Origin of the sequence: Pseudomonas lundensis (assembly GCF_002269125.1) — a bacterium.
GTDB lineage: Bacteria > Pseudomonadota > Gammaproteobacteria > Pseudomonadales > Pseudomonadaceae > Aquipseudomonas > Aquipseudomonas lundensis_A.
Map to the genome: position 1 here is coordinate 1 of NZ_NQKI01000028.1, position 57,671 is coordinate 57,671.

General features: G+C 60.4%; 46 protein-coding genes and 2 pseudogenes (1 of these 48 running past the window's edge). 20 read left to right on the forward strand and 28 right to left on the reverse strand.

The window, feature by feature from the left end; translation table 11 throughout:
- Positions 1-51 precede the first annotated feature (51 nt).
- From bcsE to bcsC, 9 genes and pseudogenes are all read left to right on the forward strand, one after another.
- Positions 52-1,116, forward strand: a complete 1,065-nt coding sequence (gene bcsE, locus CJF39_RS16510; protein WP_249275381.1) for a cellulose biosynthesis protein BcsE — start codon at positions 52-54, stop codon at positions 1,114-1,116.
- Positions 1,113-1,313 carry a cellulose biosynthesis protein BcsF gene (bcsF, locus tag CJF39_RS16515; protein ID WP_094994385.1) on the forward strand — a complete coding sequence of 67 codons (201 nt, stop codon included), beginning with the start codon at positions 1,113-1,115 and terminating at the stop codon, positions 1,311-1,313. The genes bcsE and bcsF overlap by 4 nt, the downstream gene beginning before the upstream one ends.
- Entirely contained in the window at positions 1,300-2,952 is a 1,653-nt protein-coding gene (bcsG, locus tag CJF39_RS16520) for a cellulose biosynthesis protein BcsG (protein ID WP_094994386.1), read from the forward strand. Before bcsF ends, bcsG begins: the two co-directional genes overlap by 14 nt.
- On the forward strand, positions 2,922-3,173 hold the full coding sequence (bcsR, locus tag CJF39_RS16525; protein ID WP_094994387.1) for a cellulose biosynthesis protein BcsR: 252 nt from the start codon (positions 2,922-2,924) through the stop codon (positions 3,171-3,173). The genes bcsG and bcsR overlap by 31 nt, the downstream gene beginning before the upstream one ends.
- Positions 3,170-3,892, forward strand: a complete 723-nt coding sequence (gene bcsQ / locus CJF39_RS16530) for a cellulose biosynthesis protein BcsQ (protein ID WP_094994388.1) — start codon at positions 3,170-3,172, stop codon at positions 3,890-3,892. Before bcsR ends, bcsQ begins: the two co-directional genes overlap by 4 nt.
- A pseudogene (gene bcsA, locus CJF39_RS16535) lies at positions 3,889-6,264 on the forward strand (UDP-forming cellulose synthase catalytic subunit); the annotation flags it as partial. The gene bcsQ and the pseudogene bcsA, both read left to right, overlap by 4 nt.
- A pseudogene (locus CJF39_RS16540) lies at positions 6,264-7,424 on the forward strand (cellulose biosynthesis cyclic di-GMP-binding regulatory protein BcsB); the annotation flags it as partial. The pseudogenes bcsA and CJF39_RS16540, both read left to right, overlap by 1 nt.
- 3 nt (positions 7,425-7,427) lie before the next feature.
- Positions 7,428-8,537 carry a cellulose synthase complex periplasmic endoglucanase BcsZ gene (bcsZ, locus tag CJF39_RS16545; protein ID WP_094994390.1) on the forward strand — a complete coding sequence of 370 codons (1,110 nt, stop codon included), beginning with the start codon at positions 7,428-7,430 and terminating at the stop codon, positions 8,535-8,537.
- Positions 8,525-12,055, forward strand: coding sequence for a cellulose synthase complex outer membrane protein BcsC (gene bcsC, locus CJF39_RS16550; RefSeq protein WP_094994391.1), 3,531 nt, complete (start codon positions 8,525-8,527; stop codon positions 12,053-12,055). Before bcsZ ends, bcsC begins: the two co-directional genes overlap by 13 nt.
- An 80-nt stretch (positions 12,056-12,135) precedes the next feature.
- Here bcsC and CJF39_RS16555 read toward each other — a convergent pair whose 3' ends face one another.
- The 10 genes from CJF39_RS16555 to CJF39_RS16600 all read right to left on the reverse strand — a co-directional run bounded on the left by CJF39_RS16555 (position 12,136) and on the right by CJF39_RS16600 (position 23,447).
- The gene (locus tag CJF39_RS16555) at positions 12,136-13,518 is read right to left on the reverse strand and encodes a DUF1329 domain-containing protein (protein WP_432760249.1); all 1,383 of its coding nucleotides are present in this window, start codon (positions 13,516-13,518) and stop codon (positions 12,136-12,138) included.
- An 88-nt stretch (positions 13,519-13,606) separates the two neighbouring features.
- A complete protein-coding gene (locus tag CJF39_RS16560) occupies positions 13,607-15,295 on the reverse strand; it encodes a class I adenylate-forming enzyme family protein (protein WP_094994393.1) in 1,689 nt (562 codons plus the stop codon).
- A 36-nt stretch (positions 15,296-15,331) separates the two neighbouring features.
- Positions 15,332-16,486 carry an acyl-CoA dehydrogenase family protein gene (locus CJF39_RS16565; protein ID WP_094994394.1) on the reverse strand — a complete coding sequence of 385 codons (1,155 nt, stop codon included), beginning with the start codon at positions 16,484-16,486 and terminating at the stop codon, positions 15,332-15,334.
- Between the two features lie 10 nt (positions 16,487-16,496).
- On the reverse strand, positions 16,497-17,687 hold the full coding sequence (locus CJF39_RS16570) for an acyl-CoA dehydrogenase family protein (protein ID WP_094994395.1): 1,191 nt from the start codon (positions 17,685-17,687) through the stop codon (positions 16,497-16,499).
- Between the two features lie 30 nt (positions 17,688-17,717).
- Positions 17,718-18,887: an acyl-CoA dehydrogenase family protein gene (locus CJF39_RS16575; RefSeq protein ID WP_094994396.1), complete on the reverse strand. Its 1,170-nt coding sequence runs from the start codon at positions 18,885-18,887 to the stop codon at positions 17,718-17,720.
- Positions 18,888-18,896: 9 nt separating this feature from the next.
- Positions 18,897-20,075: a lipid-transfer protein gene (locus tag CJF39_RS16580; RefSeq protein ID WP_094994397.1), complete on the reverse strand. Its 1,179-nt coding sequence runs from the start codon at positions 20,073-20,075 to the stop codon at positions 18,897-18,899.
- Between the two features lie 18 nt (positions 20,076-20,093).
- The gene (locus tag CJF39_RS16585) at positions 20,094-20,513 is read right to left on the reverse strand and encodes a MaoC family dehydratase (protein ID WP_094994398.1); all 420 of its coding nucleotides are present in this window, start codon (positions 20,511-20,513) and stop codon (positions 20,094-20,096) included.
- Positions 20,485-21,618, reverse strand: coding sequence for an acyl-CoA dehydrogenase family protein (locus CJF39_RS16590; RefSeq protein ID WP_094994399.1), 1,134 nt, complete (start codon positions 21,616-21,618; stop codon positions 20,485-20,487). Before CJF39_RS16590 ends, CJF39_RS16585 begins: the two co-directional genes overlap by 29 nt.
- A gap of 11 nt (positions 21,619-21,629) precedes the next feature.
- The gene (locus CJF39_RS16595) at positions 21,630-22,607 is read right to left on the reverse strand and encodes a bifunctional MaoC family dehydratase N-terminal/OB-fold nucleic acid binding domain-containing protein (RefSeq protein WP_094994400.1); all 978 of its coding nucleotides are present in this window, start codon (positions 22,605-22,607) and stop codon (positions 21,630-21,632) included.
- A 54-nt stretch (positions 22,608-22,661) separates the two neighbouring features.
- Positions 22,662-23,447, reverse strand: a complete 786-nt coding sequence (locus CJF39_RS16600; protein WP_094994401.1) for an SDR family oxidoreductase — start codon at positions 23,445-23,447, stop codon at positions 22,662-22,664.
- A gap of 143 nt (positions 23,448-23,590) precedes the next feature.
- Between CJF39_RS16600 and CJF39_RS16605 the strand changes: the two genes are divergently transcribed.
- A complete protein-coding gene (locus tag CJF39_RS16605) occupies positions 23,591-24,376 on the forward strand; it encodes an enoyl-CoA hydratase (RefSeq protein ID WP_094994402.1) in 786 nt (261 codons plus the stop codon).
- A gap of 53 nt (positions 24,377-24,429) precedes the next feature.
- Here CJF39_RS16605 and CJF39_RS16610 read toward each other — a convergent pair whose 3' ends face one another.
- From CJF39_RS16610 to CJF39_RS16635, 6 genes are all read right to left on the reverse strand, one after another.
- On the reverse strand, positions 24,430-26,037 hold the full coding sequence (locus tag CJF39_RS16610; RefSeq protein WP_094994403.1) for a FadD3 family acyl-CoA ligase: 1,608 nt from the start codon (positions 26,035-26,037) through the stop codon (positions 24,430-24,432).
- Between the two features lie 19 nt (positions 26,038-26,056).
- Positions 26,057-27,088 carry a ferredoxin--NADP reductase gene (locus CJF39_RS16615; protein ID WP_094994404.1) on the reverse strand — a complete coding sequence of 344 codons (1,032 nt, stop codon included), beginning with the start codon at positions 27,086-27,088 and terminating at the stop codon, positions 26,057-26,059.
- 1 nt (position 27,089) lies between these two features.
- Entirely contained in the window at positions 27,090-27,851 is a 762-nt protein-coding gene (locus tag CJF39_RS16620; RefSeq protein ID WP_094994405.1) for an SDR family oxidoreductase, read from the reverse strand.
- Between the two features lie 11 nt (positions 27,852-27,862).
- Positions 27,863-29,560: an FAD-binding protein gene (locus CJF39_RS16625; RefSeq protein ID WP_094994406.1), complete on the reverse strand. Its 1,698-nt coding sequence runs from the start codon at positions 29,558-29,560 to the stop codon at positions 27,863-27,865.
- A complete protein-coding gene (locus tag CJF39_RS16630; RefSeq protein ID WP_094994407.1) occupies positions 29,557-31,302 on the reverse strand; it encodes an FAD-binding protein in 1,746 nt (581 codons plus the stop codon). Before CJF39_RS16630 ends, CJF39_RS16625 begins: the two co-directional genes overlap by 4 nt.
- 113 nt (positions 31,303-31,415) lie before the next feature.
- Positions 31,416-32,603, reverse strand: a complete 1,188-nt coding sequence (locus tag CJF39_RS16635) for an acyl-CoA dehydrogenase family protein (RefSeq protein ID WP_094994408.1) — start codon at positions 32,601-32,603, stop codon at positions 31,416-31,418.
- Between the two features lie 163 nt (positions 32,604-32,766).
- On the opposite strand from CJF39_RS16635, the gene CJF39_RS16640 reads away from it, so the two are divergent.
- Entirely contained in the window at positions 32,767-34,059 is a 1,293-nt protein-coding gene (locus tag CJF39_RS16640; protein WP_094994409.1) for a glycosyltransferase, read from the forward strand.
- Here the strand turns inward: CJF39_RS16640 and CJF39_RS16645 are convergent.
- The 3 genes from CJF39_RS16645 to CJF39_RS16655 form a co-directional block, all read right to left on the reverse strand.
- Positions 34,051-36,048 (reverse strand): acyltransferase family protein, encoded by a 1,998-nt coding sequence (locus CJF39_RS16645; protein ID WP_094994410.1) that lies wholly within the window; start codon positions 36,046-36,048, stop codon positions 34,051-34,053. The genes CJF39_RS16640 and CJF39_RS16645 overlap by 9 nt on opposite strands.
- A gap of 100 nt (positions 36,049-36,148) precedes the next feature.
- Entirely contained in the window at positions 36,149-36,913 is a 765-nt protein-coding gene (cobF, locus tag CJF39_RS16650; protein WP_094994411.1) for a precorrin-6A synthase (deacetylating), read from the reverse strand.
- A 105-nt stretch (positions 36,914-37,018) separates the two neighbouring features.
- Positions 37,019-38,320, reverse strand: a complete 1,302-nt coding sequence (locus CJF39_RS16655) for an OprD family porin (protein ID WP_094994412.1) — start codon at positions 38,318-38,320, stop codon at positions 37,019-37,021.
- A gap of 253 nt (positions 38,321-38,573) precedes the next feature.
- Between CJF39_RS16655 and CJF39_RS16660 the strand changes: the two genes are divergently transcribed.
- Together CJF39_RS16660 and CJF39_RS16665 are read left to right on the forward strand one after the other, a co-directional pair.
- The gene (locus CJF39_RS16660) at positions 38,574-40,742 is read left to right on the forward strand and encodes a PAS domain-containing hybrid sensor histidine kinase/response regulator (protein WP_094994413.1); all 2,169 of its coding nucleotides are present in this window, start codon (positions 38,574-38,576) and stop codon (positions 40,740-40,742) included.
- 44 nt (positions 40,743-40,786) lie between these two features.
- The gene (locus CJF39_RS16665; RefSeq protein WP_047274612.1) at positions 40,787-41,062 is read left to right on the forward strand and encodes a peptidylprolyl isomerase; all 276 of its coding nucleotides are present in this window, start codon (positions 40,787-40,789) and stop codon (positions 41,060-41,062) included.
- Positions 41,063-41,119: 57 nt separating this feature from the next.
- Here CJF39_RS16665 and CJF39_RS16670 read toward each other — a convergent pair whose 3' ends face one another.
- The 7 genes from CJF39_RS16670 to CJF39_RS16695 all read right to left on the reverse strand — a co-directional run bounded on the left by CJF39_RS16670 (position 41,120) and on the right by CJF39_RS16695 (position 49,883).
- Positions 41,120-42,325, reverse strand: coding sequence for an amino acid deaminase (locus CJF39_RS16670; RefSeq protein ID WP_094994414.1), 1,206 nt, complete (start codon positions 42,323-42,325; stop codon positions 41,120-41,122).
- 4 nt (positions 42,326-42,329) lie between these two features.
- Positions 42,330-42,719: a RidA family protein gene (locus tag CJF39_RS16675; RefSeq protein WP_094994415.1), complete on the reverse strand. Its 390-nt coding sequence runs from the start codon at positions 42,717-42,719 to the stop codon at positions 42,330-42,332.
- Positions 42,720-43,019: 300 nt separating this feature from the next.
- Entirely contained in the window at positions 43,020-45,272 is a 2,253-nt protein-coding gene (locus tag CJF39_RS16680; RefSeq protein ID WP_094994432.1) for an ATP-dependent DNA helicase, read from the reverse strand.
- Positions 45,269-46,918: a VRR-NUC domain-containing protein gene (locus tag CJF39_RS16685; protein ID WP_094994416.1), complete on the reverse strand. Its 1,650-nt coding sequence runs from the start codon at positions 46,916-46,918 to the stop codon at positions 45,269-45,271. The genes CJF39_RS16680 and CJF39_RS16685 overlap by 4 nt, the downstream gene beginning before the upstream one ends.
- A 90-nt stretch (positions 46,919-47,008) precedes the next feature.
- Entirely contained in the window at positions 47,009-47,818 is an 810-nt protein-coding gene (locus tag CJF39_RS23370) for a hypothetical protein (RefSeq protein WP_249275382.1), read from the reverse strand.
- A 79-nt stretch (positions 47,819-47,897) separates the two neighbouring features.
- Positions 47,898-48,449, reverse strand: coding sequence for a hypothetical protein (locus CJF39_RS23375; protein ID WP_249275383.1), 552 nt, complete (start codon positions 48,447-48,449; stop codon positions 47,898-47,900).
- Between the two features lie 420 nt (positions 48,450-48,869).
- Positions 48,870-49,883: a zinc-dependent alcohol dehydrogenase family protein gene (locus CJF39_RS16695; RefSeq protein ID WP_094994417.1), complete on the reverse strand. Its 1,014-nt coding sequence runs from the start codon at positions 49,881-49,883 to the stop codon at positions 48,870-48,872.
- 268 nt (positions 49,884-50,151) lie between these two features.
- Between CJF39_RS16695 and CJF39_RS16700 the strand changes: the two genes are divergently transcribed.
- From CJF39_RS16700 to CJF39_RS16730, 7 genes are all read left to right on the forward strand, one after another.
- Positions 50,152-51,066, forward strand: a complete 915-nt coding sequence (locus CJF39_RS16700) for a LysR family transcriptional regulator (RefSeq protein ID WP_094994418.1) — start codon at positions 50,152-50,154, stop codon at positions 51,064-51,066.
- 427 nt (positions 51,067-51,493) lie between these two features.
- Positions 51,494-52,480 carry an ornithine cyclodeaminase gene (locus tag CJF39_RS16705; protein WP_094994419.1) on the forward strand — a complete coding sequence of 329 codons (987 nt, stop codon included), beginning with the start codon at positions 51,494-51,496 and terminating at the stop codon, positions 52,478-52,480.
- A gap of 118 nt (positions 52,481-52,598) precedes the next feature.
- Positions 52,599-53,306 carry a transporter substrate-binding domain-containing protein gene (locus tag CJF39_RS16710; protein ID WP_249275385.1) on the forward strand — a complete coding sequence of 236 codons (708 nt, stop codon included), beginning with the start codon at positions 52,599-52,601 and terminating at the stop codon, positions 53,304-53,306.
- Between the two features lie 122 nt (positions 53,307-53,428).
- A complete protein-coding gene (locus CJF39_RS16715) occupies positions 53,429-54,148 on the forward strand; it encodes an ABC transporter permease (protein ID WP_094994421.1) in 720 nt (239 codons plus the stop codon).
- Positions 54,145-54,855, forward strand: coding sequence for an ABC transporter permease (locus CJF39_RS16720; RefSeq protein WP_094994422.1), 711 nt, complete (start codon positions 54,145-54,147; stop codon positions 54,853-54,855). Before CJF39_RS16715 ends, CJF39_RS16720 begins: the two co-directional genes overlap by 4 nt.
- Before the next feature lie 59 nt (positions 54,856-54,914).
- On the forward strand, positions 54,915-55,691 hold the full coding sequence (locus CJF39_RS16725; RefSeq protein WP_094994433.1) for an amino acid ABC transporter ATP-binding protein: 777 nt from the start codon (positions 54,915-54,917) through the stop codon (positions 55,689-55,691).
- Positions 55,651-56,409, forward strand: a complete 759-nt coding sequence (locus tag CJF39_RS16730) for a helix-turn-helix transcriptional regulator (protein ID WP_249275384.1) — start codon at positions 55,651-55,653, stop codon at positions 56,407-56,409. The genes CJF39_RS16725 and CJF39_RS16730 overlap by 41 nt, the downstream gene beginning before the upstream one ends.
- A 41-nt stretch (positions 56,410-56,450) precedes the next feature.
- On the opposite strand, the gene CJF39_RS16735 is transcribed toward CJF39_RS16730, so the two are convergent.
- Both CJF39_RS16735 and CJF39_RS16740 read right to left on the reverse strand, forming a co-directional pair.
- Positions 56,451-57,425, reverse strand: a complete 975-nt coding sequence (locus tag CJF39_RS16735) for a GlxA family transcriptional regulator (RefSeq protein ID WP_432760250.1) — start codon at positions 57,423-57,425, stop codon at positions 56,451-56,453.
- Between the two features lie 218 nt (positions 57,426-57,643).
- Positions 57,644-57,671: the 3' end of an MgtC/SapB family protein gene (locus CJF39_RS16740; RefSeq protein WP_094994425.1), read on the reverse strand. 647 nt of this gene lie beyond the right edge of the window; only the last 28 of its 675 coding nucleotides appear in the window; its start codon lies beyond the right edge, outside the window; the stop codon is at positions 57,644-57,646.

The following is a 57,671-nucleotide window of genomic DNA, read 5'->3' on the forward strand; positions in this document are numbered from 1 at the left end:
GTTGCTTGGTCATCTGACACCTCGATATGGCGAGCATTCTCGCCTAAATGAGTGTCCGGTTTCATTAGACCACTACACTGTCGCCTGTATCGGCACAATGGCGAAATCCGCTATCAACTGCATTTTTGGCACAACCAGCTGGGGGTCAGCGCCGGCCAAGAATTCAAACTGTCGGTGGCTGACCAATGTTTCACCCTGATTCCACAGACAACCGTCGATACCCAGCCCCGGGTGGCGGACGATCAGCACGTCTACCTCGCAGAACGCGCGGTGCTTGAGGGCTCGCCGTCGTTATCGAAACACTGGTACTTGTTCGAGAACCGCCAGACATTGCTTGAGCAAGCCCTGTCCGCCCGTGCTGCAACCGTGATTGTGGCCATCGATAACAGCCACCAACTGCTGGAGCTGGCGCAGCAACTGCACGACTTGCGGGAAAAGTGCGGCCCGGAACTGAAAATCGTGGTTCGCGAGATGGAACCGGCCGTGCGCTATCGCGACGAGCGCCTGCTCCTGGCCTGCGGCGCCAATTTGATTGTCCCGGAAGGCACTGTGCTGTCGCGCTTTTTGAGCATGATCGAGAGTGTTCAGGGCCAACGCTGGCAATACAGCCAGAACAGTGACTTTGAAACCCTGCTCGAGCGCCAGCGGCCGCCGCAGGTCCGGGGACTGGTCAGCCCCCGGGAATTTTACGAAACCGTGGAGCAGATCTACACCGACAGTTCCGGCGAAGTCACCCATCAACTGCTCAAATTCCAGCCGGTGCCCGGTTTGGCGCCAGAGCTGTTTTTGAATCAAATGTGTCTGCGCCGCTTCGGTGACATGGCTTGCCTGCTCAATGGCGAGCTTTACCTGTTCCTGTTCGCCTGCCGCGCTGATGGTCTGGACCCGGCGCTGGGCAACATTTGCCGACTGCCCTGGCGCGACTTGTTCAATCAGCGGCACGTGCTCTCGGGGATGACCGACTTGCCCGAAGAAGCCTTCTTGAACGCCACCGTTACACCTGAAGGGCTGTCGATCCCCACTGAACATGTCGTGATGGCGCCGCAGGTTGCTCAAATCCACCCTCCGTTAATTGCGCAAAGCGTCGCGTTGCCCCTGAGTGAGCCTGCGTCATGACCTTTCTTGAGTTGCTCGAAGTCATTGTGCTGACCAGTGTCGTCACGGTAGTCCTGACACTGCTGTCACGCCGTTTTCGCCTGCGTCTGAAAATCTATTTTGAGCAGTACCTGCGTCCCCGCTACCTGAAGTCTCGCGGCGTACGACGCCGTGCACCTGCCAGTTCGTCTTCGAGAACGCCCGATGAGTCTGTTTAAGTCATCCCCCGCCCCCGCCAGAATCTCAGGAAAGTGGAAAGGGCTGGGGCTTTGGAACCTGTACTTCCTGGCCAAGTTTTTGTTGGCCTGGACGGGCCACCTGAATCTTCAGGTGATGCCTAACCTGATATTTGCCCTGGTGTTGCTGATTCCACTCGCCCATCCGCTCCTGCGCCGGGTGCGTACGCTCATTGCAATCCCGGTGGCGGTGGCGCTGCTGTATCAGGACACCTGGTTTCCACCCTTCAGCCGCTTGCTGGCGCAACCCGGCGTGCTCGACTTCTCGGTGGATTACATCGTCGAGCTGCTCGGGCGTTTCATCGACTGGCAAGTCTGTGCCCTGCTGTTGCTGTTGATCATCGGCTATGCCTTCCTCAACCAATGGCTGCGCTTGACCACCTTCACCTTGCTCGGTTTGTGCTGGATGAGTGTGGGCAACGTACAAGCCTTGTTGCCCCAAACCCTGCAAACCACAGAAGCACCGGTGGCCAGCGTAACGCCCGGCGTTGTAGCGCCTGCCGTGGTCACCAGCGAGCCAGACGATGCGACGCTTAATGCCTACCTGGAGAAGTTCTACCAGACCGAAGCCCAGCGCAAAGTCGATTTCAAGACGCCCGCCGTCGAGCCACCGCCGTTTGACCTGCTGGTGCTGAACATTTGCTCGCTGGCTTGGGACGACCTGGATGAAGTGGGTATGCGTGACAACCCGCTGCTTAATCAGATGGACGTGATTTTTGACAATTTCAATTCGGCCACCGCTTACAGCGGCCCGGCGGCGATCCGTTTGCTGCGCGCCAGTTGCGGTCAGGTCTCCCATGCCCAGCTGTATAAAGCCACGCCCGATCAGTGCCTGCTCTTCGAAGACCTGCGCAAGCTGGGCTTCAGCAACGAGCTGATGCTTAACCACACCGGGGAATTTGACGGTTTCTTGCAGGAAGTCCGCGATCAGGGTCATTTACCCGCCCCTGCGCTGGGCACCTCGCCCGGTGTGCCGCGTGCTTACGTGAGCTTTGATGGCTCACCGATCTGGCGCGACCGCGATGTACTGAGCAAGTGGTGGAAACACCGTCTGGAGCAGAACACACCCCACGCCGCGCTGTTTTACAACACCACCACCTTGCACGACGGTAACCGTATGGTCACGGCTGATGGCGGCACTCAACGCGCTGATTACAGCAGCCGGGCGCAAGTGCTGCTCGATGATCTGGACGCTTTTATCAATGAGTTGAAAAAAAGCGGACGCCGCGTAGTGGTCATGATCGTGCCCGAGCACGGTGCCGCCCTGCACGGCGACCGCATGCAGATTTCCGGCATGCGCGAAATTCCCAGCGACTCGATCACCCATGTGCCGGTGGGCATCAAGCTGATCAACATGGGCGACGATAAGCAGACGTCTCCCGTGCACGTCACCCAGCCCAGCAGTTACCTGGCAATTGCCGAGATCATTGCGCGCTTGTACGCCGACCCGGCCCTGAGCGAAGGCCAGCGCATCGACTGGTCCAAGGTGCTGGCCGATCTGCCGCAAACAGCAAAAGTGTCTGAAAACTCGGGGACGGTTGTACTGGATTACAACGGCAAGCCCTATGTGCGTATCAAGGAGAACGGCGGATGGCTGCCCTACCCACAGCGTTTCAAATAAGTGCCGATATCCTCACGCGCAACGAGCGTGCCGATGACATCGCCCGGCTCAAGTCGATGATGGACTTGCCTGATCTGCGCTATGTCGACGTCTCTGCACAAATGGAGCTTATGCAGTCGTTGGAGCGCTGGCCCTTGCTGGCCCATCTGGAAGCACAGTACAAGGCGACGCCCGGCGCTGAATCGCTCGGTCTGCAAACACGCTTGGAGAAAAAGCCATGATCGCCGCCAGCTTTCGCGGTATTCGTGGCGGCGTGGGCACCAGTGCCAGCCTGGCAGCCCTGGCGTATGCGCTGTATGCCATGGAGCAGAGAGTGCTGGTGGTGGACATGTGCCCGGAGAACACCTTGGGCCTGCACTTCAATCTGGACCTTGCACCCCACGGCGGTTGGGCGCGGGCCACGCTGGATCAGCAGCCCTGGAATGAATCAGCCTGGCGTGTCAGCGACCGGTTGTACGTGCTGCCTTACGGGCACGTCACAGAAACAGAACACGTTCAGCTGGATGCCTGGCTGTTACAACACCCTCAATTGTGGCGCCAGCGTCAGGCCGCGTTGGGTGACGCATTTGACTGGGTGCTGTTCGACTTGCCGCAACGTTTGCCGGGCCATGCGAGCAATCCACCGTGCGACTTCGCCTTCAGCGTGATTAACGCCGATGCCGCTTGCCATGTGCTGTTGCAAACCCGTCCCAAGGACAGCAACTGGCTGCTGGTCAACCGTTTTGATCCCGGCAGTCAATTGCAACGCGACCTGACCCTGATTTGGCAAAACCGCTACACCGCTTCTTTGATACCCATCAACCTGCACAGCGATGAAGCCATGGGTGAGGCGCTGGCCTGTCGTCAGCCAGTAGGCCGCTATGCGCCCGCCAGCTTGATCACGCAAGACATCATCAGCTTCGCCAGTTGGTGCCTGGTGCGTGGCCGGAGGCTGGAATGATCGGTCAGTGGTTTCCTTACACCCGCCTGCGCCGCGATCAGAACTGCACGCGCGTGACCGCTTTTATCCTTGCGCTGTTGCAAGCACTGGGCTGGATCTTCTTGCGCCTGGAATCGCCCAACTGGCAGGCACTGCAGGCACAACACAAACGCTTGTACCCGCATCTGGCCAACAAGCGCCCGTCCATTGGCGACCCGCTGCGGTATGCGATTCAAACCGTGTGGTTGCTGTTTGTACGCCCGATTGACGAAAACCATCAGCGCCGCCAACGGGCGCGACGTCGCTTCCGAGCGCGCCTTTTCGACCTCCTCAAAGTCGTGCAGCGCCCGTGGAATGCGCTGTCCGATGCATTTGCGCGCCTGCCCTCGACCATCAGCCCGCAGTTGGATGAAGGCTCGCGCAAATGGAGCGCCATGCGCTGGAAAACGCGCAAGGTGCTGTACATCGCGATCGGGATCGTGGCCTCGGTGCTGATTCTGATCTGCGTCACCGAACCGTTCGATTACCTGGCCCAATTGGTGTTCGTGATCCTGTTATGGGCCATCGCCATGCTGGTGCGCAGGATGCCGGGGCGTTTCCCGACACTGCTGCTGATCGTGCTGTCGATCATCGTTTCCTGCCGCTACCTGTGGTGGCGCTACACCTCCACACTGAACTGGAACGACGGGTTGGACTTGACCTGCGGTCTGATCTTGCTGGCCGCCGAAACTTACTCGTGGCTGATTTTGATTCTGGGTTATGTGCAAACCTCCTGGCCACTCAACCGCAAGCCTGCGCCCCTGCCTGCAGACACGCGTGAATGGCCGGTGATCGATCTGATGATCCCGACGTACAACGAAGAACTGGCGATCACCCGGGGCACGGTTTATGCGGCCATGGGTATCGACTGGCCCAAAGACAAACTGCGCATTCACTTGCTCGACGACGGCAATCGTCCAAGCTTCAAAGCCTTTGCTGAAGAAGTGGGCATCAACTACATCGCCCGTGCCGATAATCGCCATGCCAAAGCCGGTAACCTCAACCACGCGCTGACGCTTACCGACGGCGAGCTGGTGGCGATTTTTGACTGCGACCACATGCCCGCGCGCTCCTTTATGCAATTGACGGTCGGCTGGTTTATGGCCGACCCCAAACTGGCACTGGTGCAAACCCCGCACCACTTCCTCTCGCCTGATCCGTTTGAGCGCAACCTCGGCACCTTCCGTAACCGTCCCAACGAAGGGGAGCTCTTTTACGGGCTGGTTCAGGATGGCAACGACATGTGGAACGCGGCGTTTTTCTGCGGCTCTTGCGCCATTCTGAGGCGCTCGGCACTGGAGGAAATCGGCGGTTTTGCCGTCGAAACCGTCACCGAAGACGCCCACACGGCGTTGCGTCTGCACCGCAAGGGCTGGAACTCGGCGTACTTGCGCATCCCGCAAGCCGCCGGGCTGGCCACTGAAAGCCTGTCGGCGCATATCGGCCAGCGTATTCGCTGGGCCCGAGGCATGGTGCAGATCTTCCGCACCGACAACCCTTTGCTGGGCAAGGGCCTTAGCCTGTTCCAGCGAATCTGCTATGCCAACGCCATGATGCACTTTCTGGTGGGCCTTCCTCGGCTGGTGTTCCTCACCGCGCCGCTGGCGTTTCTGTTGCTGCACGCCTACATCATTTATGCCCCGGCCGTGATGATCCTGCTGTACGTGTTGCCGCACATGATTCACGCCAGCCTGACCAACTCCAGAATGCAGGGGGCCTACCGCCAGACCTTTTGGGGCGAGGTCTACGAAACAGTGCTGGCCTGGTACATCGCACGGCCGACCACCGTCGCCCTGTTCAGTCCGTCTCGGGGCAAGTTCAACGTCACGGCCAAGGGCGGCATCATGGAGGAAAACCAGTTCGACTGGCGAACCGCACGGCCTTACCTGGTGCTGTCAGCCCTCAACATGCTGGGCCTGGGGTTTGCGGTATGGCGGATCTTTACCGGGCCCAAAGACGAAATCATCACTATTTTTGTCAGTGTGCTGTGGGTGATTTACAACCTGTTGATTATCGGGGCTGCCGTGGCTGTTGCCGCGGAAGTGCGTCAGGTCCGCCAGACCCACCGGGTGCAAACCCGACTGCCGGGCGCTATCAAACTCAGCGACGGGCACAGCTACCCCTGCGAACTGGTGGACTACTCCGATGGCGGCGCCGGGCTGCAACTCAATGAGCCGCTGCAACTGCCGGTGGGCACGCCAGTGTCGCTGATCGTGCAGCGTGGTAATCGGGAATTTCTGTTCCCCGGCACCCTGACCCGTTCCGGCGGGCTGTTCATGGGGTTGAGCCTGTCGCAACTGACGCCACAGCAGCGGGTCGAGTTCGTTCAATGCACCTTTGGCCGGGCGGATGCCTGCCACCGGACCTGTTCGTATGGCGTAACCAGGGCATCCCGCTGCGCACCCAATACCGTTACACCGCGCCGTCGGCCAACGATGATTCGCGCCTGAACATCAGCCTCAACGACCAGTTCATCACCAGCCTGCCGTTGCAGGCCAAAGGCACCAGCAGCCTGGAAGAATTACGCCTGGCTGTGCTGGCCAACGACTCGGCCAACGCCACGGACAAACTCATCGTTCCGTCGCTGAAAATCGGTGACCGTAACCGCCTGCGCTTTGACTTCAACTTCGCCAGCACCGTCGGCAGCGCCCAACGCGACCGTTGCCAGACCATCTTGCCGGCCAACACCCAGGCAATCATTGACGAAGACTCCACCATTGACCTGTCGGGCTACCACCACTACATCAACATGCCGGACCTCAAAGCGTTTGCCCGCAGTGGTTTCCCGTTCAGCCGCATGGCGGACATGTCCGAATCCATTGTCGTCGTACCCCAGCACACCACCCCGACACTGGTCAGCACGTTGCTGGAGGCGGTGGCGGGCATTTCTGCACGCTCCGGCTACCCGGCCTTTGGCTTGCGCCTGAGCGACGACTGGAACAGCGCGTCCAAAGAAGACGCCGACTTGCTGCTGCTGGGGCAACTGGCGCCAGACCTGCGCGACAACCCGGACTTGAATGTGGTGTTGCAACGCCAGCGCGACATGCTGGTACAGCCTTATAACAACAGCGGTATCAAAGAGAGCAACCGTCGCGGACCGGCGGATATCGACAGCAACCAGCCTGCCAATCGGGTTGAAGTCAGCGCCCAGGCGCCGATTGCCGCGATCATGGGCATGCAGTCGCCGCACCACAACCAACGCAGTGTCGTCGCGCTGCTGGGCAACGACGACGCCGATTACAGCCTGATACGTGAAACCCTGGGCGATTCGGGCAAGCTCAACGCCGTGGCCGGTTCCGTGTCATTGATCCGTAACAGCGGCGTGTACAGCCAGTTGGTGGGTGATACCTACTACGTGGGCAGCCTGCCTTGGTGGCTGCTGCTGTGGTACCAGTTGTCGGAGCACCCGGTGTTGCTGGCAGCCCTGGCCGTCATCAGCATTTTGCTGACAGCGTTCCTGCTGTGGCGTGCCCTGCGTTGGGCTGCTGACCGTCGTCTGCACAAGGATGAATAAGGCATGAAAACACTGGCGGCACTCGTCCTGAGCGTGCCCATCGGATTGCCCGCTTCAGCGGTCGCGGTCACCTGTGACTGGCCCGCCTGGGACAGTTACAAAGCGGCGATGATGAGTCCTGACGGGCGCATCATCGATCGCTCGACCGAACAACTGATCAGCACCTCCGAAGGCCAGAGTTACGGTTTGTTTTTTGCCCTGTTGGCCAATGACAAAGCCAGCTTTGAACGCATCCTTGACTGGACCCGCAACAATTTGGCAGGTGGCAATCTGGAAGCCAACCTGCCTGCCTGGTTGTGGGGGCGTTCCAAGGACGGCAAGTGGCAAGTGCTGGACGCCAATAACGCCACTGACTCGGACTTGTGGATCGCCTACACACTGCTCGAAGCCGGTCGCCTGTGGGATGAGCCGAGGTACAGCACGCTGGGGCAAAACATGCTCTGGCGCAGTGCAGCGCAAAGTGTGCGCAAACTGCCCAAGCTGGGGTTGATGATGTTGCCCGGTGACGTGGGGTTCGATAAGGCTGATGGCTGGCGCCTCAACCCCAGCTACACGCCGCCACAATTGATGGCGCGCTTTGCCCAGTTGTCGCCGGTGTGGGCTGAAGTGGCGAACAATCAGCAGCGTATGTTGCTGGAAGGCTCACCGAAGGGGTTTGCCCCGGACTGGCTGATGTGGAAATCCGGCAGTGGTTGGGCGCCCGATACGCAGAACGGCAGCGCCGGTGACTACGACGCGATCCGGGTCTACCTGTGGGTGGGCATGCTGGCGGAGGATGCCGCCAACCGCCACACCTTGCAGCAGCATTTCGCGCCCATGGTCTCCCTCACCCAAACCCTGGGCTATCCTCCCGAAACAGTGGACGCCGTGACCGGCGCCTACAAAGGGAAAGGGCCAACAGGGTTCTCCGCTGCGTTGCTGCCCCTGCTGGCCAGCGCAGGCTCACCTGCCTACGCGGTACAAAAACAGCGTGTGCAGCAAGAGCCGCTGGCCACCGATGCGTACTACAACCAGTCGCTGGCCTTGTTTGGTCAGGGCTGGGATGAACAGCGTTACCGCTTCGACAAGAATGGACAGTTATTACCGGCCTGGATTGACACATGCGAACAATAAAAACATGGGCCTTTGTGCTCAGTGGCCTGTCCACCGCCGTGATGGCGCAACCCTCCAGTGTTCAGGACCAGCAGCAATGGCTGCTGGAACAAGTGCGCATCGGCGAAGCCATGTACCGCGAAGACCTGGTGCGTGACTCCCTGGCGCGGCTGGAACTGATTGCCCCGGATAACCCGCAGGCATTGGTGGCGTCGATTCGTCAGGCGCTGCTGGAGAAAAAACCGGACCTGGCCCGTGAGCGTCTGGCTCACCTGCAACAGGTCGCACCCGACTCAGCTGCCCTGCGCCAGGCGCAAAGCCTGATGAAGCTGCAAGACCCGCAGAACCAGAAAGCACTGCAAGAAGCGCGTCTGCTGGCCGCCGCCGGACGCCCTGAAGAGTCCAGTGCGGTTTTTGAACGCCTGTTCGGCGATGCGCCACCGGATTTCGCCACAGCGCTCGAATACCTGCGCATCCGCAGCAATATCCCCGGCCAGCGTCCCAAAGTGATTGAGCAACTGCGCACCCTCGACAGCCAATACCCCGGTAACGCGGGGTTGCGACAGACACTGGCCGATTTGCTGTTCAGAGAAAAGCGCCCGGCCGAAGCACTGGCGGTGCTCGATCAACTCTCCAGCGACCCGCAAGCCAGCAACGCGGCAGCCGATCGTGAATACGAATACTTGAAGAGCTTGCCGGTAGAGAACAAGACCGTGCAGGCCTGGCAGGCGTTTGTGAAGCGCTATCCAGCGTCACAGGCTGTGGTTGAAGCCAATCAGATCCTGCTCAATCAGCAACGCCTGCTGGCAGATCCGGCATGGGTCGCCGGTGCGCAAGGCAAGCAGATGATCGAGCAGCAGCGCTCGCCTGCGGTGGCAGAAGGACTGTTGCGCCGGGCGATCAAACGCTACCCCGACGATCCGAGCCTGTATGGCGCGCTGGGCCTGGCGTTGCTGCGCCAGAGCCGCTATGAAGAAGCCAATGCCACCTTCATCCTGGCGCGCAGCAAGGAGCAAGACACCTCTTACATGAGTCAGTGGCAAGACCTGATGGATGCCAGCCACTACCTGATGCTGCTCAGTCAGGGCGACAAGGCACTGGATCGCAAGGACTACGCTGCCGCACGCCGCGCGTTCGAACAGGCGCGCAAGGCCAAACCCCGCGATGCCGACGCGTTGATCGGGTTGGCGGCGGCCGCACGTGGCGAGCTCAATGACATCCAGGCCGAAGCCCTGTTGTTGCAGGCGCGCAAGCTGGAGCCCGGCAATGGCAGCGCCATTCGGGCCCTGGTGAGGTTGTACAGCGCGCAATCTGCGGATAAGGCCAAGGCATTCCTCAACAGCTTGCCCGCCTCCAACCAGCAAGAGTTTGCCGGGCTGCGTCGCGGTTTTGAACTGGACGAACTGAATCAGCAGGCCGATGCCGCTAGCGCCCGCAAAGACTGGCCACAGGTGGTGGCGTTGTTAAGCAAAATTCGCACGCTGACCCCGGACGAGCCCTGGCTCACCTACCGGCTGGCCAATGCGCAACGGGAGATCAACCAGCCCGGCGCCGCAGACGACAGTTTCAAACAATTGATGCGCCGTCAGGGGCAAAATCCCGAAGCGTTGTATGCCTATGCGCTCTACCTGTCGAGTACCGACCGCGATGCCAGCGCGCTGAGTGTGCTGGAACAGCTGCCCGGCACCCGCTGGACGGATGCGATGCGCGAATTGGGCGCCCGTCTGCAACGCAACCTGCTGGTGGCCCGTGCAGAACGCCTGCGTGAAGCCGGTCAGGAACCTGAAGCCATTGCGCTGCTGATGCAAAAGCCCAGCACCGACGACATGCTGACCGTGGCCCGTTGGGCGAGCGAGCGCGGCGACACCCTCCAGGCCGGCGCACTCTACAACCAGGTGCTGCAACAAGAGCCGGGCAACACGAGCGCCCGGTTGGGGCAGATTGAAACGCTGATCAGTGCCGGCCAATTGCCTGCGGCGCGCCAGCAATTGACCCAATTCACACCGGCCGCAGGCACCGAACTGAGTGCCTCTGAACAACGGCGGCTGGCCAATGCCTGGTCAGAAGTCGGGGAACCGGAAAAAGCCAGCGCCCTGTTCACCGAACTGCTCAAAAGCCCGCAGGCAGAGCCCGTGGTATACCGCGACGCGGCGCGCCTGATCGCGGCCAAGGCGCCGCAACAGGCCCTGGACTATTACGCCAAGGGCATGGCAGGTGCCGGGTTGATCACCCCTGAGCAAGCGAACCCGCGCGATAACCGCGCCATGACCTTGGCCAGCCGGGCCAAGGACAATGACGAATGGCTGCCAGGCAGCCTGCGCAGTGACGTCGATGAGCTGTACCAGCGCCAGAACCCGACGGTGCACCTGTATACCGACTACGGCTGGCGCTCGGACAACGCCTCGAAAGGCACATCCGATACCGATACCCAAACCACTATCCTGCAACTCGACCTGCCGGTGGTGGACGGCACAGGCTGGCTGCGAGCCGAGCAACTGGACATGGATGCGGGCAAGTTCAAGACCGACGATGACGGCTTGGTGCGCGAAAACTACGGCACGTGCTCCGTCGGTGTGGTTGCAAAAGGAACGTCAGAACCGGTGTTCTCGGGCTGTGACAATCACTCGCAATCGGCACGCGGCACGACCCTGGCTACCGGGTGGAAGAATGAAACCTGGGAAATCGACGTCGGCCGCACCCCGGACACGTTCAAGGTGCCCAACTGGCTGGGCGGCGTGTCGTACAGCAACAAAATCGGATCGGTGGGCTGGACGCTGACCGGCTCGCGTCGGCCCCTGAGCAACTCGATTCTGTCCTACAGCGGCGCGACGGATCGCAACACTGGCGTGACCTGGGGTGGCGTGACATCCAACGGCGTGACACTTGGGCTTAGCCACGACGAAGGCGGCGTGGACGGGGTTTGGGCCAGCCTCGGGCAACACTGGCTGCGCGGTAAAAACGTGGCCGACAACCATAAAAACACCGCCATGGCCGGTTACTACTACCGTTTGCGTGACAGTGCCGATGAGCGCATGCGCACCGGCCTGACCCTCATGTACTGGAGCTACGATCAGGATTTGAGCGAATACACCTTGGGCCAGGGCGGGTATTACAGCCCGCAGCAGTACTACTCGATCGGTGTGCCGCTCAACTACGCCTTTCGCACCGCCAACTGGTCGGTGTCACTGGAAAGCTCGGTCAGTTGGTCCCACTCCAAGTCTGATGGCAACGACCTCTACCCGCTCAACGGCTTGAACTCAAAACTGTTGGGGGCGCTGGACCAGGCGGGTTATGAACTGGCCGAGCCGTTGGGCAAGACGGCGTCCAGTGCCAGCAATGGAATAGGCTACAAAGTGCAGGGGCTGGTGGAACGCAGGCTGAGCGACAACCTGGTGTTGGGTGCAGGTGTGCTCTACCAGCACAGCGACGATTACGCGCCCAGCCGCGCGTTGATGTACCTGCGCTATACCTTCGATCCGTGGCAAGGCAACCTGCCATTACCGGTGGAGCCGCTGATTCCGTACGCAGACTTCAGATAAAAAAACGCGCCGCCTGCCCCGCAATGCCCTGTTACAAGGGCATCACCGGGGCAGGCGGCGCGTCGTTTTACAGCGGTTAATTAACGTCCCATGGCCCGTGCTGCGTCAGCGGTGTACTGATCGGCAGTGAATTTGCCTTCGTTCAGAATCGCCCCTTTCTTGGACTCGTTCGTCATCCCGTAACCGGTGTACTGGCCCGAGTTCAAGTCCATGAAGAATTGCGAACCTGCCTGCCAGGCGCTCATGTCCGGGTGGTAGAAGTAGTTGATCATGGCGTGCTTCCACAACTGCCCGCGGGAATCGTAGTTATCGGCCATCACCGAATGCCAGGTGTCCTCGTCAATGAACAGCACGCGCTTGCCATAGACGTGACGGTAGCCTTCCTTCAAGTCGGCTTCGAGCACCCACACACGGCGCAACTCATAGCGCATGTAGTCCGGGTTCGGGTGATTGACAGTCAACAGGTCAGCATATTTCGCCGTGCCCGCATTTGCCTTGTAGGCATTGGCCGGGATGTACATTTCACGCTTGCCGATCAACTTCCAGGTAAAACGCTCCGGCGAGCCGTTGTACAACCGGTCTTCGTCCACGGTCATGGTGCCGTTGGTGCCAATCATCGGCTGGTCATAACCATAACCCGGCAACTGGCGCACACGGCGGGTCGAAGGGCTGTAGGTCCAGGCCTGACGCGGGTCGGTCTTGAAGTTGTAGGGTTCGTGGGCAATGTTGATGACCCCGTTATCCCGTGCGGGCTTGAGGGTGGTGTTGTTGGTGTAGGACTGGAGCTTGTCCTCGGTGCGCGGCTCCACGGTCGGTGAGTTGGCAGGCGACAGCCCTTTGCCGTAGGCACGGCCCCACCCAATACTGCCATTGGGCAATACCGACGCCAGGTCGCTGGTTTTATCTTCCGTCCAGGCGCGTGCCGGCAATTGGTGGTTCCACAACAGCTCCATGCCGTTCTTCGGGATCGGGAACGGAATTTGCCCCAGCCCTTCGATGCCCATGCCGTCATCCACCAGCTTGGCATTCAACGCATTGCTCATGGCCCGGCGGCACACGTAGTCCGGGTAACGGTAATCGCGGTGGCCGGGGTAGATGTTCATCTTGTAGGTATCCGGGTAGCGCTTGAGCAGCGCTTTCTGGCCCTCGGACAGTTGATCGGCGTATTGCGCCATGTTCTGCGCGGTAATGACCAAAATCGGCTTTTCGTCAGCGTAAGGGTCGACCGGGTGGTCGCCGGAGAATTTGACGTGTTTCCAGCCCGGCACCTCCCCCAGGTACTTACCGGTGTAAGGCGGAATGGTGCCCGCCGCGTTACCGGCCTTTTCGGCGCCGACACAGGTCAGCTCCTTGCCCAATTTGGCCGCCTCTTCGGGGGACACCTGGGCCATTGCGGCACTGATCGCCAGTCCATTGACGGTCAGGGTGGCTGCGAGCATGACGCCTGTTCTTGTTATTTTCATGTATTGCCTCCTACGCGAATAAAGCTTGCTGGGGGTGTGGTGCCATTCTTCGCCATCTGCAGCCGTATACATCGTCCACAAAGACTAATCAGGCGCTGAGTAGCAGCGTCTTGAGCACGCCCTTGAGGGTTTTGCCCGAGGCGTTGCGTTCGAACGGGGTGTGCTGCACGTGAATCCGTGCCGGAACTTTGTAACTGGCCAGCCGCGCCGCCATGAAGGCCTTGAGTGCGTCACTGTCCGGGGCCCGGCCCGCCTCGCCGCTGACCACCAGCAATACCACTTCGCCCAATGCCTCATCGGGCATGGCCAAAGCCGCCGCTTCGATTACGCCAGGCATTTCACAGGCGCAGGACTCCACTTCCGCGGCGGAGATTTTTTCGCCGCCGCGATTGATCAAGTCTTTGGCGCGATCGGTGATATAGAGGAAACCTTCGTCATCGAGCATTCCGATGTCTCCGGTGTCCAGCCAGCCATTTTGCAAGGTCTGCGCGCTGGCATCGGGCAGGTTCCAGTAGCCGCTCATCAAGGTTGGCGAGCGCAGCCAGATCACACCGCTGACACCCGCAGGCACCGGATGATCGGGGCTGTCGCCGATGCGCACATCCACGATGGGCAGTGGCCAGCCGGCAGCAGCCGGTTTATAAACGAACTGATCGCCGCCAATCGCAGCGCCGATGCCATTGCTTTCCGTCAAGCCATAACCACTGCCGCCGACGGCTTCAGGTTTACGCTGGGTCAAATGTGCCAGCAGGCTGCTGGAGGGAGCGGCACCGCCCAGCCCGAGGCCGAACAAGCTCCGGGTGTCAGCGGTGCCGAAACGCGGTGACGTCAACAGCTGCTGCATCATCACCGGCGCGCCGTTGAACTGGGTGCATTGTTCGTCGCGAATCAGGTCCAGGGCCGTTTCAACGTCCCACTTGTACATCAGCAGCAGGCGTCGACCGCTGCGCAAGGCCAGCAGAAACTGCGCGTGCAAACCGCTGACATGAAACAACGGCACCGCCATCAGCGTCGTCGGCGCATAGCCACTGTTGATCACCACACTGATGCGCTCGGGCGAACTCACCGCGCAAAATGCGCCCTGAAACTCCAGCGCCACCAGCGCCTGACATACCGCACGGTGCGTCGACAGTACGCCCTTGGCCAGACTGGTGGTGCCCGACGTGTACAGAATCAGCGCCGGATCATCGGCACTGACAGTCGCTGCCGGAACACGCACGGGCGGCTCCGCGAGCAGGTCATCAAGGCGCTGGCAATGTTCTTCCAGTGGCGTGCCGTCAGGCGTGCCCACCACCACGGTCGCCAGCCCCTGCTCACGCAGGTCGCGGGCTAACAGCTGCAAGCGTGGTGCATCGCACACCAGCACCTGAGCATTGCTGTCTTGCAAACCATGAAACAACTCATCGCGCAGGCCCCAGCTATTGAGCGGCACACACACGGCACCGCAGCGCTGGACGGCGGCAAACGCCACCAGCCACGCCGGTTGATTGCGCATCGCAATGGCGACACGATCCCCCTGGCGCACGCCAAAGCGCCGCACCAGTTGCCCGGCGAGACGGTCCACCTGATCGAAAAATTGGCTGAACGTCAGCCGCTGCTGTTCCCACACCAAAAATTCGCGGTCCCCGTGCACCCGACCGCTGTCGATGGCTGCCCACACGTTGGCGGCGGTGTGGCGGAAGTACTTCAGGCCGCTGCCCGCTGTGGTCTGAACTTCATAGGGCGAGCCCGGGCCAATCAGTTGCTGCCAGGCGCCCTGCCATTGCTCAAGCTTCATCTTGTTATTCTCCAGACGTTAAGCGCCTATACCGACTCAGGCGGGCGCGAACGCCAGCGAGGCGTAGCGCTCGCAGTGGAAATCGGCATCCCCCAGACACGCTTGGGCAACGCGGATGCGTTTAAGAAACAACCCGACATCCAGCTCGTCGGTCACGCCGATACCGCCGTGCATTTGCACGGCTTCATTGGCCACGCGCACGGCCATTGAACCAGCCTTCCACTTGGCCAGGCTGGCCACCCGCTGACGCTCGCCCTCAGCCAACGCCGGGTCGTCCAGCGCGGCAAGCCCGGCCATCACGGCACTGCGTGCCAGTGACAGTTCGACATATAACTGCGCCGCCCGATGTTGCAGCGACTGAAACGAACCGATCGCGACATCAAACTGGACCCGGGTCTTGAGGTAATCGAGGGTCATTTCAAACAGTTTTTCGGCCATGCCCAACAGTTCAGCCGCCAGGCACACCCGGCCCCGGTCCAGCGCCGTGTTCAGCGCAGGCCACGCTGTGCCCGGATCGCCCAGCAACGCATCGGCGCCAAGTCGCACCTGTTCCAGGCGCACTTGCGCATGGTTGCGCGAGTCAATCAGGGGCAACGCGCTGACCGTCAGGCCCGGTGCATTGGCAGGCACCAGAAACAGGCTGATGCCCTGCTCCGGAATCGATGTGTGTGCGGTACGCGCCGCCACCAGATACGCATCGGCACCGACCCCGTCGACCACAAAGTACTTGTGGCCATCAAGGACGTAACCATCGCCATCCGCTTGCGCGGTCAAATTCACGCACTGCGGGCTGTGACGCGGACGCTCCTCCAGGGCCAGGGCCAGACGGCGCTCGCCGTTGATCACCGAAGACAACCACACGTCTTGCTGCTGCGCATTGCCCAGCACGTGCATCAGCGAGCCGCTGAGTACCACGCTGGACAGCAACGGCGTGGCGCTGAGGTTTTGGCCGATGGATTCAAAAATCGGCCCCAACCCCATGCAGCCAAAGTCCAGCCCGCCGAGGTTTTCCGGGAACGGAATCGCACTCCAGCCCAGCGCCACGGCGTCCTGCCACACCTGCGTGTCAAAACCGGGTGCACGGTGCTCATCGCGCAGTGCACGTTGCCGTGTGACCGGGCTGCGGGCTGCCAGAAACTCGCGGGCGCTGTCGGCCAGTAGCCGTTGTTCTTCGCTATAAAGCAGAGTCATGGTGGATTCCTTACTTCACGTCAGGCAGGCCGAGGACCCGCTTGGCGATGACATTGAGCTGGATTTCCGAAGCGCCGCCCGAGATCGTCAGGGCGAAGCTGTTCAACCAGCCGCGGGTGATGGCCTGTTCCTGCGGGGTGAAAGCGTCCTTGTCCCAACCCAGCGCGTGATACCCCATGACCTCCAGCAGCACTTCAAACTTGTTGCGCTCCTGTTCGGTGTGCACCAGTTTCATGATCGACATCAGCCCGCTGACGTCTTGCCCGGCCCGGGCCTCTTCGCCCATGCGCTGGACAGTCAGGTTGTAAGCCTGCTCATCCATGGCGCACGCGACAGCCCGCGCCACCAGCGCGTGTTCAGACTGTCCCTGCGGGTTCGGCAGGTAGTCCTGCACCAGCGACAGCAAATGAAAATGCGTCGGCAAACTGAACTCGCCGAACTTGGACATGGCCTTGCGTTCGTGCTGTAACAGGTGTTTGGCCAGATTCCAGCCACCATTGAGCGGGCCGATCAGTTGGCTTTTGGGCACCTTCACGCCATCGAAAAACACTTGGCAGAAGGCGGATTTGCCGCTGATCAAATCAATTGGCGCGACGCTGACACCGGGGCTTTTCATGTCCAGCACAATCAGGCTGATGCCCGTGTGTTTGCTCGCTGCGGGATCGGTACGCACCAACGCGTACATCCAGTCAGATTTGTCGCCGTACGAGGTCCAGATTTTGCTGCCATCCACCACAAAATGGTCGCCCGCGTCCTTGGCCGATGTCTTGAGACTGGCCAGGTCGGAGCCCGCATTCGGTTCCGAAAACCCCTGACACCAGCGCACTTCACCGCGGGTCATGGGGGTCAACAACGTTTTTTTCTGTTCTTCGGTGCCAAATTCCAGCAACACCGGGCCGAGCATCCAGATGCCGAGGTTGATCTGTGGCGGACGGCATTTCAGGCGCCGCAGTTCGCTTTCCAGCACCGCGTTGTATTCAGGGCTCAAGCCCCCGCCACCGTATTCGACGGGCCAATCGGGGCAAAACCAGCCTTTATCGCGCATGCGTTCAAACCAGACGCGGGCGTCTTCACTCGCAAACGCCACCTCACGGCCACCCCACACCAGTTCCCCTTCAGGAATCGCCTTGCGTTGCGAGGGCGGGCAATTGGCTTCAAGCCAACTGCGGGTTTGTTCTCTGAACTGATCAATCGCACTCATGTGACTCACCTGTTGATCATGGGAAACGGGTTAACGCTGGGTGCGTGGCATGCCCAGGCCGAATTGGGCGATCAGCTCGCGCTGGATTTCATTGGTGCCACCGCCAAACGTCAGGGTCACCGAGGCCCGCACTTCGTACTCCAGGTCACCGTGCAGCACAGCGGCGTCTGACCCGCTGCGCACCAAACCGCTGGCACCGACGATGTTGCTCAGCAGGCGCAAAATCTCGATCCCGGATTCCGAGCCGTACACCTTGGTGGTGGACGCCAGCGCCACGTCCATGCGATCACGCTCCAGATCGGCGGCAATGCGCAGATTGATCAGGCGCATGGCTTCCAGACGCGCATAGCACTCGGCCAGCCCGGCACGTACCCACGCGGTATCCATGGCGCGCACACCATTTTCGTCAGGCTGACGCGCCCACGCCCAGACACGCCGGAACAGCCCCACCACCTTGTCCGACCACGCACCCAACCCGAGCCGCTCGTGATTGAGCTGCGCGGTGATGAGCTTCCAGCCGCCGTGCAACTCACCGACCAGCATGCCCTGCGGCACCTTGACGTTGTCGTAGTACGTGGCGGCCGTCGGGTTGCTGGTGGTCGGGATGACGGTGGTTGAAAAGCCCTCGGCCCGGGTGTCGAGAATCAGGATAGACACGCCTTTATGCCGAGGGCGCTCCGGGTCGGTTCGCGCGGCCAGCCAGATGTAATCCGCCGATTCCGCGCCAGAGGTCCAGAGTTTGTTGCCATTGACCACAAAGTGATCGCCTTCCAGGCGCGCCGAGGTTTTCAGCATCGCCAGGTCACTGCCTGCCTCCGGTTCCGAATAGCCGATGGCAAAGATGATTTCCCCGGCTGCAATACCCGGCAAAAACTGGGCTTTCTGCGCCTCGGTGCCGTATGCCATCAAGGCGGGACCGACAGTGCTGATGGTCACAAACGGCAGGGGCGCACCCGCAATGTTGGCTTCTTCAAAGAAGATGAACTGCTCGGTCGGCCCGTACCCCTGACCGCCATGTTCCTTGGGCCATCCCACCGCCAGCCAGCCATCGCGCCCCATCTGGCGGATCGTGTCGCGGTACAGCTCGCCGCCTTCCTTGCCGCGCAACTGTGCGCGCAAAGCCGGTGTCATCAAGTGTTGAAAGTAATCGCGCACGGTATGGCGCAGGGCATGTTGTTCGGGCGTAAGGTCAACGAACATAAAAGCTCCTTAGGCTGCGCCGAGAATCAAACCGCTGGTAGGCACGCCGGTGCCGGCGGTAACCAGCACGTTGTGCACATCATCGACCTGGTTGACCGAGGTGCCGCGCACTTGACGCACTGCCTCGGCTACACCGTTCATGCCGTGGATATAGGCTTCGCCCAACTGGCCGCCGTGGGTGTTGATCGGCAGCTTGCCACCTCGGGCATGGTGCCCGGCCCGGATGAATTCCTTGGCTTCGCCCCGCTCGCACAAACCGAACTCTTCCAGTTGCGGCAGTACAAACGGCGTGAAGTGGTCGTAGATAATGGCGGTTTGCAGCGCGTCCGGCCCCAGCCCTGATTGGCGATACAGCTCTTTGGCGACCACGCCCATCTCCGGCAGCCCGGTAATGTCATCGCGGTAAAACGAGGTCATGATCTGCTGCCCCGAGGTGATGCCCTGGGACCCCGCTTTGATCATCACCGGCTTCTGGCGCAGGTCCTTGGCGTACTCGGCCGAGGTAATGACCATGGCCACGGCGCCATCGGATTCCTGGCAGCAATCGAGCAAGTGCAACGGTTCGCAGATCCAGCGCGACGCTTGATGCTCTTGCAGCGTGATCGGCTTGCCGTAAAAGAAGGCGGCCGGGTTGGTGGCGGCAAAGTCGCGCACGGCCACGGCCACGCGGCCGAAATCTTCCGAGGTGGCGCCGTAGGTGTGCATATACCGTTGGGCAAACATGCCCACCCACGATGCCGGCGTATGCAGACCGTGGGGCATGTACCAGCCGTAATTGACGTTTTCAAAGATCGGCGTGGAGGCAAAGCCATAGCTGCCGCTGCCAAACCGGTACCACGAACGCTCGTTCATGGCGCGGTACACCACCACGACTTTGGCCACACCTGTGGCCACCGCCATGGCGGCGTGCATGATGGGCGCGCAGGCCGCGCCACCGCCGTGGGGCACCTGGGAGAAGAACTTGACGTCTTTACAGCCCAGCAGGCGGGCGATTTCATACTCGGGCACCTTGTCCACCGAGTAGGAGCTGAACCCCTCCACGTCAGCAGGGTTGATACCTGCGTCTTTAAGGGCCGCCAGGGTGGCTTCCATCGCCAGACGCAGTTCGGTGCGCCCGGAATTTTTCGAGAATTCGGTGGCGCCCAGACCAACAATGGCGGCGCGCCCGGAGAGTGACGATTGCGACATGTGAACTGTCTCCCGCTGTCAGGGTAAAACCAGCGCGACCGTGCCGGTCACGTGGTTGCCCATGGAATTTTTGCCGCTGAGGGTGATTTCCACCGTGCGCGTGGCTGCGTCTTGATGGCTGACAACGCCGTTGAAGGTCATGCAGTCGCCGGGGTAATTCGGCGCCCCCAACTTGATCTTCAAGGAAGCAAAGCGCGCTAGCGGGCCTGCCCACTCTTCGACATAACGCTGCACCAGCCCGTTGGTGGTCAGGATGTTCATGAAGATGTGCGGCGAGCCCAGTGCCTGCGCCGCCTGCATGTCGTGATGACCTGGGAAGTAATCGCGCGTGGCAATCGCTCCCCCGGTAATCAGGCCAACGGTAATAGGAATGGCCAGTTCCGGCAGGGTCTCGCCGGGGCGCACGTCGTCAAAGCGCTTGGTGTTCTTCGAGGTCATATTTCCATCCCAGCTTGTCGTGGTGGCTCAGCCAATTGCCGAGGTGTTCAAGGCTGGCGGCCGAACCGCCCAGCGCATTGCCAAGTGCCCGGCTCCAGTAGAGAAAACGGTGCATCGGGTAGGTCAGGTCGACGCCAATGCCGCCATGTACGTGCTGCGCGTTGTGCCCGATCACATGCCCGGCTTCGCACGCTTGCCAGGCCGTGGCCAGTGCTTCGGATGGCGCCGGCAGGCCGGCGTCGAGGCGGTAACACAATTGCCAGAGGCAACTGCGCAGGGCTTCGAGTGCGATGTGGGCGTCGGCCATGCTCATTTGCACCGCCTGAAAACTGCCGATGGCGCGGTCGAACTGACGGCGCTCGGAGACGTACGCCACCGTGCGCCGCAACTGCTCGGCACTGACACCCAATTGCAACGCCGCCAGCGCGGCCGTGGCCCGGGGTTCTAGCCATTGCAAGGCCGCGGTGGGCAACAGCTGCCCGGCCCCGATAATCAGTCCGTCAATGCGCAGGTCCGCGATGGCCTCGCCGTGGGTCATGCGCCCGGGCACATGCGTGATGCCCTTGGCCGCCAGCTCGACCCAGGCCAGTCGCGGTTGTCCTTCCGCCATCACCAGCAGTAGCGCGGCCTGGGACTGCTCGGCCAAGGCCAGTGCCGACACGCGGCCTTTCAACTGCCAGCCCTGCGCGTGGGGATGTGCATGCACCTGCACCCCAAGGGCACTGTGCAAACCACCAAGGTCCAGCGTCAGCAGCGCACGCCCTGCCGCCGCCTCCGTGGCCCAGGCTTGTAAGGTGTCATCACCGAAACCGGCGAGGGTGGCCGCCGCCAATTGATGGCGCCACAAGGGCACTTGCCCCAAGGCATTGCCCTGGGCTTGCAGCACCTGCATCAGGTCGGCCATGCCCAACCCGCTGCCACCCTGAGCTTCAGGAATGGCCAAGGCTTGCAAACCAGTCTCTATGCACAGCTCCCACAGCGGTTCCATGAAGGCCTGATCGCCCGTATCAAATTGGCGCAGGCGGTCGTCGGTGCAATAGTCGGCAAACACGCTGCCGGCCATTTCAGCGATCGCGTGTTGATCCTCTGTGAATTCGAAATCCATACGCCCCCCCCTTACTCGGCCACAGGCCGGAACAGCGGCAAGGTCAACTCACCGTCAAAGGTTTGGAACTCCAATTGCACCGGTTGCCCGATACGCAAGGCATCACGCGTGACCCCGGTCAGCCCTGCTACCAGCCGAACGCCCTCCTGCAGCTCAATCAGACCAATGGGGTTGGGGTGATCGAACGGCGCGACTTCGGGGTAATGCATGATCACGAAGGAGTACAGATGCCCACGGCCACTGGCTTCGACGCTGTCCCAGTCAAAGGAATGGCATTCGATGCACACCGGCGCTGGCGGATGCCGCAGGGTCTGGCACTGGGTACAGCGCTGGATCAACAGCTTGCCTGCTTCGCAGCCCTCCCAGAAAAACCGCGTGTCGTCGCTCATTCCCGGTTTCGGGCGTTTGACCACGGGCGCAGCGCTCACATCGGCCGGGGCCTGGGGCGCGGCTGGCGGGTGCGCCGGGCGGAACTTGAAGACGCGGAACAACAGTTCCCCGACAGCTTCGTCGCCGCTTTTATGCACGACGAAATACTGCATCACCAACGTGACGAAAAACCCGGTGCCTAACCCCGTGGTTTTCTCGTCGCCCACTGAATCCAGGCGCGTGGTGTAGTAGAGCTTTTCGCCGGGACGCAGGTTGCGGTTGAAGGTCAACTCCGAGTTCACCGCCACCACTGACGGGTAACCGTAGGACTCGATCAGTTTGAGCACTTCGTAAGGGTTTTCGGTGGTTGAGCCAGGCGGGTAATGGTTGGCGTGAAAGCCTTCCATGCACCACACCTGCAACATCGAAGGCGGCGCCACCAGTCCGTCCTGCTCACTGTTGGCAGCAAAGGCGGGATCGGTGTACAGCGGGTTATCGACACCCATGATTTCGCACCATTGGCGAATCATCGGGGCGTTGACATCGTCCCAGGCGTACACGCGACCATATTCACGCCCCACCAGGGCGCGCACGTCGGTTAGCAATTGAGAATCAGCCAAGTTCGTCTCCTGCAGGATGAGCGCGGCAACTTGCGGGTTGCCGCAGAGGGTCGATCAATGCCCGGCGTTCTGCGCGGCACCCAGAAAAGCCGGGCGTTCGCCGCCGCCGTGCAGCAACAGGTTGCAACCGCTGGCATACCCCGCCATGGGCGATGCGATAAACAGGCAGGCGTTACCAATGTCTTCAGGCAGCGCCATGCGCCCGGCCGGTATCCCGGCGCTGACGGCGGCGACACCCTGTTCATCGCCGTAATGCAAATGCGACTGTTCGGTGCACACCAAACCGGGGCTGACCGCCACCACGCGCACCTTGGGCGCCCATTCCACCGCCAGCGATTGCACCAGCGCCAACACACCGGCCTTGGCTGCGCCATAAGCCGCCGTACCCGGCGAGGCACGCAACGCGCTGATGCTGCCGATAAACACAATGCAGCCGCCGTCTGCCTGTTGCTGCATCAGCGCATTGGCCTGCTGCGCCACATTCAGGGGAGCGATCAGGTTGAGGCGGATAATGCCTTCATGAAAACGGGGCGAAACACTGGCCGCGTCGGCGGCAGGGCTGCCACCGGCGTTGTTGATCAGCACATCCAGACGCCCGAAATCGGCACGGATGCCGTCGAACAGGGCCTTGAGCGAATCCAGGTCACGCACATCGCAGGCCATGAAGATCGCCTGCGCCGAACCGGCCTGTGGCAGTGCTTCGGGCGCCGTACGGCCACACACAATGACGCGCGCTCCGGCCTGCAAAAAACTGCACGCAATGCCTGCGCCGATGCCTTTGGTTCCGCCGGTAATCAGCACCACCTTGTCGGTGTAATCGAGTCCTGAATGTTGGCCCATGAGGCGCTCCTTTTCTTCTGATGGAGCCACTCTAGGGGCTTATTCGCGGGTGCTCGTCGTCTGAATGGACGATGAAGCCGCGCCACGCCAACGCAACACTTCAGCGCACGCGGCACTGCCAGCCATCGCTCATGAGGAACGCCATGTCAGCCCCTTCCACCGACCCGGTTTTGCTCGAATTCCCGAGCCCGGGCGTCGCCCTGTTGCGACTCAATCGGCCCCAGGCCACCAATGCCCTGAGCCTTGAATTACAGGCTTTGTTGTCACGCTATTTCGTGGAACTTGCAGAAAATGCCGAGGTGCGCTGCATCCTGCTCACCGGTGGCGAGAAGGTGTTTGCGGCGGGCGGCGACATCAACAGCATGGCCGGGGTTGGCCCGATCGACATTTATCAGCGCCACACCGAACGGGTCTGGGCGCCGATTCAGCAGTGCCCGAAGCCGGTGATCGCTGCAGTGTGCGGCTACGCCTATGGCGGCGGTTGTGAGCTGGCGATGCTGGCCGACATCATCGTCGCCGGGCGCGGGGCCAAATTTTGCCAGCCGGAAATCCGCATCGGCATCATGCCGGGGATCGGCGGCACGCAGCGGCTAGTACGGGCCGTGGGCAAGGTCAAAGCCATGCGCATGGCCTTGACCGGTCAACCCATCAGCGCAGAAGAAGCCTGGACGGCCGGGCTGGTCAGCGACCTGGTGGACGATGACCAGGTGCAAGCCCAGGCACTGGACATTGCCAGACAGATTGCGGCGATGCCGCCGTTGGCGGCCGAGCAAATCAAAGAAGTGATCCTGGCCGGGATGGACGCACCGCTGGAGGCCGGCTTGGCGCTGGAGCGCAAAGCCAATGCGTTGCTGTTTGCGTCACGGGACCAGAAGGAAGGCATGCAGGCGTTCATCGAGAAACGCACGCCACGGTTTGAAGGTAAGTAAACCCGGGGCCGCGTCAGCATCTCAAGGCTGGCGCGGGCCCGTTATTGTGTGGGTCAGGCGTTCACCTTTGCGCGCAATTCATTCTTCGCCACTTTGTTCGACGCATTGACCGGCAACGCCTCAAAGAACCGCACCTGCCGGGGCACTTTGTAATTGGCCATGTGTTCACGCGCCCATTCAATCAACTGGGCTTGATCCAGTGACTGGCCGTGGCGCAGCACAACACAGGCGCAACCCACCTCCCCCATGCGCTCATCGGCAATACCGATGACCGCCACCTGCGCGACAGCCGGGTGCTCCATCAGCCCGGCCTCGATTTCGGCCGGGTAGCAGTTGAAGCCGCCGACGATGAACATGTCTTTCAGGCGATCGGTGATGCGCAGGTTTCCCGCAGCGTCCAGCACGCCAATGTCGCCGGTGTGCAGCCAGCCTTCGCTGTCAATGGTTTGCGCAGTGGCAACCGGGTCTTCGAAATAGCCTTGCATGACATGAAAGCCGCGCAGGCAGATCTCGCCGGTGTTGCCTGCTGCAAGGGGGCGGTTGTGCGGGTCGCGAATGCTCACTTCTGTGCCGGGAATCGCCCGGCCGCTGGTGCCAGCGATGGTCTCGGCCGCATCGTGCGGGACGCAGATGGTCGCCAGCCCACCGCATTCGGTCAGGCCATATGCGGTGGTCACCACGGCGAACCCCAGCTCACGGCGCATGCGCTCAATCAGGATGGGCGGAATCGTTGCTGCGCCGGTGACAGCAATCCGCAAGCTCGACAAGTCCGTCTCGGCCAGTTTCGGGTGGGCCAGCATCGACAGGTACAAGGTAGGCGGCCCCGGCAGCACGTTAATACGTTCTGCGGCGATGCGTTGAAACACCGCCTCGGCATCAAATACCGCGTGCGGCAAGATGGTCGCCCCGGCCAACAAGCAGGTCAGCCACCCCGCCTTGTAGCCAAAGGCATGGAAAAACGGGTTGATGACCAGATACCGGTCGCCCGCCTGCAAGCCAATCACCTTCACGTACTCGCTGAAGGCGCGCAGGTTTTGCCCGTGGGCGCTCATCACGCCCTTGGGCTTGCCCGTAGTGCCGGAGGTAAAGAGCAGATCGCTCAAATCGTTGGCCTGGACACTGTCCGAACGCGCCTGCGCAGAATGTTCGCTGACCGTGGTGCCCAAGGCCAGGAACTCATCCCAATCCAGGTCGAGGGCGCTGGCGACCTGCCCTTCTTCCAGCAGCACCATGTGTTCAAGGCTGGCGGGGCGACAAGGGGCCAGCAACGCCAAGTAATTGGTGCCAAGGAAATGCGGCTGCACAAACAGCACACGGCTGCCGCTGCGTTGCAGGATGTCAGCTGCTTCACTGCCTTTCATCCGGGTGTTGATGGGTACCATGACTGCCCCGGCGCAATGAATCCCCAGCGCGGCAATGATCCAGTCGCGGCCATTGGGCGCCCAGATTGCCACCCGATCGCCCTTCTCGATCCCCAGCGCCATCAGGCTGCGGGTCACCGCGAGGGCGAGTCGGGGCAAGTCTCGATAGTCAGTGCGCTGCCCATGCGCTTCAATGGCCGTGCGCCCGGCATGCTGTTGCGCCGCTTGCTGCAACAAGTGAGGAATGGAGCTTGGCAGGCTCAAGGTGTCGTCACGCAGGACGTCAAGGGTGGAATTCATCGGTCACTCGTCTGGCGAATTATTCGGGGAAACACACGCGTAACTGTTCACTGCGGGGGATGGACTGGCAGGCCAGTACCCAGCCTTCACTGAGCTCCTGCTGATCGAGGGCATCGTTGCGCAGCATCTCTACCGCACCGCGTTCGACCGTGCACATGCAGGTGGCACACGACCCCACCAGACACGAACTGGGCGGACTCAGCCCGGCGCGTTGCATGGCATTGAGCAGGGTTTCACCCTCGGCGCACGGGACTTCGAATTCTTCGCCGTCGAGGCGTACCGACAGTTGGCTGCTGACGCCATCGGGGTTCACCGCGGGCAGCTCTGGCACACTGCCTTCTTCGGGCAGTGAAACAAAGCGCTCCACGTGAATACGCCCGTGTGGCATGCCCAGCCCTTGCAGGGCGCTGACGGCGGCGTCCATGAACGGCCCCGGGCCGCAGATAAAGGCTTGGGCATGGGCCCACGGGCGGGCGATTTCTGCCAATTGCGCCACCGCCGGAATGCCCTGTACCGAATCCAGCCAGTGAATCACTTGCAGCCGCTGGGGGTAGGCGCTGGCCAGGGCCTTCAGCTCGGCGGCGAAGATCACCGAGGCTTCATCGCGATTGGCGTAGATCAGCAAAACCCGCCCGCTGCCGGCAATCAGCGCAGAGCGCAGGATCGACAGCACTGGCGTCACCCCGCTGCCGCCGCCAAACAGTACAAAGTCATCGTCAAAGTGACGTGGCACGAACGCCCCCGCCGGCGCCAGCACGTCCAGTTGATCGCCCTCGCGCAGTTGCTGACACAGCCAGTTAGAGGCGCGGCCGTCACGCACTTGCTTGATGGTCACCCGCAGTGGCTCATCGTGCAGCGGTGTGCTGGACAACGAATAACAGCGCGGTAGCCATGCACCTTCGAACGGCACGCGCAGGGTCAGGAATTGACCGGGCTTGTAGGTGAACTGCTCGCGCAACGCAGGCGGAATGTCGAACACCAGTGAGCGCGAATCAGCGGTTTCAGGGATGATTTGCGCGATGCGCAGCGAATGGTAGGCAGGTGTATTCATTTTAAATACTCATCACAAACTGGCCGCTGTCGATGCGCAGCTCTATACCATTGATCGCGCGCGACTCATCGCTGGCCAGAAACAACACGCTGTTGGCCACGTCTTCAGGCAGGCACATCCGGTGCATCGGGTCACTCTCGATGGTCAGGCTGGCGGGGTCCAGTCCGGCCGGGAACGTGCCGGTTGTCATTGGGGTAAGAATCCCGTCCGGGTGCAATGAATTGCAGCGGATGCGGTATTTGCGCCGACGGCAGAGCACCGCCACGGTACGGGTCAGGGCGGCAACGGCCCCTTTGGAAGCACTGTAGGCGGTGTAGTCGTCGCGTCCGGCGAGTCCGGCAATCGACGACATGTTAATGATCGAGCCGCCCTCGCCCTCTTTCATCAACCCCAGTGCCGCCCGGCAGCCCAGAAAAACACTGTCGCTGTTGACCCGTTGCACGCGCTGCCAGTCCCGGTAGTCGGTGTGTTCAATGTCACCGTGCAGCAGAATGCCCGCGTTGTTGAACACAATATCCAAGCGTCCGTAGGTGGTGCGAATCACGTCAATGACCCGCGCCCAGTCCGCCTCGCTGGCCGCATCATGCGCCAGGAACAGGGCGGCGGGACCGATTGCCTGCGCCAGTGCCTGCCCGGCCGCGACGTCAATGTCGCTGATCACAACCTGCGCCCCCTCTCGGGCCAACAGCCGGGCGCTGGCGCGTCCCACACCGCTGGCCCCACCGGTAATCAACGCCACTTTGCCTGCTACGCGTGCGCTCATAGGGTGCTCCTTCACAGGGTTTCAGCCGCCAGTTGGGCCCGAGCGGGCTGGCTGTCAGTAGCAACAGCCTTGCCTGCACGGCGCCCGGAAAACACGCAGTCGGCCAGCGAAAGGCCGCTGATGTACAAATGCGAGGCGATGCCGATGGCGGTTCGCCCGGCACTGTACAACCCGGCAATCGGTTGGCCGTTGCCATCCAGTACCGCGCCGTTATGTTCGTCGACCTTGAGGCCGCCCAAGGTCAGCGCCCCCAATGGAAACACCGGGTTGCTGACACTGATGTCACAGGCGTAGAACGGGCCCTGATCCAACACCTGGCGGCTGCCCGGCGACTTGCCAAACGCATCGGGCGCCGTGCCACGTGCGCCTGCGTTATAGGCTTGCAACGCAGCCTCAAGGGTTTCGCCGTGCATGCCGCAAGCGCTGGCCAGCTGCGACGCATCGCGGCCTTTGCGCACCTTGAACAGCATCAATGCCAAGGCTGGCAATGCCTGAAACCACCAATAGCCGTCGAACAGCGCCTGACGAATCGCCTGCTTGCGCAAGCGCGCATCCAGCACCAGCCAGGCCTTGCCGCCCTGCTCTTCACACAGCGGCTGGCCGAGGGTGGCGCCATACACTTCTTCGTTGCAAAAACGTCGGCCTTCGGTGTTGACCACAATCCCTTTAGGCCAGCAAAACGGCGGGTTGATAAAGCGCCATGCCGACACCCGGCTCAGGCGATCACCTTGTGCGCCCACCGATTGCCCCAGGCGCAGGCCGCTGCCATCGCAGCCGGTAGCGCCGACCTTGAAGTTGCGGCGAAATTTGGGGGCATGTTCGCGGATCAGGTCGCGATTGAAGATAAAGCCGCCCGTGCTCAGGATCACGCCTTGGCGCGCCCGTATCAGCACAGGTCGGGCATGCTCGCGCTCCAGCTGGCTGACGGTGTGGCGCAAACGGTCGCAGTAGCCCGGCGCAAAGTTCTGCAGGCGCTCGGCCCGTGCCGCCAACCGTGCATGCTGCTGCGCCTCGCGCGATCCGGCAGGCATCTGCCACAGCTCAGCACCGACGACCCGGCCCGTCTCATCCACCACTAACCGACGCGCAGCCGATTGCAGCAACGGCTGCACCCCGGCACGCAGGCAGGCAGCTTGCAAATGGCCATATAACACGGCGCCGCACTGGCCTTTGCCAACCGTGCGATGGCCCCGTGGCGCCGGCGCGTGCGTGCCGCTGTGGGACGGCACCAGTTCGTTGCCGGAGTAATACAGAAAGTAGCCATCGGACGGGTAGGACGTCTTGCCGCCCGGGGGCACGCTGTGGGCGTAACTCGCGCCGTGGCTTTCGAGCCAGTTCAGGTTGCTGACGCTGTCCGCGCAGAATTGACGCAAGGTGTCGTCGCTGATAACGCCAGCGGTTTCGTGTTTGAGGTAATCGAACATCGCCTGTGGGCTGTCATCAAAACCGGCTGCCCGTTGTTGCCGGGTGCCGCCCCCTGCGTAGACCACACCACCGCTCTTGGCGCTGGCCCCGCCGCCAGTAAAGCGGTCTGCAACGATCACGCTGGCGCCGTGGGCACGGGCTTCCAGCGCGGCACAGGCGCCCGCGGCGCCCCAGCCGATCACCAGCACGTCACAACTGTCGTGCCAAGCCTGATCGGCCACGTCACACACTCGCAATGGCGCGAGGATGTCGGTGTTGCTGGTGTGCGCTGCCGGGCGGTTCATACTGCCGCCTCGGCCTTGGGCGCGGACGCCACGGGCGCATGGCGGGCAATGTGGTTGGCGGCAATGTAGCCGAAGGTCATGGCCGGGCCAAGGGTGCCACCGGCGCCGGGGTAGCTGGTGCCCATCACTGACGCCGAGCAGTTGCCAATGGCGTACAACCCCGCAATCGGCTGGCCGTCTTCACGCACCACCTGGGCGTGTTGATTGGTCAGCAAGCCGCCCTTTGTACCGATGTCTCCGGCATCCAGGCGCATGGCGTAAAACGGGCCTTTGCGGATCGGCGCCAGGCACGGGTTGGGTTTGAGATTGCTGTCGCCGTAATAGCGGTCAAAGACATTGCCGCCCCGGTCGAAGTCGAGATCCTCGCCGGTTTGGGCGTACTCATTGACCTTTTGCACCGTGTCGCCCAAGCCGTGGGCATCGACGCCGATTTGCGCAGCCAACGCCTCCAGGCTGTCGGCTTTCCAGTACACGGTGTTGAGCCACTCTTTACGCAAGCGGCTGTCCGGCATGACTTGGGCGGGCATTAACGGCCCCATCGCATAATGAAAACGGAAGTGCCCGTCAAAAATGACCCACGCAGGCACCGAGCGCCCTCCGGTCTTGAGATTGTCTTTGTACATGGCGTCAACAAACTCCAGGTACGGCGCCGCTTCATTGACAAAACGATGGCCGAGGCTGTTAACCACGATGGCGCCCGGAAATGCCCGCTCGGCAAACACGCCGCGGGGTTTTTCTTCGCCGGGCACGGCAATCGTGGGCGCCCACCAGGCCCAGTCCATCAACGCCGTGGCAGCCCCAGCATTGAGGCCTGCTTGCAACCCCGCCCCGGTGTTATTGCCCGGCGGCGTCGCGCTCCAGGACGCGCGGGTAGGTTGCGGCAGGAATTTTTCACGCAGGGCCTGGTTCTGTTCAAAGCCGCCAGAGCCAAAAATCACGCCGCGCCGCGCCTTGAGCGTCAGCAGGTTGCCAGCGCTACGGACTTTAATGCCGGTGACCCGCTGATCCTCGACCACCAGCTCTTCAAAATCAGTGTTGAGCCACAGCGGCACGTTGCGGTCCATCAGCGAGCGGCGCAGCGAGGCGACCAGCGAGCTGCCCAGCGCAGCGCGGCGGTCGAATTTGCTTTTACGGCGCCATTTGAAGTCCAGTTTGTAGCGCGCCATCAATTTGAAGATCAGCCATTGCCAGCCAAAACTGCGGGCCATGGCGACGTGCGCGTCACGTGCGGTCCACGCGATGCGCCCCATCAGCAAGGTGGACGGTGACGGTTTGCGCAGGTTCGCCAGCTCTTCACCCAGCAGGCTGGTGTCGAACAGCTCCGGGTCCAGCGTCCGCCCGCCGGGCAAGGCGCCGGGCAAGTGCGGGTAATAATCGGGGTATTTTTCCGCCACGGCATAACGCACGCGGCTGTTATGCGTCAGTTGCTTAATCATCGGCGCGGCATTGTCCAGATAGGCGCGCAGGCGCGCTTCATCGCCGTGTTCGCCGGTGGCGGCCTTGAGGTATTGCATCGACAACTCAGGGCTGTCATGCCCGCCTTTGGCTTTGAAGTAGTGGTTATTGGGGATCCAGATGCCGCCGCCGGATATCGCTGAAGTTCCGCCATATTTGTCACTTTTTTCGACAATCAGCACCGAAAGGCCCTGATCGGCGGCGAACAGGGCCGAGGTCATGGCGCCGGCACCGGAGCCGACCACGATCACGTCATAGCTGGACTGAGACTGAACTTGAGCCGTCATTGTTGTTGTGCCATCCGCTGAGGTCTGAAATTCATGCTGACGTCACGCCCGCCGCTGCCGTGTGCAGGCACGGGCAGTGACGGGCGCGGTGCGTTCAACGCGTGTGGAGCCGTTTACACAAATGGGTCGGCGTTAGGCAGGCCCAGTTGCACCAGCCCGTAACTGCGGCGGTAAGCCGCCTCGTTGTTGGCGATATGCCCGCGCGCTTGATGCAGGTCGCGGAAATAGCGCGCCACCGGATTGCCGCTGTACAGGCCTGACGCCGCCATGCACCGCAGCAGGTCGCTGGCCCGGTCGGCACACACGTTGGTCACGTGGGACGACTGATAGCGGTACAGCAAGCGCGTTTCGACATCCGGGTACTCGCCCGCTTCGGCCAGGGCCAGCAGGTGCCCGTAATTGCGCGCCAACACCAGTTTCAGGGCGTCCACGGTGATAATCGCTTCAGCCACGGCAGCTTGCGCCGCAGGGTCTTCAGCGGTTTTGGCGCCATGCTTGCCGATGTGCCCGGCGGCGTTGTCGCGGAACGCGTTGATTGCACCTTGTAGCGCGCCAATGGCCGAGGTCGAGACCGCCCGGGCAAACACTTGGGCGAACGGGATCGAATACATCGGGTTGGTGTTGATCCGTCGCCCGGGGGTCGCTTCGACGCTGTAGTTATTGGTGCGCTGTACGCGGTGGGCGGGTACGAAGACGTCTTCAACCACGATGTCGTGGCTGCCGCTGCCGCGCAGGCCCAGCACGTCCCAATTCTGTTCAATGCGGTAATCGCTGGCCGGAATCAGAAAGGTCCCATGCTCGGTGGGGCCCGTCTCGTCTTGCGGCACGATGCCGCCGAGGAAACACCACTGCGCGTGCTGGCTGCCACTGGAAAACCCCCAACGGCCGCTGACCTGATACCCGCCCTTGACCGGCGTCACTTTGGCCACTGGCATGTAGGTGGAGGCCACCAGCGCCGAGCTGTCTTCGCCCCACACATCGCGCTGGGCCTGTTCCGGGTAGCGGGCCAGTTGCCATGGGTGGACGCCCATCACGCCAAACACCCAGGCCGTGGACATGCAGCCTTCGGCCAGGGTCATCTGGATTTCAAAGAACGTGCGAATGTCCACTTCGTGACCACCCCACGCCTTGGGCTGCAGGGCGCGCAGCAAACCGGTTTCCTGCAAGTCGCGCACCGTGGCATCCGGCAACTTGCAGTCTTTGTCGGCTTGGGCCGAACGGCTTTGCAAAGCCGGGATCAGGGTGCGTGCGCGTTCCAGCAGCTCAAGCTCTATCGGACTTTTCACTCGGGTCGGGTCCATCTTTGGTTCTCCGTCAGTCTCTCGCTGCGCGGATGCGCGGGCGGTCTGTGACGAATAATCCGATCTGTAACGCCCGGCATCATCGTCAAAGCGGACTAGCCCCAACCCTGTTGTGTTTTAATTGCCGCCTTTTTTCAGCCTCCGTGTTTCAAGGAACAGCCCCATGCCGTCGACTGCCCCCACCCGCGTCCTGATCATCGGTTACGTGTGGCCAGAGCCGCGCTCCTCAGCGGCGGGTGGGCACATGATGCAAATCATCGAGAGCTTTTTGCAGCAAGGCTGGCACATTACCTTCAGCAGCCCGGCCGGTGTGGGCGAGCACAAGGCAGACCTGGCGGCCTTGGGCATCGATGAGGTCAGCATCGAGCTCAACAACAGCAGCTTCGATGCCTTCATCTGCGCGTTGGCGCCGGACATCGTGCTGTTTGACCGTTTCATGATGGAAGAGCAATTCGGCTGGCGGGTCGAAAAACACTGCCCCGACGCCCTGCGGGTGCTGGAAACCTCTGATCTGCAGAGCCTGCGCGATGCTCGTCATCAGCAGCTCAAGGCACGCCTCAAGCACAGTGGCGACCTGGACGATTTCAGTGCGTTGTTCGCCCCGGCCACCGACGAGATCTTCGAACAAATGGCTGAAACGGACTTGGCGCAGCGCGAACTGGCCGCGATTTACCGCAGCGACCTGAACCTGATGATTTCCGAGTTCGAGATCGACTTGCTGGTGGAGCAATTTCACGTCCCCACTGCGTTGCTGCACCTGTGCCCGTTGATGGTGGATGGCGTACCCGACACCTGTGTGCCCTACGAGCAACGTCAGCACTTCTTGAGCATTGGCAACTTTCGCCACGCGCCAAACTGGGACGCGGTGCTGTGGATGAAGACCACGCTGTGGCCCTTGATTCGTCAGCAACTGCCCGATGCCCAGTTGCACATTTATGGTGCCTACACCCCGCCCAAGGCCACTGCCTTGCATAACCCGGCCCAGGGTTTTCATGTGCTGAACTGGGCCGAGGACGCGCTGGCCGTGATGAGCCAGGCGCGGGTGTGTCTGGCGCCGTTGCGCTTTGGTGCGGGCATCAAGGGCAAGATTGCCGATGCCATGCTGTGCGGCACGCCTAACGTCACCACGCCAATCGGCGCCGAAGGGATGCACGGTGACCTGCCATGGGCCGGAGCCATCGCGACGTCGGCTTCTGCGATAGCCGCCGCTGCGGTGGAGCTGTATCGCACCCCTTCGGCATGGCATCAGGCTCAACAGCACGGGCGGACACTGCTTGCCGAACGTTACCAGCAAAACGTTCATGGTCCGGCACTGGTGCAACGGATTGAAGCCTGCCGCGCAGACCTGCCACGTCACCGTCGCAATAACTTCACCGGGGCCATGTTGCGCCACCATCATCACAAAAGTACGCAGTACATGGCGCAATGGATCGAGGCCAAAAACCGTTCACTTTAACGGCTTGATGCCCCACAAGGTTTGCAGCGCGGCGCTGAATGAGGGCGCTAGGATGCGATTGCCGTGGCCGCTGAGGTGGTTGGAATCAAAGAACAACGGTTTGCCGTTTTTCCTGTCATAGGCCGAACAGAGGGCGGTCGGGCACAACACCGGGAACGGGTCCCACACTGCCAGCGCGGGCTGCTGCTGTTGTAAACGCTCGAGCAACGCCAGTTGCGGGGCACGCAAGCGTTGCAAGGTGCTGCGAAACACCGTCAGGCCGGGGGCACACACCGGGTTCATGTGATTGAACCAGTCGGAACAGCGGCTTGGCGGTGCCTTGAATAATGGTTTGGGGGCCTCGATCAACACCTGCAGCCCGGCTGCTTGCAAACGGTTAAGGGTTGCCAGCGCCGATGCATACGCGGCCGCCTGCTCGTGCTCAATCCCTGCAAGCAAGTCATCGACCACGGGGGTTTCCCCTTTTGACCATTCAAGCCCCTGAAGCTCCGGCATGCGCAGGGACGGCAGAAACACGATGTCCCCAGGCCGGGCGCGGGCCTCCAGATCCTTGAAATCCGCCTCACGCCGGGCAGCGCATCCGGGCGGGTCGGCGGCAATCAGGGTCACCACCCCGCAGCCTCCCCGCTCATACTCAATCACCTTGATGCCCATTTGCAGGGCGATCAGGGTGAACAGGGTGCGATAGGCGGCAGCGTGCGAGTCGCCCAGCACGAACAGCCGTCGCCCCTGCAAACGCGGCTCGTCAAGGGCGGGCAGCGGCTCTGCGGGCCAATGCCGGTAGGCATACCAGGTGTACGTGTCGCGGGTCTGGCTCAAGGACAGGTGTTCTGTTTGACGGGTCATCGCCACGCACGTGAGCGCCAAAAGCCCGACTGCCGCACCGCTCACGGCAAGCGTCAGGCCGGGGGCGCGTAGCTGCCGTAAGGGGCTGGCACGCACCGGCCTTTCGAGCCAGTGATACGACGCAGCGGCCAGTGCGAAGACCAGTACGGGGTACAGGCATTGAACCCATAACAGTTCCAGCCCGGTCGTCCATTGGAAAAACACCCGCACCGGCCAGTGCCACAGGTAAAGGGAGTAGGACAAACGACCGATGTACGTCAGCGCGCGACCTTGCAACACACGCTGCAACGGCATCGCGCAGTGTGGCGCTGGCAGGATGATCGCCGTCAGCAGCAACAGCGTGCCCGATACCGTGACCACCGCCCACGGGAACGGAAACTGACTGGGCCGGGCCAAGCCGAAACTGCCGATGAGCAAGGCTGCCCCGGCCAACAACGTAATAGTGCCCAGAGGCACAGAGGTCAACACGCCTCGCTTAGCGCCAATGGCCTGATACAGCATGGCGCCGGCGGCCAGTTCCCAAAAGCGGCCGGGCAAGAGGTAAAACGCTGACAACGGCGCATTGCTGGTCTGCAAGGCGCACACCAGCAGCGACACGGCGGCCAGTACGGGCAGCAGCGCCCGTGCGAGCCATGATTGTGTGCGGTAACGCAGCCACAGCCAAAACAACCCGGGGAACAGCAGGTAGAACTGTTCTTCGACCCCCAGTGACCACGTGTGAAGAAACGGGTTGAGGTTGCTGCCGGGGGAAAAGTAAGTGTCTGTGTGCAGTGCCAGCACGGCATTGCTCAGCCCGAAAAATGCCGCAAGCCCTGTGCGATTGATGTGATCGCTGAGCCAAAACTGCGGCATGAACATCGCAGACAGCATAAAGCTGACCAGCAGCACGCACAGCAACGCGGGCAGGATGCGCAGACAGCGGCGTCGATAAAAGTCGGCCAGATACGTCAACAACCCGGATGACGGCCGTTCACTCAGGGATTGGCTGATGACATACCCCGAGATGACAAAGAACATGTCCACCCCAACAAAACCGCCGGGCAGGACATTCAGGTAATCGCTGTGGAAAATGATCACCGCCAGTACGGCAATGGCCCGCAGGCCATCTATGCCGTGGATGTGCGCGTAAGAATGGTGAGGCATCGGGGAACCTGCTCGCACGGACTGTTGACCGGTAAGGACAGTAACCTTGCGTTACGTATTGAGCAGTAGTCCCCATCTTGTTTCGACGTAGTACCTTGGCCTAGTTTTCCGCCCCCCGTCTGCGCCGTCGTAACAGGTAGGTGTCCATGATCCAGCCTTTGCGCAGCCTGGCCTGTGCCCTGACCTGCTTGATCTGCGCGCACACGTCGGACAGTTCGCCTGCGATGAGGATTTCATCTGCGGTGCCAATGTAAGCGCCCCAATAGATGTCGACATCCTGGTCCACGAACGCTTCGAACGCACAATGGGCGTCGAGCATGACCACCACGTTGTCCAGGTCTGCTGCGCTGAGTTGTCGCCCGGTGGTGATCCGGATTGGCTGCCCAATACCGTTAAGGGCAATGCGGTGCCGCGCCACCAGGGCCTGCACACTGCTGATGCCGGGAATCACCTCATAGTCGAACCCGGTCAGCCCCTGGTCACGGACCCGATCCAGCATGCGTAAGGTGCTGTCGTACAGCGCCGGCTCTCCCCATAACAAAAAGGCCCCGCATTCCCCGTCCTGCAATTCGTGTTCAATCAGTCGGGCAACAACCTCGGCACGTTGCGCGTGCCATTGCTCCACGCCATCGGTGTAGCGAGGGGTTGTGCTGTCGCGCTTGGGGTCACTGACTTGCACCACGCGGTACGCAGGTTCGCGGATGTATCGCTGGCAGATCTCCAGCCGCAGGCGTACCAGATCCTGGGTGATGGACCCTTTATCCAGTACAAAAAAGACGGTCGCCCGATTCAGCGCATGGATCGCCTGCACCGTGATGTGCTCAGGATTGCCAGCGCCCATGCCAATCAGCAGAAGGGTTTTCATGCACAGAAGGCTCCACCAAAGTCGTGCCGCTGACTATAGAGCGCCGTGCCGGTGAACGCACCGCGAATCAGCCCTGTGTGTCGGACTGACCCGCGGTCGCAAGGGTTACCAGATGTTGAGGTTGTAGCTGACGATCAGGCGGGTTTCGTCCACGTCACGGGCGAACTTGGAGTAGTTGGTGCGGTAGGTGGCATTACGAAAGCGCAGGCTCAGGTCTTTGAACGTGCCGCTTTGCACAATGTATTTGACCTCGGTGTCGCGTTCCCACTCTTTGCCTTCTTCGGCGCGGCCTACAACCTTGATGTTGTCGCCGTTCACATAGCGGGTCATGAACGACCAGCCGTTGTAACCCATGGCCTTGAAGTCATAGTCGTAGCGCAATTGCCAAGAGCGTTCCTGCGCGTTGGCGAAATCGTTGACTTGCAAGTAGTTGACCAAGTACGGGTTGCTGCCATCCAGATACGGCATGGAGCTGTCACCGTTCATGCGCTGCCAGCCCGCGCTGACTTTGTGCTCGCCCAGCGAGTAACCCAGCATGGCCCCCAGGGCACGGTTGTCGATGGTCGAGGCCTTGGCAGAACCGGCATCGTCACTTTTGAACAGGCGCACGTCAGCCGACAGCACGCCCGGGCCGATCGGCTGGTTGGCCAGCAGTCCCACGAATTGCTGGCGATAGATGTCTTCAAGTTCGGCGTAGTGGTACTGCGCCGTCAGTCGGTCATTAACCTTGTAGTCCAGACCGTACATGTTGAAGTGGTCGGCGGTGATGTTGCAGCCATAACGCTTGTTCTTGCAGTTGAGGCGTAAATCCTGCGGGTCGGTGGAGTCGCGCGCGGTGTAACGATTAAGGCGCGAGGCCATGATCGTAAGGTCGTTTACGTCCCTGGAAACCAGCATCGCACCGTTGAACATGTTCGGCAGCAAACGGCCATCGTTGTACTTGAGCAAGGGCAGATCCGGGAGCAAGGCACCGTACTTGAGCACGGTATCGGATAAACGCATTTTGGCGGTCACGCCGATTTTCGCGTATTGGTCCTTGGAACGACGCGGGTCGCTGCCGGTCGAAGGCAACAGCCCGCTGTTGCTGTCGGCGGGGCTGGAGTCCAGTTTCAGGCCCAGCATGCCCAGCGCGTCCAGACCAAAACCCACCGTGCCTTGGGTGTAGCCCGATTGCACGTTGAGGATGAACCCCTGGGCGGTTTCTTCACGCTTGGAAGCGCCTTGCGGGCTAGACGTGCTGCCGTCCCGAAAATCGCGATTGAAGTACACGGTACGGGCTTCCAGCTTGGCCGTGCTGTCTTCAATAAAACCGCCGGCCTGGGTTTGTGCAGCAAAACCGGCGCACACCGCCAGCGCGCTCAGGCGTGCAGCCCGGCATTGCGGCAACAACGAAAAAGGGACAACCATGTACAAGCTCCAGCAGCGAATCATTCGCAAGACGAAAACCATTGAGCCTGCACCTTCGGTTAGAAACCGGGGCGAAAGCGCTCAATGCAAAGGGGGCGCAATTGTACGAAAGGCTAAGCTGCTGCCTCATACGACCTTAGTCGCAAATGATGGCCTTTTGCCCACATTTAGCCCCGTTCATTTAGTTAATAGCGTTTAACCCATATCCGGCCTTAAATAGACGCACCGACGATTGACCCCCTCAGGATTTTTCATGAGCGCTGTATTTTCCCTCAGTCAACTCGCGCCCCTGTCGCAACGCCTGGACTGGCAACGAAACCCGCTGGGCGAGGTGGCTGACTGGCCGCAAAGCCTGCGCACCTGTGTCCAGCTGTTAATGAACTCGCCCATGCCCATGCTGTTGTTGTGGGGCAAGCAGTTGACGCAGATCTACAACGACAGCTTTGCCGTGCTGGCCGGCGACAAACACCCGGACGCATTTGGCCAGCCGGTGCACCAGAGCTGGCCCGAGTACCGGGAATTCACCCAGCCGATCATTGACGCCGTGCTGGCAGGTGAAAGCCGCAGCCACATCGATCAGTATTTTTTGATCCCTGATCGCCAGCACGCCAATGAAATGTGGCTTGACCTGACGTTCAGCCCGGTGTGCGACGACACCGGCGAGGTGGCAGGGCTCTTGATGATGGCGGTCAAGGCGTCCCGCCGCCGCCGTACGGCCATCAAACTGCGGCAACGCTCAAAAGCCACCCGCAAGGCCCAACACGACACCGAGGAACGCCTGCGACTGGCGCAGACCGTCACCAACGGCGTGGGCACATGGGACTGGAACATCGACCAGGACCTGTTCGTCACCGACAGCCGATTTGCGCAGATGCATGGCATTGAGCCGCAGTTGTCCGGGCAGTTACCGATTACCGCGTATTTAGAAGGCGTACACCCTGAAGACCGGGGGCTGCTGACCCGTTCGATCAAAGCCTGCCTGGCCAGCAATGGCGAATACGCAGAGGAATACCGCCTGCTGGACGCCAACGGCACAATCCGCTGGATTTTCGCCCGCGGTCGTTGCTTCAGTGCGGACCCCGGACGCGCCCAGCGGTTCATGGGCGCAGCGCTGGACATCACCGAACGCAAAAAAACCGAACAAGCCCTGCTCCACCTCAATGAAACCCTTGAAGAGCGCGTGGCCGAACGTACTCAGGCGCTGGCTGAGGCCAACGAGCAACTGCAACGCGAAATGCAGGAGCGCGAACGGGCCGAAGATGCGCTGCGCCATGCGCAGAAGATGGAAGCCGTGGGCCAATTGACCGGCGGCATCGCCCATGATTTCAACAACATGCTCACCGGCATCATCGGCAGTCTCGACCTGATGAAGCGCTACATTGCTGCGGGCCGAAGTGCCGAGATTGGCCGCTTCACCGACGCGGCCGTTTCCTCGGCACAACGGGCGGCCGCACTCACCCATCGGCTGCTGGCATTTTCACGGCGCCAGTCGCTGGACCGCAAGCCGCTGGACCCCAATCATCTGGTGACGTCACTTGAGGAGCTGTTCAGGCGCACCAAAGGCGCCCATATCACCCTTGATGTGCAACTGGGCGACAACATCTGGGCGGTGAACACCGACGCGGGTCAGCTGGAAAGTGCCTTGCTGAACCTGATCATCAACGCCCGCGATGCCATGCCTCAGGGCGGCACCTTGCGCGTGCGAACCCGCAACAGCTACCTCGACGGCAGTGATATCAGTACCTTGGAGCCAGTCAAGGCCGGTGACTATGTGATGCTCGAAGTCAGCGATAACGGCTCGGGCATGACGCCTCAGGTGCTGGCCAAGGCTTTCGATCCGTTTTTCACCACCAAACCCATCGGCCAGGGCACGGGGCTGGGCCTGTCCATGATCTATGGCTTTGCCCAACAGTCGGGCGGGCACGTGACCATCACCAGTGAAAGCGGCAACGGCACCTGTGTGCGCCTGTACTTGCCCCGCCATTACAACCTGCAAGTGCAACCCCGCCCGCCGGTTGTCAGCCCGGATGCCCCCTGCGCCATTGAGGGTGAAAGCGTGCTGGTAGTGGAGGATGACCCCGCCGTGCGCACGCTGGTGCTTAATGTGCTGGATGAGTTGGGCTACACCGCCCATCAGGCGCCGGATGCCAAAACCGCGTTGTCACTGCTGGAGTCGTCGCTGCGCATCGACTTGCTGGTGACCGACGTGGGGTTACCCGGTATGAACGGCCGCCAGTTGGCGGAAATCGCCCGTCAACAGCGTCCCGGCCTGAATGTACTGTTCATGACCGGCTATGCGGAGAGCGCCATCCAGCGCGAGGGTTTTTTGGACTCGGGCATGGACATGATCGGCAAACCGTTCTCGGTGGATAAGCTGGCAACCCTGATTCGGGCAATGATCCCGGCGAAAACTCAGGCATAATCCGCGCCCTCGAATTTGCCCAATAGCTGCAAGGTATACGCCCCATGAAAGCTCAAGCCCGCCATATTCTGGTGAAGACCGCAGAAGAAGCCGAGTCCCTCAAGCAACGCATCGCCAAGGGTGAAGCCTTCGATGTGCTGGCCAAGAAGTTCTCGACCTGCCCTTCTGGCAAACGCGGAGGCGATTTGGGGGAAGTACGGCCGGGGCAAATGGTCGGTGTGATTGACCAGATCATCTTCAAAAAACCGCTGCGTGTGGTGCATGGCCCGGTCAAAAGCAAGTTCGGTTACCACTTGGTGCAAGTGTTTTTCCGCGATTAAGCGCGGGGACGAGGCGGCGCGACTGAGCGCGGCTTCGTTCCCCGACACCGACGCGCCTTAAAACACGATCTCGAACGGTTCAACCACTGCCAGCTGCTCGTCTACCAGGCAGCCCGTACGCCATTTATCAAACGTCAGGCATGGGTGGGACGTCCCAAAGCTGATGATGTCGCCCACCCGCAGCTCAATGCCAGGGCCAACGGTCATAAACCCATGTTGGTCCATCAGCGCAGTCACTGTGCACGCGCTCACGTCATCGCCCGAGGCATCCACCTTCCCTTCGCGGTAGCGCTTGAGCGGCACCGGCAGCCCGGCATCATAGGCCACATCACGCTTGCCCAGCGCCACGATGGCCAAGCCAGGTTCCGGCAATGATTGCACGTGTGCCCACACTTCCATCGCCGGGCGCAGGCCTTCGTGCAAATCGCTGCGCCGGTCCAGCACGCAACACTGCGCTGCTTTATAGATCCCATGATCGTGGACCACGTAACTGCCGGGGCGCAGAACACTCAGGAAGCGTCCGCTGGCGGCCTCGGCTTCGAAGGCTTCGGCAATCAGGTCATACCAGGCTGAACCTGACGCAGTAATGATCGGCGTGTCGCGCCTAAAGGCGCCGCCACGCTGCAACGCCAGCGCCAGACGCACCAGCGAGGCGGCAAAGGCACGGATGTCCGTGACGGCCTGTGCGCCGTGAATCACCCCTTCATAGCCTTCGATTCCGGTCAGGGCCAATGCCGGTTGCGCACTGATGGCGGCCGCCAGGGCGATAACCTGCGCTTCTGTGCGGCAACCACAACGCCCGCCTGTGACGCCATACTCAATCATCACGTTCAAGCGCTGACCACGTTCAGCGAAGAAGGCGCCAAGGGCGGCGACGTTGTCCGGGTGATCCACCAGGCAGTGAAATTCAAACCCGGGGTCGGCCTGCAAATCCGCGATGAGTGCCATGTTCGGGCGCCCCACCAACTGGTTGGCCATCAGCACCCTGCGCACACCCGCTGCATACGCCACGCGGGTCTGCACGGCGGTGCCCAGGGTCATGGCCCACGCGCCCTGCGCCATCTGCCGACGAAACACCGCAGGGGCCATGCTGGTTTTGCCGTGCGGTGCCAATACCGCGCCGCTGCGCGTGACGAAATCCTGCATCCAGCGAATGTTGTGTTCCAGCGCCTGGCGATGAATCACCAGCGCCGGAAGGCTGACGTCACACAGCAGGTGGTCCCCGATCCGTGCTGCGCCCTTCTCCACGTCAAGCAGGTTCATAGGTTCACCCTTTGGCTTTGTAGGCGATGCAGTCGATTTCGACTTTGCAGTCCACCATCATCATTGCCTGTACGCAGGCGCGGGCCGGGGCGTGTTCACTGCTGAAATAGCTGGCGAACACTTTGTTGAAACTCCAGAAGTCTCGCGGATCGGCCAGCCACACGCCTGCACGCACCACATCTTCGAGGCCGTAACCGGCTTCTTCGAGGATCGCGATCAGGTTTTGCATGGTTTTATGGGTTTGTTCGACGATACCGCCCGCAATGATTTCGCCCTGTTCCATCGCCACTTGCCCCGAGACGTGCAACCAGCCATCCGCTTCTACGGCACGGGCAAAGGGCAACGGCTGACCACCTGCGCCCACGGCGCCGGTTCCGAAACGTTTGATGCTCATAACAAACTCCTCGATACGTACAGGCGGCGAATGCGCCCAAGGCGTAGGAGTTTGCCATACACGTGCAGGCGAAGAGTCAGTGATACAGGGTGATGAAGATCCAGGCGAATCCGGCTAAAACGAGGGACATGCAGACCACATACAGCAAAAACGCACGTTTCACGCTCAGTACTCAACTGCAAGGGGGCCAATCTGCTCTGACGACTGGCAGATTTTCAGCGGCGCGCAGTCTATCAGCCAGTGATATCGCTGTGATATTGCGCCCCTCCTATCGCGGAAAATATCCGATCAGTGGATCGGTTATCGCAGTGACCACCATTTGGGCAAAAGCTGTTGCACGTTGGGCTCGGCAAACCGGTCATCAATCAAAAACAACGCCCCCTGATCGCTTTGGGTACGGATCACACGCCCGGCCGCCTGGACGACTTTTTGCATGCCCGGGTACAAGTAGGTGTAGTCATAGCCCGCCCCGAACAACGCCCCCATGCGCAGCTTGATCTGTTCATTGACCGGGTTGAACTGGCCCAGTCCCAGGGTGGCGATAAAGGCGCCGATCAGGCGCGCGCCGGGCAGGTCAATGCCTTCCCCAAACGCCCCGCCCAACACCGCAAAACCGATGCCCTGCCCGGTCAGCGTAAAGCGGTCGAGGAAGCCCTGGCGCGCGGCTTCATCCATCCGACGCGCCTGTTGCCACTGCGCAATGTGCGGGTGACGTTCAGCGAGCAGCCCGGCCACTTGCTGCAAGTAGTCGAAACTGCTGAAGAACGCCAGATAATTGCCCGCCCGCTGTTCATATTGCTGAACCATCAGCTCGACAATCGGCTCCAGTGACTGCTCACGGTGGGTAAAACGGGTGGAAATGTGGTTTACCACGCGCACGGTTAATTGTTCAGCCTTGAACGGCGACTCCACATCGATCCACACCGTGTCTGGCGGTAGACCGAGCAGATTGGCGTAATACACCCGTGGGCTCAGGGTGGCAGAAAACAGCACGTTACTGTGGGCACTGGCCAGGCGCGGCCCAATAAAAGCGGCAGGCACCACATTGCGCAAATTAAGCTGCGACAGGCGGCGCTTGCCGGTTTCACGCAGGGTGACATCGAAAATGAAATGCCCATCGAACAGCTCCGCGACCCGGTTGAATTGCAGCGCATCGAAGTAAAAACCCTGCAACTCGCCGGTCATGCCTTGCGGGTGATCGTTGAGGTAATCCCCGATGGCGGTGATGCAAGCCGTCAACGCAGTCAGCCATTTGCCCGGTACCTGCGCATGAACCTGATAGGGCCCGACTTGCTCACGATGCAGCGCGTTCCACTCGCGATTCAAGCGTTTAAACGCCTTGTCCAAAGGCGCCGGGGCGTTGAGACGCACGGCGTTCAAGCTGTACTGGTCAAGGCTGGCGCTGTACATCTGGCGGCCGCGTTCCACCAGGTTATGGGCTTCGTCGATCAGGGTCGCCACCTTCCATTGGTTGGCCTGCGCAAGTCCGTACAACAAACCACTGAAGTCGAAGTAATAGTTGTAATCGGCAATCACCAGATCGGCCCAGCGCGCCATTTCCTGACTCAGGTAATACGGGCACACCTGATGCGTCAGTGCCACCTCGCGCAAGGCGGCCTGATCCAGGTGCGCGTGCTGGACGGCGGCCTGGCGCGCGGCAGGCAAGCGGTCATAAAACCCTTTGGCTAGCGGGCATGCATCGCCGTTACAGGCGTTTTGCGGGTATTCGCAGGCTTTTTCACGGGCCACCAGCTCCAGCACGCGCAGCGCTCCCGGCCCTTCGTCGGGGTACAGCACCTGCGCGGCATCCAGAGCCAGTTTGCGGCCGGGTGTTTTGGCAGTGAGAAACAGCAGCTTGTCCAGTTGTTGCGTGGGCATGGCCTTGAGCAATGGAAACAGCGTGCCCACCGTTTTACCAATGCCGGTGGGCGCCTGGGCCATCAGGCAACGGCCGGTGCTGACGGTTTTGTACACCGCCTCGGCCAACGGGCGTTGCCCCGTGCGAAACGCCGGGTGGGGGAAAGCCAGCGTGCGCGCGGCTTCATCGCGAACGCCACGGTGCGCGACTTCCTGTTCCGCCCAGGCCAGAAACTGCTGACATTGCTGTATGAAAAACTGTTGAAGATCAGCGGCACTCCACTCTTCCTGCAGCCGTGTTTCTTTTTCGCTGACGATGTCGAAATACACCAGCGCCAAATTGACCGCAGGCAGCTCCAGTCGCTGACACAGCAACCCCCCGTAGACCTTGGCCTGCGCCCAGTGCAAATGACGGTGATTGGCCGGGAGGGCAGCGAAGTCGCCGCGAAAGGTTTTCACCTCTTCCAGTACATTATTCACCGGGTCGTAGCCATCGGCCCTGCCCCGCACACAGAGCGTGCGGTACTGGCCTTCAAGGCTCAGCTCCGCTTGATAGTCAGCATTGCGGCGTGAGGCGACAGTGCGATGCCCGGCAATGCCCTGTTGCGCACTCGGGGACGGCGTGAAACGCAGGTCAAGATCGCCAATTTTGGCCGTGAACTCACACAAGGCCCTGACTGCAATGCGATAACTCACGCGGTACACACTTGCCATTGCACGTAACACACGGTGACTGGCATCTGATGCTGCTCGCAAAAGGCCAGCCAACGCAGCTGGTTGTCTTGCAGGCGATCCCCAGGCCCTTTGACTTCCATCATGCGGTAGGTTTTTTGCGCGGGCCAAAACTGGATCAGATCGGGCATACCGGTGCGGTTGGCTTTTATGTCCAGTAACAATCGACTGAACCACCGTTGCAAATGCTCAGGCGGCAGGCAGCTCAGCGCATGCTCCAGCAACTGTTCGTTCAGATGGCCCCACGCCACGAATGGCGACTGCACGCCATATTTTCGGGTGTACGTGTCGCGAATGGTGTGCCGGTATCGTCCATCGTGCAATTGCGCGAAACAGGCGTCGAACAGCTCGGATCGACGTGCGTGGAAGTCGTCTTCCAGCAAATCGGCGGGCCCACTTTGATACGGATGGAAAAACGCGCCCGGCAGCGGCGCAAAAATGGCGGGCCAGCACAGTAACCCGAACAGGGCGTTGATCAGCGTGTTTTCCACGTAATGCACCGGCGCATCCTCGGTGTGCAAATGGGCAGCCACGCTGAACTCCACCGAACGTCCCGCATGGCGTTCCAGGCACAGGTCGAGGCGTTGCGGGGCGCCGGGGCGGGCACGTGGCTCTGCGGGCAGTCCGAGTTTGCGTCGCAGCCGCGGGAGCATTCGCTGCAACTGTTGAGACTCCTCATCGGTCAGCGGTGCCTGTTCGGCGGCTTGAGCCAACGCATAAGCTTGCTCAAACGCTTGCAGGTGCTCCATGCAGCGCACCGTGCGCACCCGGGCTTGCGGGTGCTGGCTGTGAGGATAAATGTGCAGGGCGCGCAGGTGATCGCCTGCCCGCTCGTGGTATTGCCCCAATTGAAACAACAAACGCGCGCGACGGCGCGCCAGCCAGCGGTTGTCGGCCGTGTAGTCAAGTACGTGCTGCAAAACAAGGTCGACGTCTTGCGCGGTTTCGAACTGTTCGCGGCACGCATGCAGGTGCAAATAGCCGTCGATATCAGCCCGGCAACGCAGGGCACGCGACGCCGGGCTCAATGGCACGGCTTCGTAAGTAAACAGGCCCAGATCCGCCAGTACCAGGTCGGACCAGCTCTGGTTGAGGGTGCCGAAAAACATCAGGCGCAGACGATCACCCAAGGCACGGTTGGTCAGGGTAAACAGCCGGTCTTCCAGGCCCGGGCACCAGTTCCCCAGGGGTTGCTCATCGGTCAGCTCAAGGCTCAACCGGGCCTTCCAGTCGGCCTTTCGGCCTTTTGAATCAGCAATATGCGCAGCGAAAAAACGCAGCAATTCAGCCTTTTGGAGCACCTCGAACACATCTGTCAGGTTGATCGTCGCCTGGTCATTCACCCAGCCTTGGTCCAGCAAGGGGGCCGCGGCAGAGGCGATATCACCGATTTCGGCGTAATTGAGCTTGCTCGCGCGAAAGTGCGTGCCCTTGCGCATGACCAGCCTGACCCACAGTGCCTGTGAAGCACCGGGCAACTGGAGGAACGTGTCGATGAAGCACTGCTCTTCAAGGTTCAGCAGATCGTCGTAACGGGATTTGATCCAGTGCAGGACGTGCTGGAAGTTCTTCAGGTAGTACAACGGGTCTTCGAGGGGATTGGAAATCACAGGCGGAACGAACCACTGACGTTAAATACTGGATAAGCGTACAGATATCAGTTCGTCCTGCAGGTTGGCAATGGCTAATGGATGAATGGTTCAGCGCGACCGTCTGGCCGGGTCATGGGACCCCATAAGGTCAATCAGGGTGGTGCCTTCAGCCAGGTCGATCTTGCTCAGGGTGTAAAGCGCTTGCAGGGACTTCAACGGCAGCCCGCTCACGGTTTCGAGCCAGGCTGCCTGACGCGCACATGCTTGGGGGTGAGCCTGCAAGGCGTCGTGCAGATCGGGCACCCACGGTAATTTGTCAGGGTAGTTGCGTTGCACAAACGCTGCGAGTTGCCCGCCTTGTTCAACAAAAGGCGATTGAATAAAGCAACTGATCTGCTCATCCTTCACGTTATAGAGATTATTTAAATAGTCGGCCATCTGCTGGCGTAACTTCTGAATTCGCTTTGGTGTATTAAACGCACCGGCAATGACACTCACAAGTTGCCCCTTGTATCGAGAATTACATTCATTCTCCCGAACCAGCGCATGTAAGTATGAACTGACCCCACTGCAATAATCGCCGGTTTCGGTATAAACGTGACGCAACCCTTGCACATGCGCTTCAACTAATATCACTGCGGCTTGAGGCTCTTCAATATTGACACCCGCGGCATTAATGTGGCCCTCGGTAAAGTTAAGCGCTTCGGAGTTCAGGACTTCCACTTCGCAGGAGAGACAATCAAATACGTTAATAACAACCCACTCGCTGCCCGCCGACAGCGCGGGTGTTTCTGCGGGTATGGATTGCGGGTGCAGTATCGAGCGAGACGCCTTCTCAAGTTTTAAACACATATCCAGCGCAGCCGGCAGCACATCGTCGGTGGAACTGGCCTCACAGTGCCCCAGCTGTTCAGCCACCTTTAACATCCAGTGGGCGTATTCCCCCAAGTGCGGCGGTGGGCGTCTGTCGATCAGCGCATTGACCGCGCCACCCCACCTATAAGCTGTCTGAAACAGCGGGGCCCGTGACAACAGGTCGCTGTACAAAAACGTCGCCCGTGCATCCCCCTCCGATACATGCCCCCCACATCAAGACATCGAGTTTCCCGGCTTCTGGCGGGCATTCACTGAACGGGGTATGACGTGTGACGGGATGGGCGCCCGTCTCATCGACCTGAAGCAATTCAACCCGATCATCGTCATACAAGAACAACTCATTGCACTGGTTATGGAACCTGGCCATGACGGATGCGGTGAGTCTGGGCTGGCGTAGTACGGCCAGACGCAACATAAACGTAACGGGCGCCCGTGCTGCAATACTCAACTGCGCGGCGCGGAGAAACGCCAGGGTGTAAGCGCTTTCCTTACCCCCCTCATGCACCACCATCACCCGGAACTGACCTATGCGCTCGATCCCTCCGGCTGCCACCAATAACCGCTGAATCAACAATTGCAGCGCAATGCGCTCATGTCGACTGAAGAAGCCTGTCAGGCGATGCAGAACTTGTTGATATACAAAGCTCATGGCCTGCTCATGAAAGGTACTCATGGGTTAACCCTCCGCAACGTCTGGTTAGTAATTGCAGGCTCACTCAAAGCGGCCAGGCATACCCTGCCTCTTATAAAAAAAGACCGGTATTACTTAAATGTAAGAATTCGACTACGCAGCTAGCATTCATCCAGATGCGCCCGACGCCAATCAATTTCCATATGAGTGGCCATCAGTAAGCTATCAGTATTTATACCCAAAAGAAAAGCTATTTGCGCATATAAATAATTAGACCGACCGGTCATAGTTAAAATTTAAACAGGCCGTAAAAGTTACAACACCCCCTTTAAACACGGCGACTACTTTTAAACATTCAATTAAGACTTTTCAACTTGCTCAATTAATACATACAACAACGCCACGACCCGTTGAGGCGTCGTGGCGTTTTATTGGCTGAGGCTAGAACTGTGGCGCACAGGTTCAAACTTCCAGGGCGACTCGTCCTCGGCAAGGGCACTCATCCATATAACGATGCGCCTGCACAAATTGATCGAAAGGAAAGACTTTAACCACCAGCGGGCGCAGGATCCTGTCGGCCGTCCATTCATTGATGGCTCGCAATGCGCGCGCCATGGCTTCCTGGTCCTGGGCGATGCCCAATTCCGGCTTGCCGGTGAAATTACCGATGCAGTGCACAAAGAACTGAATGTTCTTCTGAAACGCCGCGCAAGCCGGAAATGGCGTTTGATTACCCCCTTGCAGGCCGTAAAGCACTAGGCTGCCACGGGGCGCAAGCACATCCCCCAACACAGACATTTGCGGGCCACCCAAACCGTCGAACACGGTGTCTACGCCTCGACCGTCAGTGATCTTGTTGATCTGCATCAGCAAGTCCTGTTCTTCGGTAACGATCACTTTGTCGGCGCCAAGTTCGCTTAAGTAGTCGCGTTCGGCCGCTTCTTTAGTGGCTGCAATGACCGTGGCGCCCAACGCTTTGCCCATCTGTACGAACGATGGGCCTGCGCAATGGCTGGCGTCGGTGATCAACACGGTTTGGCCCGGCTTGACCCGCGCCAGATCCACGTAGGCGAAATAGGCGATCAACAACGGTGTGTAATGGACGCTGGCCTCAACCGGACTCAGCACCTCTGGATAGCGGGTTAATGCGCAGCGTGGCATCAGGACACGCTCGCCATAGCTCGGGTAGTCATTGGCGCTGTGTGCAGGAAAACTGGCGACCTTGTCCCCCGGTTTCAAGTCACTCACGCCCTCACCGACAGCGGTCACGATCCCCGCCATCTCCTGACCAATACCGGCAGGCAGGCGAGCCTGGGACGGCGCCAGATTTTGCCGCCAGAGCACGTCATACCAACTGATACCAATGGCTTCGACGCGCACCTGCACTTCTCCGGGCGCGGGCGCAGCGACCTCGTGCTCTTCGCACTTGAGCACCTCGGCCGAGCCAAACTTGTGAAAACGGATCGTGCGCGACATCGCAAACCTCGCCAAATTAATCGCTAATACCCCGGGACTTTATCGGGGCTTTGGGCGCAAGACTAACAGACAGCATTAATAGTCGACATGCCTGACATTGATCCGCGACCGCAGTGCTTGTGCCAAAGAGGCCGTAAAAAGCTGCGTAAGGCGCAAAGTTAATCCGATCAGGCAATCAGAAAGCAAATCTAGGCAGTGACGATTTGGCATGTATGCCCGTAAGATCCGTCACCTAAGTCCCTGAAGAACCGCCTGTGAAGCCAGCGAGATGAACCGTAACGACTTGCGTCGCGTCGATCTTAACCTGCTGATCGTCTTTGAAACCTTGATGCATGAACGCAGTGTGACCCGTGCCGCAGAGAAATTGTTCCTCGGCCAACCGGCGATCAGTGCGGCGTTATCGCGCCTGCGCAACTTGTTCGATGATCCGCTGTTCGTGCGGACCGGCCGCAGCATGGAGCCTACCGCGCGGGCGATTGAGATTTTTGCACTGCTGTCCCCGGCGCTGGACTCTATTTCCACTGCGGTCAGCCGCGCTTCGGAATTCGACCCGGCCACCAGCACCTCGGTCTTTCGCATCGGGTTGTCGGACGACGTGGAATTTGCCCTCCTCCCCATGCTGCTCAAACGCCTGCGTGCCGAGGCGCCTGGCATTGTGCTGGTGGTGCGGCGGGTGAACTACATCCTGATGCCGCCGTTGTTGGCATCCGGTGAAATTTCAGTCGGCGTCAGCTACACCAACGACCTGCCGGCCAATGCCAAACGTAAAGTGCTGCGCCGCAGCAAACCCAAACTGCTGCGCGCCGATAGCGTACCCGGCGCACTGTCGCTGGATGACTTCTGCGCCCGCCCCCACGCACTGGTGTCATTTGCCGGTGACTTGAGCGGCTTTATCGATACCGAGCTGGAAAAACTCGGCCGCAAGCGCCACGTGGTGCTGGCCGTTCCGCAGTTCAACGGCCTGAGCACCTTGCTTGCCGGTACCGATATCATCGCCACCGTGCCCGATTACACCGCCGAAGCCTTGACAGCCGCCGGCGGTATTCGGGCTGAAGACCCGCCGCTGGATACCCAGACCTTTGAACTGCACATGGCTTGGCGTGGCGCTCAAGACAACGATCCCGGAGAGCGCTGGCTGCGGTCACGGATCCAGATGTTCTTCGGGGATCCGGACAGCCTCTGACATCACGCAATGCTGAGGGCCAGGTCAGATCGATTCGGGATTTGGCCGCACGGCCCGAGCACGCTTCACACTGCGCAAGCGAACCAAACACGACTCCCTTGACTCACGTCCAATGACGCGCTTCGCCTGTGGCCGCGCAGCGTTCGGCGTAGAGACACGTACGCCAAAGATCTGGGCCTTGATCAGAGAGCGTCCGCACGCCCGCAACAATTAGACAATGTATTTATGTTAGAAAATTAGTCTAAAACCATTTGACCTCAGCACAGCACCACACAACCTGTATTGCCACTTATAGGCCGTACAGCAGACTTTCACCCCGTATCAGGTCCAACACTATGGTCGTCGTGAAACGCAGGCTGCCACAAACAGGCTCAAGTGCGCGGCATCACCGGGCTCGCAGCCTTTTTTGCCACAGGGGCAGTGGCCTATGAGCCCGCTGCTTTATGACTTGAACAGTCTGCGCGCAGCCTTGACGCGCCACGACATACTGCGAGTGGTGCGCAACGCCTGTGTTGAGCATGCGCGCGACAAGGTGATCAGCGCGAAATCGGGTGAACTGCTGTTTCAGGACCCGCCGGGCGATTGCCACATCCGGTTCGGATATTTTCGCGGTGCTCCCGCTTTTGTGGTCAAGGTGGCCATGGGCTTTTACGAGAATCCGTCCCGTGGACTGGACACTAACAACGGGCTGATGCTGGTTTTCAGCTCGCTGACTGGCACTTTAATCGCCATTCTCAACGATGAAGGCTGGTTGACCAGTTGGCGTACCGCCGCTGCCGGAGCCCTGGCCGCACAAGCGGGTGCTCCGTCGCGCATTACAGCCCTGGGTATCCTCGGCAGCGGGCATCAGGCCGAACTGCAAGCGCTCTGGGCTGCACACCACCTCGGGACACAGCGGGTGGTCATCTGGGGCCGGGCTGCGGAAAAAGCTGACCGCTTGGCCGAAACCTTACGGCTTAATGCCTTGAATGCCCATGCAGTATCGGCGGTAGAGGACGTGTTTGAACGCTGCAATGTGGTGATTACCTGCACGCCCTCAAACCGGGCGATCGTCCCTGTCAGCGCCGTAAAACCCGGGACCCACATTGTCGCGCTGGGGGCTGACAGCCTGGGTAAACAAGAACTGGACCCGCACATTCTGGCTCAAGCCAGAGTCATCATGACCGACGATCATCAGCAATGTGCCGAACGCGGCGAGTTGGCGTATGCCTTGCGTGCTGGGCTGATTACAGAAGGCGCGGATGTTGCGCTGGGGCATGTGCTTGCGGGCACGCGCCCAGGCCGCCTCAGTGATAACGACATAACCGTTGCAGACCTTACCGGGCTTGCAGCCCAAGACATTGCCATCGCTACCCTGGCGGTAGAGAGGGCACAACATTCACCCGCTACCGGTGCGCGCACCACCCCGCCCTGATCCTGCACCCTGAGTAAAAAGCGCCTGATTCAACAAAAACAATAAAGAAGGTACTCACATGAACACCCTGGTCCGCGTTACAGCCGTTTTCACCTCTTGCCTGTTGTTCGCCATCACCATGACGGCTCAGGCAGAAACACTGCGCATCGCCAGCGAAGGGGCTTACCCGCCGTTCAATTACATTGACCCGGACAATACGTTGCACGGGCTCGATATCGACATTGCTAACGCCCTGTGCGAGCGGATGCAGGTCACGTGTACATTTGTCACCCAAGATTGGGAAGGCATGATTCCGGCCTTGCTGGCAAAAAAATTCGACGCCATTGTGGCGTCGATGAATGTCACTGAAGAGCGCAAAAAGAAGGTGGCCTTCACTGATCGCTATTACCGCACACCCTTGTCCCTTGCCGTGCCCAAAGACTCAACCATCCGCGATGCCCAGACCGATTTCAAGGGGTTAACGGTGGGCACCCAATCGTTTTCGACACAATCGATCTACGCCGAAGAGCATTACGCCGCTGCCGGCGCCACTGTGAAGCTCTACCCCTCTCAGGATGAGGCTGTCAGCGATCTGGCCGCCGGGCGCCTGGATGCTGTCATCGCTGATAAATACCCGTTGCTGGCCTGGCTCAAAGCGCCGGGGAAAGGAAAAGAGTGTTGCAAGTTTCTGGGTGACGTAAAGGGCACTAACGCCGATGCCGCTATCGTCGTGCGCCTGGAAGACAACGCCTTGCGTGAACGATTGAACAATGCGCTGGCTGAAATAATCGCTGACGGCACTTACAAAAAAATCGTCAGCCGTTACTTCGACTTCGACATTTATTGACCCTCAGGGAGCGTGCGCCACGGGGTCCCCGGCGCACCTGCTCCCCATCGTGACCTCGCCTCGCGCAGCCATTTGGCGCGACGACGTCATGCCCCTCATAGATCGCGCAAGAGGGTTCGGGCATGCCTGAGCAGTTGACCTTGTTATCCTTTGCCAGCGGCGGTTGGGGCGCAGCCTTGTTGATGGGCGCCCTGGTAACACTCGCACTGGCGTTGAGCTGTGTGCCGCTGGGCTTGCCGCTGGGCCTGGGCGTTGCGTTTGCCGCTCGGTCCCGGCGACGCTGGCTGCGTCTGAGTGCCACGGCATTTTCCACGGTCTTTCGCGGCTTGCCGGAGCTGTTGACGTTACTGATCATCTACTACGGCTGCCAGATCGGAGCACAGAAGCTCCTTGCCACGCTGGGCTACCCGGCCGACGTGAGAATCAATGCATTCGTCGCGGCGATGATTGCCTTCAGCCTGGTGTTTGCGGCGTTTTCGAGTGAAGTCTGGCTAAGCGCCTTCAAGGCCATACCCAAAGGCCAGTTCGAAGCGGCGAAGGTGCTGGGTTTGAGCACCAGCGCGATGTTTCGCAACGTGCTGCTCCCACAACTGGCGCGTGTGGCCTTACCGGGCTTGTCAAACAATTGGCTGGCGTTGCTTAAAGAGACCTCGCTGGTGTCGACTATTTCTCTGGTCGACCTGATGCGTCAGACCAGTCTGGCCGTGAGTGTCACCAAAGAGCCCATGCTGTTTTACACCGTGGCCTGCTTTGGCTACCTGTTTTTCTCGGCACTGTCCGGCCGCCTGTTCCACGTTCTCGAACAGTATTTCAACCGTCACCAACGGGGTACACAGCCATGAGTTCCGGTGACTGGCTCGACCTGTTTTTTAACCCGCAGCTCCTGGAGCGCTATGGTCCGCGCTTTGTCGACGGGCTGTTGGTCACCGGCAAACTGGTGGCGATTTCTTTCAGCCTCGGCATGCTGCTAGGGCTGGTGATTGCCCTCAGTCGGTTATCTGACCGTCGCTTACTGCGCGGTTTCAGCAGCGTGTATGTGTATTTTTTTCGGGGATCGCCGCTGCTCGCTCAACTGTTCTTGCTGTATTACGGCCTCGGCTCCTTCAAACAGTTCTGGGAGTCGATAGGGCTTTGGTGGTTTTTCCGCGATGCCTGGTATTGCACCCTGCTCGCATTTACCTTGAACACGGCTGCCTATCAGGCCGAAATCCTGCGCGGTGCGTTAATGGCCGTTGCGCAGGGTCAACGCGAAGCCGCGCAAGTTCTCAGCCTGCCCCGTCGCGTCACCTTCTTCAACATCATCATGCCGCAGGCGTTGCTGGTGGCTGTCAGGCCATTAGGCAACGAACTGATTCTGATGATCAAAGCCAGCGCCCTCGCTTCGCTGGTTACGATATATGACGTCATGGGGGTGGCCAAAGTGGCGTTCTCCCGCAGTTTCGATTTTCAGGTCTATCTGTGGGCGGCGCTGCTGTACCTGTTGATCGTAGAAGGCGTCAGGCGTGCGCTCAAATGGCTTGAACAGTCACTGAGCAAGCATGCCGGATGACCCGCACACCACTCCAAACCTGCGCACATTTATCGAGGGAATATGCCATGCAGCCCGTCATGACAGCGTCACACGATCAGTCCACTTCAGCGTTGACCGCACGAGAGACCGTAGTCCACATAAGCGGGCTGAATAAATGGTATGGCCCTTTTCAAGTGCTGCACGGTATCGACCTGACGGTACAGCAAGGGGAGCGTATCGTGCTGTGCGGACCGTCCGGCTCAGGCAAGTCGACCTTGATCCGCTGTATCAGTCACTTGGAGGTTGCCCAAGAGGGCATCATCCATACATTGGGTGTCGACCTGACGAAACCCTCACCGGCCAGACGCCTGGCGCTGCGGGAAGTTGGCATGGTGTTTCAGAGCTTCAACCTCTTTCCCCACATGACTGTTCTGCAAAACTGCACCCTCGCCCCGGTCTCGGTACGCGGCCTGTCACGTCAGAAGGCTGCAGAACAGGCGAGGTACTTCTTGGACAAAGTCGGGGTTGAGAACCAGGCAAACAAATACCCTAGCCAGCTCTCGGGCGGTCAGCAACAGCGGGTGGCGATTGCCCGGGCGCTGTGCATGGCGCCAAAAATCATGCTATTCGACGAACCCACCTCAGCGCTCGACCCGGAAATGGTCAATGAAGTACTGGACGTTATCGTCAAGCTGGCTGATACAGGCATGACACTGCTTTGCGTCACGCACGAAATGGGCTTCGCCCGTCAAGTGGCTGACCGGGTACTGTTTCTCGACGCGGGGCGCATTGTCGAAGACTTGCCCCCCGAGCGTTTTTTTACTGCCCCTGAAAGTGACCGGGCTCAAGCGTTTCTGGCACAAATCCACCGTTGAACGCATTGATGACAAGCGTGCTCGATTCAACCCTGCGGGTCTCCTGTCAATTACAGGTCGATTGCGTACAATCCCCTTCTCAACTTTCACGAACTGTCTGCCCCTTATGGTCGATATCGCCTTCATGAACGCAACAGCAGACGGCATTGCCGCCCTGCTTTTCCCAGACCTGGAAGCTGTGGTCCACGATCTTCGCAGCGGACAGATCGCGCACATTGCTAACGGCTTTTCCAAGCGCAAGGTCGGCGACGCCTCATTGATCAGTGACTTACCCGAATTGAACAAGGGGCTGGACGTCATTGGCCCGTATGAAAAAGCGGGACTGAACAACCGCTCCCTGCGCTCAATCTCGATTGCTGCACGTGGGCCAGACGGCCAGGTTGCAGCATTGCTGTGCCTGAACTTCGATGTGACAGTGTTAACCCACGTGCAAAAGCTGCTGAGTGGCTACGTGGTGGGCGTGCAGCCCCAGACACGTCCAGCGCCCTTGTTCAGGACCGACTGGCGTGAACAGCTCAATGCTATCGTCCAGGCGATATCTGTTAAGCACAACGTGCGGCAAAGCGATTTCGGGCGTGCCGAAATCATGTTAGCCCTGGCGCAAGCCCGCACCGCCGGACTGCTGGATATTCGTAATTTCATCGATTATTTCGGCGAGTATTTCGGTATCTCTCGAGCGACGGTTTACAACTATTTGAAAGCCACGCCTAAAGAATAGGCCGCTGTGCCACTACCGCCGCTCAATACGGCCTGCACACGTCACCTTACCAAACGTACTTCTTTGGAAGGTCTGTAGCCAAAAAAGGCGCTATAGCATTTGCTGAAATGACTGGGTGACACAAAACCGCAGGCCACCAGCACGTCCACCTGTGACAGCGCCGTGTGTTGCAACAAACGGCGCGCCTCTGTGAGGCGCAACTCCAGGTAGTAACGCTGCGGGGTGGTGCCCAATTGTTCCTTGAACAGGCGTTCCAACTGGCGCCGCGACCTTGCCGCGTAGACCGCCAATTGTTCCAGCGCCAGCGGCTCTTCCAGGTTAGCGTCCATCAACCTGATCACTTCACGCAAGGGGGCGCTGACGCAGATGTTCTCTGCCGGTTTGATTCGGCGATAGCGCGACGCCTCAAACGCCAGAATGTCCTCGATGCCTTCCACCAACGCCTTGTCGTGCAGCCCTTTGATCCACTCCAGCGCCATCTGAAAAGCACCTGCGGGGCTTGAGGCGGTCAGTCGGTTTCGGTCAATCACGAAGGGCTCACTGGTGACCTGGGCCGATCGGGCCATCTCCGCCAACGCGGGTCGATGCTCGGGATGAATGGCGCAGCGATAGCCTTGCAGCAAACCGGCACTGCCAAGAAACCATGCCCCGTTCCACAGCCCCGCCAAGGTCATGTCGGTCTGGCCTGCGGCACGCAGTAATTGAACCAGTTGTTCATCCGCCTTTAGCTCGGTTCTGTACCCCCCGCACACAATCAGTAGGTCCAGATCGTCAAGGCTGCCCTTCTCAAACACCGCATCCGGGCGGATCACCAACCCCAGATCACTCAGCACCTCTGCGTCGCACACGCCGAAAGTGCGTGAAGAAAACAGCCCGGCGCGCAGCAGGTTAGCTGTCACCAGCGCGTCCAGGGCCTGGGTAAAGGCGGGCAGCGAGAAGTGCTCCAACAACAAAAAGCCTGCACGAACCGGGGCATTTGTGGAGCCCGCAGCGTCGTGCAGGTGTGTCCTTTTCATGCCGCCGCTGAACTGACGTCTTTGCATCAAGAAAGCTCGATCTTGGGGTGAGCTGGCTTATATAACCCACTGTGCGCGTCGATACCAAGGGATTCCCCCTCCCCACCCTTCAAGCCGCTGTGGCTATACGTGCTGAACGGGTAAAGCCGTTTATCACCATGTACAACAAAGGCCTTCCCGCGCTACCCCGTCCTTGCCTGCCTATCGCCTGATAGCACTCAATGCGGCGCGAGAACTTCGCGCACA

Coding starts and splice junctions, on each gene's coding strand:
- bcsF (WP_094994385.1), top strand. CDS start 1,113: ATGACCTTTCTTGAGTTGCTCGAAGTCATTGTGCTGACCAGTGTCGTC.
- bcsG (WP_094994386.1), top strand. CDS start 1,300: ATGAGTCTGTTTAAGTCATCCCCCGCCCCCGCCAGAATCTCAGGAAAG.
- bcsR (WP_094994387.1), top strand. CDS start 2,922: ATGGCTGCCCTACCCACAGCGTTTCAAATAAGTGCCGATATCCTCACG.
- bcsQ (WP_094994388.1), top strand. CDS start 3,170: ATGATCGCCGCCAGCTTTCGCGGTATTCGTGGCGGCGTGGGCACCAGT.
- bcsZ (WP_094994390.1), top strand. CDS start 7,428: ATGAAAACACTGGCGGCACTCGTCCTGAGCGTGCCCATCGGATTGCCC.
- bcsC (WP_094994391.1), top strand. CDS start 8,525: ATGCGAACAATAAAAACATGGGCCTTTGTGCTCAGTGGCCTGTCCACC.
- CJF39_RS16555 (WP_432760249.1), bottom strand. CDS start 13,518: ATGAAAATAACAAGAACAGGCGTCATGCTCGCAGCCACCCTGACCGTC.
- CJF39_RS16560 (WP_094994393.1), bottom strand. CDS start 15,295: ATGAAGCTTGAGCAATGGCAGGGCGCCTGGCAGCAACTGATTGGCCCG.
- CJF39_RS16565 (WP_094994394.1), bottom strand. CDS start 16,486: ATGACTCTGCTTTATAGCGAAGAACAACGGCTACTGGCCGACAGCGCC.
- CJF39_RS16570 (WP_094994395.1), bottom strand. CDS start 17,687: ATGAGTGCGATTGATCAGTTCAGAGAACAAACCCGCAGTTGGCTTGAA.
- CJF39_RS16575 (WP_094994396.1), bottom strand. CDS start 18,887: ATGTTCGTTGACCTTACGCCCGAACAACATGCCCTGCGCCATACCGTG.
- CJF39_RS16580 (WP_094994397.1), bottom strand. CDS start 20,075: ATGTCGCAATCGTCACTCTCCGGGCGCGCCGCCATTGTTGGTCTGGGC.
- CJF39_RS16585 (WP_094994398.1), bottom strand. CDS start 20,513: ATGACCTCGAAGAACACCAAGCGCTTTGACGACGTGCGCCCCGGCGAG.
- CJF39_RS16590 (WP_094994399.1), bottom strand. CDS start 21,618: ATGGATTTCGAATTCACAGAGGATCAACACGCGATCGCTGAAATGGCC.
- CJF39_RS16600 (WP_094994401.1), bottom strand. CDS start 23,447: ATGGGCCAACATTCAGGACTCGATTACACCGACAAGGTGGTGCTGATT.
- CJF39_RS16605 (WP_094994402.1), top strand. CDS start 23,591: ATGTCAGCCCCTTCCACCGACCCGGTTTTGCTCGAATTCCCGAGCCCG.
- CJF39_RS16610 (WP_094994403.1), bottom strand. CDS start 26,037: ATGAATTCCACCCTTGACGTCCTGCGTGACGACACCTTGAGCCTGCCA.
- CJF39_RS16615 (WP_094994404.1), bottom strand. CDS start 27,088: ATGAATACACCTGCCTACCATTCGCTGCGCATCGCGCAAATCATCCCT.
- CJF39_RS16620 (WP_094994405.1), bottom strand. CDS start 27,851: ATGAGCGCACGCGTAGCAGGCAAAGTGGCGTTGATTACCGGTGGGGCC.
- CJF39_RS16625 (WP_094994406.1), bottom strand. CDS start 29,560: ATGAACCGCCCGGCAGCGCACACCAGCAACACCGACATCCTCGCGCCA.
- CJF39_RS16630 (WP_094994407.1), bottom strand. CDS start 31,302: ATGACGGCTCAAGTTCAGTCTCAGTCCAGCTATGACGTGATCGTGGTC.
- CJF39_RS16635 (WP_094994408.1), bottom strand. CDS start 32,603: ATGGACCCGACCCGAGTGAAAAGTCCGATAGAGCTTGAGCTGCTGGAA.
- CJF39_RS16640 (WP_094994409.1), top strand. CDS start 32,767: ATGCCGTCGACTGCCCCCACCCGCGTCCTGATCATCGGTTACGTGTGG.
- CJF39_RS16645 (WP_094994410.1), bottom strand. CDS start 36,048: ATGCCTCACCATTCTTACGCGCACATCCACGGCATAGATGGCCTGCGG.
- cobF (WP_094994411.1), bottom strand. CDS start 36,913: ATGAAAACCCTTCTGCTGATTGGCATGGGCGCTGGCAATCCTGAGCAC.
- CJF39_RS16655 (WP_094994412.1), bottom strand. CDS start 38,320: ATGGTTGTCCCTTTTTCGTTGTTGCCGCAATGCCGGGCTGCACGCCTG.
- CJF39_RS16660 (WP_094994413.1), top strand. CDS start 38,574: ATGAGCGCTGTATTTTCCCTCAGTCAACTCGCGCCCCTGTCGCAACGC.
- CJF39_RS16665 (WP_047274612.1), top strand. CDS start 40,787: ATGAAAGCTCAAGCCCGCCATATTCTGGTGAAGACCGCAGAAGAAGCC.
- CJF39_RS16670 (WP_094994414.1), bottom strand. CDS start 42,325: ATGAACCTGCTTGACGTGGAGAAGGGCGCAGCACGGATCGGGGACCAC.
- CJF39_RS16675 (WP_094994415.1), bottom strand. CDS start 42,719: ATGAGCATCAAACGTTTCGGAACCGGCGCCGTGGGCGCAGGTGGTCAG.
- CJF39_RS23375 (WP_249275383.1), bottom strand. CDS start 48,449: ATGAGTACCTTTCATGAGCAGGCCATGAGCTTTGTATATCAACAAGTT.
- CJF39_RS16695 (WP_094994417.1), bottom strand. CDS start 49,883: ATGTCGCGCACGATCCGTTTTCACAAGTTTGGCTCGGCCGAGGTGCTC.
- CJF39_RS16700 (WP_094994418.1), top strand. CDS start 50,152: ATGAACCGTAACGACTTGCGTCGCGTCGATCTTAACCTGCTGATCGTC.
- CJF39_RS16705 (WP_094994419.1), top strand. CDS start 51,494: ATGAGCCCGCTGCTTTATGACTTGAACAGTCTGCGCGCAGCCTTGACG.
- CJF39_RS16710 (WP_249275385.1), top strand. CDS start 52,599: ATGACGGCTCAGGCAGAAACACTGCGCATCGCCAGCGAAGGGGCTTAC.
- CJF39_RS16715 (WP_094994421.1), top strand. CDS start 53,429: ATGCCTGAGCAGTTGACCTTGTTATCCTTTGCCAGCGGCGGTTGGGGC.
- CJF39_RS16720 (WP_094994422.1), top strand. CDS start 54,145: ATGAGTTCCGGTGACTGGCTCGACCTGTTTTTTAACCCGCAGCTCCTG.
- CJF39_RS16725 (WP_094994433.1), top strand. CDS start 54,915: ATGACAGCGTCACACGATCAGTCCACTTCAGCGTTGACCGCACGAGAG.
- CJF39_RS16735 (WP_432760250.1), bottom strand. CDS start 57,425: ATGAAAAGGACACACCTGCACGACGCTGCGGGCTCCACAAATGCCCCG.